The 57,671-nt window shown below is 71.2% G+C and carries 48 protein-coding genes; 10 read left to right on the top strand and 38 right to left on the bottom strand.

The features are described 5' to 3' along the window. Positions 1 to 64 precede the first annotated feature (64 nt). The gene (locus ACZ32T_RS18100; protein WP_467368037.1) at positions 65 to 2,356 is read left to right on the top strand and encodes an exo-beta-d-1,3/1,6-glucosidase; all 2,292 of its coding nucleotides are present in this window, start codon (positions 65 to 67) and stop codon (positions 2,354 to 2,356) included. An 87-nt stretch (positions 2,357 to 2,443) separates the two neighbouring features. Here ACZ32T_RS18100 and pruA read toward each other — a convergent pair whose 3' ends face one another. Both pruA and ACZ32T_RS18110 read right to left on the bottom strand, forming a co-directional pair. Next, positions 2,444 to 4,075, bottom strand: coding sequence for an L-glutamate gamma-semialdehyde dehydrogenase (gene pruA / locus ACZ32T_RS18105; protein ID WP_467265800.1), 1,632 nt, complete (start codon positions 4,073 to 4,075; stop codon positions 2,444 to 2,446). A 45-nt stretch (positions 4,076 to 4,120) separates the two neighbouring features. Further along, the gene (locus ACZ32T_RS18110; protein ID WP_467367740.1) at positions 4,121 to 5,047 is read right to left on the bottom strand and encodes a proline dehydrogenase family protein; all 927 of its coding nucleotides are present in this window, start codon (positions 5,045 to 5,047) and stop codon (positions 4,121 to 4,123) included. Positions 5,048 to 5,223: 176 nt separating this feature from the next. On the opposite strand from ACZ32T_RS18110, the gene ACZ32T_RS18115 reads away from it, so the two are divergent. After that, positions 5,224 to 6,363 carry a PucR family transcriptional regulator gene (locus tag ACZ32T_RS18115; RefSeq protein ID WP_467265804.1) on the top strand — a complete coding sequence of 380 codons (1,140 nt, stop codon included), beginning with the start codon at positions 5,224 to 5,226 and terminating at the stop codon, positions 6,361 to 6,363. An 80-nt stretch (positions 6,364 to 6,443) separates the two neighbouring features. Here the strand turns inward: ACZ32T_RS18115 and serA are convergent, their stop codons facing one another. The 6 genes from serA to ACZ32T_RS18145 form a co-directional block, all read right to left on the bottom strand. Then, on the bottom strand, positions 6,444 to 8,036 hold the full coding sequence (gene serA / locus ACZ32T_RS18120; RefSeq protein WP_467367742.1) for a phosphoglycerate dehydrogenase: 1,593 nt from the start codon (positions 8,034 to 8,036) through the stop codon (positions 6,444 to 6,446). 298 nt (positions 8,037 to 8,334) lie between these two features. Further along, entirely contained in the window at positions 8,335 to 9,336 is a 1,002-nt protein-coding gene (gene ilvC / locus ACZ32T_RS18125; RefSeq protein WP_389193933.1) for a ketol-acid reductoisomerase, read from the bottom strand. Between the two features lie 106 nt (positions 9,337 to 9,442). After that, complete coding sequence (gene ilvN, locus ACZ32T_RS18130) at positions 9,443 to 9,970, bottom strand: acetolactate synthase small subunit (protein WP_104789338.1); 528 nt, start codon at positions 9,968 to 9,970, stop codon at positions 9,443 to 9,445. A 22-nt stretch (positions 9,971 to 9,992) separates the two neighbouring features. Further along, positions 9,993 to 11,849, bottom strand: a complete 1,857-nt coding sequence (locus tag ACZ32T_RS18135; RefSeq protein WP_467265808.1) for an acetolactate synthase large subunit — start codon at positions 11,847 to 11,849, stop codon at positions 9,993 to 9,995. A gap of 217 nt (positions 11,850 to 12,066) precedes the next feature. Continuing rightward, positions 12,067 to 14,898 carry a putative bifunctional diguanylate cyclase/phosphodiesterase gene (locus ACZ32T_RS18140; protein WP_467265810.1) on the bottom strand — a complete coding sequence of 944 codons (2,832 nt, stop codon included), beginning with the start codon at positions 14,896 to 14,898 and terminating at the stop codon, positions 12,067 to 12,069. Between the two features lie 264 nt (positions 14,899 to 15,162). Continuing rightward, a complete protein-coding gene (locus tag ACZ32T_RS18145) occupies positions 15,163 to 16,113 on the bottom strand; it encodes a 2-hydroxyacid dehydrogenase (RefSeq protein ID WP_467367744.1) in 951 nt (316 codons plus the stop codon). Positions 16,114 to 16,241: 128 nt separating this feature from the next. Between ACZ32T_RS18145 and ACZ32T_RS18150 the strand changes: the two genes are divergently transcribed. Both ACZ32T_RS18150 and ACZ32T_RS18155 read left to right on the top strand, forming a co-directional pair. Further along, a complete protein-coding gene (locus ACZ32T_RS18150; RefSeq protein ID WP_467266235.1) occupies positions 16,242 to 17,198 on the top strand; it encodes an aldo/keto reductase in 957 nt (318 codons plus the stop codon). A gap of 119 nt (positions 17,199 to 17,317) precedes the next feature. Continuing rightward, positions 17,318 to 18,502 (top strand): PQQ-dependent sugar dehydrogenase, encoded by a 1,185-nt coding sequence (locus ACZ32T_RS18155; RefSeq protein ID WP_467367746.1) that lies wholly within the window; start codon positions 17,318 to 17,320, stop codon positions 18,500 to 18,502. A gap of 24 nt (positions 18,503 to 18,526) precedes the next feature. On the opposite strand, the gene ACZ32T_RS18160 is transcribed toward ACZ32T_RS18155, so the two are convergent. The 15 genes from ACZ32T_RS18160 to ACZ32T_RS18230 all read right to left on the bottom strand — a co-directional run bounded on the left by ACZ32T_RS18160 (position 18,527) and on the right by ACZ32T_RS18230 (position 38,603). Further along, on the bottom strand, positions 18,527 to 21,565 hold the full coding sequence (locus tag ACZ32T_RS18160) for a helix-turn-helix transcriptional regulator (protein ID WP_467368039.1): 3,039 nt from the start codon (positions 21,563 to 21,565) through the stop codon (positions 18,527 to 18,529). Positions 21,566 to 21,612: 47 nt separating this feature from the next. Continuing rightward, positions 21,613 to 21,786, bottom strand: a complete 174-nt coding sequence (locus ACZ32T_RS18165) for a hypothetical protein (RefSeq protein ID WP_467367748.1) — start codon at positions 21,784 to 21,786, stop codon at positions 21,613 to 21,615. A gap of 182 nt (positions 21,787 to 21,968) precedes the next feature. After that, a complete protein-coding gene (locus ACZ32T_RS18170) occupies positions 21,969 to 22,625 on the bottom strand; it encodes a hypothetical protein (protein ID WP_467265818.1) in 657 nt (218 codons plus the stop codon). A 49-nt stretch (positions 22,626 to 22,674) separates the two neighbouring features. Continuing rightward, entirely contained in the window at positions 22,675 to 23,229 is a 555-nt protein-coding gene (locus tag ACZ32T_RS18175; RefSeq protein ID WP_467367750.1) for a GNAT family N-acetyltransferase, read from the bottom strand. A gap of 28 nt (positions 23,230 to 23,257) precedes the next feature. Further along, positions 23,258 to 25,480 (bottom strand): MMPL family transporter, encoded by a 2,223-nt coding sequence (locus tag ACZ32T_RS18180; RefSeq protein ID WP_467367752.1) that lies wholly within the window; start codon positions 25,478 to 25,480, stop codon positions 23,258 to 23,260. Positions 25,481 to 25,663: 183 nt separating this feature from the next. Then, entirely contained in the window at positions 25,664 to 27,775 is a 2,112-nt protein-coding gene (locus ACZ32T_RS18185) for a phosphocholine-specific phospholipase C (protein WP_467367754.1), read from the bottom strand. Between the two features lie 168 nt (positions 27,776 to 27,943). Next, positions 27,944 to 29,452, bottom strand: coding sequence for an Asp-tRNA(Asn)/Glu-tRNA(Gln) amidotransferase subunit GatB (gene gatB, locus ACZ32T_RS18190; RefSeq protein WP_467367756.1), 1,509 nt, complete (start codon positions 29,450 to 29,452; stop codon positions 27,944 to 27,946). 16 nt (positions 29,453 to 29,468) lie between these two features. Beyond that, positions 29,469 to 29,702 carry a hypothetical protein gene (locus ACZ32T_RS18195; RefSeq protein WP_356711789.1) on the bottom strand — a complete coding sequence of 78 codons (234 nt, stop codon included), beginning with the start codon at positions 29,700 to 29,702 and terminating at the stop codon, positions 29,469 to 29,471. 5 nt (positions 29,703 to 29,707) lie between these two features. After that, on the bottom strand, positions 29,708 to 31,210 hold the full coding sequence (gene gatA / locus ACZ32T_RS18200) for an Asp-tRNA(Asn)/Glu-tRNA(Gln) amidotransferase subunit GatA (RefSeq protein ID WP_467367758.1): 1,503 nt from the start codon (positions 31,208 to 31,210) through the stop codon (positions 29,708 to 29,710). Between the two features lie 5 nt (positions 31,211 to 31,215). After that, positions 31,216 to 31,512 (bottom strand): Asp-tRNA(Asn)/Glu-tRNA(Gln) amidotransferase subunit GatC, encoded by a 297-nt coding sequence (gatC, locus tag ACZ32T_RS18205; protein ID WP_014153935.1) that lies wholly within the window; start codon positions 31,510 to 31,512, stop codon positions 31,216 to 31,218. 100 nt (positions 31,513 to 31,612) lie between these two features. Beyond that, complete coding sequence (locus ACZ32T_RS18210) at positions 31,613 to 33,757, bottom strand: putative bifunctional diguanylate cyclase/phosphodiesterase (protein WP_467367760.1); 2,145 nt, start codon at positions 33,755 to 33,757, stop codon at positions 31,613 to 31,615. A gap of 289 nt (positions 33,758 to 34,046) precedes the next feature. After that, positions 34,047 to 36,254, bottom strand: coding sequence for an NAD-dependent DNA ligase LigA (gene ligA, locus ACZ32T_RS18215; RefSeq protein ID WP_467367762.1), 2,208 nt, complete (start codon positions 36,252 to 36,254; stop codon positions 34,047 to 34,049). A gap of 45 nt (positions 36,255 to 36,299) precedes the next feature. Then, entirely contained in the window at positions 36,300 to 37,325 is a 1,026-nt protein-coding gene (locus ACZ32T_RS18220) for a methionine synthase (RefSeq protein ID WP_467265834.1), read from the bottom strand. Positions 37,326 to 37,358: 33 nt separating this feature from the next. Further along, entirely contained in the window at positions 37,359 to 38,048 is a 690-nt protein-coding gene (locus tag ACZ32T_RS18225) for an SDR family oxidoreductase (RefSeq protein ID WP_467265836.1), read from the bottom strand. A 15-nt stretch (positions 38,049 to 38,063) separates the two neighbouring features. Continuing rightward, positions 38,064 to 38,603: an LOG family protein gene (locus tag ACZ32T_RS18230; protein WP_467265838.1), complete on the bottom strand. Its 540-nt coding sequence runs from the start codon at positions 38,601 to 38,603 to the stop codon at positions 38,064 to 38,066. 65 nt (positions 38,604 to 38,668) lie between these two features. On the opposite strand from ACZ32T_RS18230, the gene ACZ32T_RS18235 reads away from it, so the two are divergent. After that, positions 38,669 to 39,004: a DUF427 domain-containing protein gene (locus ACZ32T_RS18235; RefSeq protein WP_467367764.1), complete on the top strand. Its 336-nt coding sequence runs from the start codon at positions 38,669 to 38,671 to the stop codon at positions 39,002 to 39,004. 74 nt (positions 39,005 to 39,078) lie between these two features. Continuing rightward, the gene (locus tag ACZ32T_RS18240) at positions 39,079 to 39,879 is read left to right on the top strand and encodes an alpha/beta fold hydrolase (protein ID WP_467367767.1); all 801 of its coding nucleotides are present in this window, start codon (positions 39,079 to 39,081) and stop codon (positions 39,877 to 39,879) included. A gap of 63 nt (positions 39,880 to 39,942) precedes the next feature. Here ACZ32T_RS18240 and ACZ32T_RS18245 read toward each other — a convergent pair whose 3' ends face one another. Further along, positions 39,943 to 40,182, bottom strand: coding sequence for a hypothetical protein (locus tag ACZ32T_RS18245; protein ID WP_467367769.1), 240 nt, complete (start codon positions 40,180 to 40,182; stop codon positions 39,943 to 39,945). Positions 40,183 to 40,250: 68 nt separating this feature from the next. Here ACZ32T_RS18245 and ACZ32T_RS18250 point away from each other — a divergent pair, with 68 nt between their 5' ends. Further along, the gene (locus ACZ32T_RS18250) at positions 40,251 to 40,421 is read left to right on the top strand and encodes a DUF397 domain-containing protein (RefSeq protein WP_467367771.1); all 171 of its coding nucleotides are present in this window, start codon (positions 40,251 to 40,253) and stop codon (positions 40,419 to 40,421) included. Positions 40,422 to 40,448: 27 nt separating this feature from the next. On the opposite strand, the gene mnmA is transcribed toward ACZ32T_RS18250, so the two are convergent. Next, positions 40,449 to 41,582, bottom strand: a complete 1,134-nt coding sequence (mnmA, locus tag ACZ32T_RS18255; protein ID WP_467367773.1) for a tRNA 2-thiouridine(34) synthase MnmA — start codon at positions 41,580 to 41,582, stop codon at positions 40,449 to 40,451. Positions 41,583 to 41,643: 61 nt separating this feature from the next. Here mnmA and ACZ32T_RS18260 point away from each other — a divergent pair, with 61 nt between their 5' ends. Next, on the top strand, positions 41,644 to 42,339 hold the full coding sequence (locus ACZ32T_RS18260) for an N-acetylmuramoyl-L-alanine amidase (protein ID WP_467265864.1): 696 nt from the start codon (positions 41,644 to 41,646) through the stop codon (positions 42,337 to 42,339). On the opposite strand, the gene ACZ32T_RS18265 is transcribed toward ACZ32T_RS18260, so the two are convergent. The 4 genes from ACZ32T_RS18265 to ACZ32T_RS18280 all read right to left on the bottom strand — a co-directional run bounded on the left by ACZ32T_RS18265 (position 42,332) and on the right by ACZ32T_RS18280 (position 46,052). After that, on the bottom strand, positions 42,332 to 43,501 hold the full coding sequence (locus ACZ32T_RS18265) for a cysteine desulfurase family protein (protein ID WP_467265866.1): 1,170 nt from the start codon (positions 43,499 to 43,501) through the stop codon (positions 42,332 to 42,334). The two genes, ACZ32T_RS18260 and ACZ32T_RS18265, sit on opposite strands and share 8 nt — an antisense overlap. A gap of 114 nt (positions 43,502 to 43,615) precedes the next feature. Continuing rightward, complete coding sequence (locus ACZ32T_RS18270) at positions 43,616 to 45,451, bottom strand: serine/threonine-protein kinase (RefSeq protein WP_467367775.1); 1,836 nt, start codon at positions 45,449 to 45,451, stop codon at positions 43,616 to 43,618. Positions 45,452 to 45,581: 130 nt separating this feature from the next. Beyond that, positions 45,582 to 45,881, bottom strand: a complete 300-nt coding sequence (locus ACZ32T_RS18275) for a DUF4190 domain-containing protein (protein ID WP_467265870.1) — start codon at positions 45,879 to 45,881, stop codon at positions 45,582 to 45,584. 15 nt (positions 45,882 to 45,896) lie between these two features. Beyond that, a complete protein-coding gene (locus tag ACZ32T_RS18280; protein WP_356711407.1) occupies positions 45,897 to 46,052 on the bottom strand; it encodes a hypothetical protein in 156 nt (51 codons plus the stop codon). A gap of 106 nt (positions 46,053 to 46,158) precedes the next feature. Here ACZ32T_RS18280 and ACZ32T_RS18285 point away from each other — a divergent pair, with 106 nt between their 5' ends. Then, positions 46,159 to 46,782, top strand: a complete 624-nt coding sequence (locus tag ACZ32T_RS18285) for a TetR family transcriptional regulator (RefSeq protein ID WP_467367778.1) — start codon at positions 46,159 to 46,161, stop codon at positions 46,780 to 46,782. Between the two features lie 10 nt (positions 46,783 to 46,792). Continuing rightward, on the top strand, positions 46,793 to 47,626 hold the full coding sequence (locus tag ACZ32T_RS18290; protein ID WP_467265874.1) for an alpha/beta fold hydrolase: 834 nt from the start codon (positions 46,793 to 46,795) through the stop codon (positions 47,624 to 47,626). Here ACZ32T_RS18290 and ACZ32T_RS18295 read toward each other — a convergent pair. From ACZ32T_RS18295 to ACZ32T_RS18335, 9 genes are all read right to left on the bottom strand, one after another. Further along, on the bottom strand, positions 47,598 to 48,566 hold the full coding sequence (locus ACZ32T_RS18295; protein ID WP_467367781.1) for a helix-turn-helix transcriptional regulator: 969 nt from the start codon (positions 48,564 to 48,566) through the stop codon (positions 47,598 to 47,600). The two genes, ACZ32T_RS18290 and ACZ32T_RS18295, sit on opposite strands and share 29 nt — an antisense overlap. Positions 48,567 to 48,585: 19 nt before the next feature. Next, complete coding sequence (locus tag ACZ32T_RS18300) at positions 48,586 to 49,452, bottom strand: thioesterase family protein (RefSeq protein ID WP_467265878.1); 867 nt, start codon at positions 49,450 to 49,452, stop codon at positions 48,586 to 48,588. Positions 49,453 to 49,504: 52 nt separating this feature from the next. Further along, positions 49,505 to 50,176: a trimeric intracellular cation channel family protein gene (locus ACZ32T_RS18305; protein WP_356711416.1), complete on the bottom strand. Its 672-nt coding sequence runs from the start codon at positions 50,174 to 50,176 to the stop codon at positions 49,505 to 49,507. Positions 50,177 to 50,194: 18 nt separating this feature from the next. Continuing rightward, positions 50,195 to 51,547 carry an ABC transporter ATP-binding protein gene (locus ACZ32T_RS18310; protein ID WP_467265880.1) on the bottom strand — a complete coding sequence of 451 codons (1,353 nt, stop codon included), beginning with the start codon at positions 51,545 to 51,547 and terminating at the stop codon, positions 50,195 to 50,197. Then, positions 51,544 to 52,632: an ABC transporter ATP-binding protein gene (locus tag ACZ32T_RS18315; protein ID WP_467265882.1), complete on the bottom strand. Its 1,089-nt coding sequence runs from the start codon at positions 52,630 to 52,632 to the stop codon at positions 51,544 to 51,546. Before ACZ32T_RS18315 ends, ACZ32T_RS18310 begins: the two co-directional genes overlap by 4 nt. Then, positions 52,629 to 53,618, bottom strand: a complete 990-nt coding sequence (locus ACZ32T_RS18320) for an ABC transporter permease (protein WP_467265884.1) — start codon at positions 53,616 to 53,618, stop codon at positions 52,629 to 52,631. The genes ACZ32T_RS18315 and ACZ32T_RS18320 overlap by 4 nt, the downstream gene beginning before the upstream one ends. A gap of 90 nt (positions 53,619 to 53,708) precedes the next feature. Continuing rightward, positions 53,709 to 55,469, bottom strand: coding sequence for an ABC transporter substrate-binding protein (locus ACZ32T_RS18325; protein WP_467265886.1), 1,761 nt, complete (start codon positions 55,467 to 55,469; stop codon positions 53,709 to 53,711). Positions 55,470 to 55,513: 44 nt separating this feature from the next. Then, entirely contained in the window at positions 55,514 to 56,506 is a 993-nt protein-coding gene (locus ACZ32T_RS18330) for an ABC transporter permease (protein WP_467265888.1), read from the bottom strand. 356 nt (positions 56,507 to 56,862) lie between these two features. Then, positions 56,863 to 57,657 (bottom strand): enhanced serine sensitivity protein SseB C-terminal domain-containing protein, encoded by a 795-nt coding sequence (locus ACZ32T_RS18335; protein WP_356711429.1) that lies wholly within the window; start codon positions 57,655 to 57,657, stop codon positions 56,863 to 56,865. Between the last annotated feature and the right edge of the window lie 14 nt (positions 57,658 to 57,671).

The raw sequence follows: 57,671 nt of genomic DNA on the forward strand, positions 1-57,671 counted from the left end.
ACTTACCAGGTGGTCGGTATCGACTCTATGGTGAAGGCGAACCATGTCGCGAAAGGACCCCCCGGTGGCCCCCTCCCTGCCCTATCTCGACCCCGCTCTCCCCGTGACCGAGCGGGTCGACGACCTCCTCGGCCGCATGACCCTGGCCGAGAAGACCGGTCAGATGCTCCAGCTGAACGCCAAGGACGGGGTACGTCACCTCATCGAGGACCTGCACGCCGGCTCGATCCTCCACGCCTCCCCCGAGCGTGTCCTCGAAGCCGCGGCGCTGACCGGGCGGACCCGGCTGCGCATCCCTCTGCTCATCGCGGAGGACTGCATCCACGGCCACTCCTTCTGGGAGGGGGCCACGATCTATCCCACGCAACTGGGGCTGGCGGCCACCTGGGACCCGGAGCTCGTGGAGCGCGTCGCGAGGGCGACCGCCGTCGAGGTCGCGGCGACGGGCGTCCACTGGACGTTCTCGCCGGTGCTCTGCATCACGAGGGACCTGCGCTGGGGCCGGGTCAGCGAGACCTTCGGCGAGGACCCCTTCCTGATCGGCGAGCTGGCCTCGGCCATGGTCCGCGGCTATCAGGGCGAGGGGCTGAGCGACCCGACGGCGGTGCTGGCCTGTGCCAAGCACTTCGCGGGGTACTCCGAGACGCAGGGGGGCCGTGACGCCAGCGAGGCCGACATCTCCCGGCGCAAGCTGCGCTCCTGGTTCCTCCCGCCGTTCGAGCGGGTGGCCCGCGAGGGCTGCCGTACGTTCATGCTCGGCTACCAGTCCATGGACGGGGTGCCGATCACCGTCAACGACTGGCTGCTGGGCGAGGTGCTGCGCGGCGAGTGGGGCTACACCGGCACGCTGGTCACCGACTGGGACAACGTCGGCCGCATGGTGTGGGAGCAGAAGATCTACGCCGACCACACCCAGGCCGCCGCGGCGGCGGTCCGGGCGGGCAACGACATGGTGATGACCACCCCCCAGTTCTTCGAGGGCGCGCAGAGCGCGGTCGCCGAAGGAAGCCTGGACGAGGCGGAGATCGACGCGGCGGTGCGGCGTGTCCTGACCCTGAAGTTCGAGCTCGGCCTCTTCGAGAACCCCCGCCACCCCGACGCCGCCCGGCAGGCCGCCGTCATCGGAAGCGCCGGGCACGCCGTGCTGAATCTGGAGGCGGCCCGCCGCTCGCTGGTCCTGCTCACCAACGACGGCACCCTGCCGCTGGCCGGCGGACTCACGGCCGGCCAGGACGGTCGCGCCGTCGCCGGAGCCGGCTCCGCGCCGCGTACGGTCGCCGTGATCGGGCCCAACGCGGACGACGCGCAGACCCAGCTGGGCGACTGGGCGGGCTCCTCCGGCCAGGCGGACTGGCTGCCGGACGGTCACCCCCGCGCCATGATCCGTACGGTCCTCGACGGCTTCCGCGAGCACGTCCCGGACAGCTGGCACGTCACCTACGCCCGGGGGGCCGAGATCCTCTCCGTGGGTCCCGACCCGGAGGGGGCGTTCTTCCCGGACGGGCAGCCCCGCCCGGACGTGGTCGTCCCCGCGGAGCCCTCCGAGGCCCTGATCGCCGAGGCCGTCGCCGCTGCCGAGGCCGCCGACCACGTCGTCGCGGTGGTGGGTGACCGCATCGAGCTGGTCGGCGAGGGGCGCTCGACCGCGACCCTGGAACTCGTCGGCGACCAGGTGGCGCTGCTCGACGCCCTCGCCGCGACCGGCAAGTCGTTGGTCGTCGTGGTCATCAGCTCGAAGCCCCTGGTGCTGCCGCCGTCCGCGCTCGGCGCCGCGGCGATCCTGCACGCCTTCAACCCGGGCATGCAGGGCGGCCGTGCGGTGGCGGAGGTCCTGCTGGGCCTCGTCGAGCCGTCGGGCCGGCTGCCGGTCTCCTTCGCCCGGCACGCGGGGCAGCAGCCGACGTACTACAACCAGATCCGCGGCCAGCACGGCTCCCGGTACGCCGACCTCACTCAGCGTCCGGCCTTCGTGTTCGGCGAGGGCCTGAGCTACACGACCGTCACGTACTCCGGTCTGGAGGTGCTCACCGCGAGCGTCGGGGAGAGCGACACGCTGCGGGCCCGCGTCGTGCTGCGCAACACGGGTGAGCGGCCGGCCCTGGAGACCGTGCAGGCGTACATCAGCGACCTGGTGACGTCCGTGACCTGGGCCGAGAAGGAGCTCAAGGCCTACCGGCAGGTGACGCTGGCCCCGGGCGAGGAGCGCGAGGTGCTGCTGGAGCTGCCCGTCTCCGAGTGCACCCTCGTGGACGCCGCCGGCCGGCGCGTCGTCGAGCCCGGCGCCTTCGAGCTGCTCGTCGGACCGTCCTCGTCCGACGACGCCCTCCTGAGGACGGGTTTCACCGTGAAGGACTGAGGCGGCCCCTGACATGGAAACCGCCTCCCGGCCGGCGGGGGGAGCCGGTCGGGAGGCGGAGTGCGGGGGCGCCCCGGAGGGCGGCCGTCAGCCCTGGTGGGGGTAGGTGTAGTCGGTCGGCGGGACCAGCGTCTCCTTGATGGCGCGGGTCAGCGTCCAGCGCTGCAGGTTCTGCGGGGCGCCCGCCTTGTCGTTGGTGCCCGAGCCACGGCCGCCGCCGAAGGGCTGCTGGCCGACGACGGCACCGGTCGACTTGTCGTTGATGTAGAAGTTGCCCGCGGCGTAGCGGAGCTTGTCCATCGTGTACGCGGCGGCCGCGCGGTCGTTGGAGATGACCGCGCCGGTCAGCGCGTAGTCGGAGACCGACTCCATCTGCTCCAGCATGGCGTCGTACTTCTCGTCCTCGTAGACGTGCACGGCGAGGATCGGACCGAAGTACTCGGTGGTGAAGACCTCGTTGGCCGGGTCGTCGCAGACGATGACGGTCGGACGGACGAAGTAGCCGACGGAGTCGTCGTACGTGCCGCCGGCGACGATCGTGCACGTCGGGTCGGCCGCGGCGCGGTCGATGGCGGCCTTGTTCTTGGCGAAGGACCGCGCGTCGATGACGGCGCCCATGAAGTGCGACAGGTCGGTGACGTCACCCATGGTGATGGAGTCGACCTCGGCCGCGAACTCCTCCTTGAAACCGGAGTTCCAGATGGAGGCCGGGACGTAGGCGCGGGAGGACGCGGAGCACTTCTGGCCCTGGTACTCGAAGGAGCCCCGGGTCAGCGCGGTCTTCAGGACGGCGCGGTCGGCGCTCGGGTGAGCGACGACGAAGTCCTTGCCGCCGGTCTCGCCGACGAGCCGCGGGTAGGTGCGGTAGTTGGCGATGTTGTTGCCGACCGTCTTCCACAGGTGCTGGAAGGTGGGGGTCGAGCCGGTGAAGTGGACACCGGCCAGGTCGCGGTGGTTCAGCGCGACCTCGGAGACGGCGATGCCGTCGCCGGTGACCAGGTTGATGACGCCCTTGGGCAGCCCGGCCTCCTCCAGGAGCTGCATCAGCAGCACGGCGGCGTGGGTCTGCGTCGGGGACGGCTTCCACACCACGACGTTGCCCATGAGGGCGGGCGCGGTGGGCAGGTTGGCGGCGATGGCCGAGAAGTTGAACGGCGTGATCGCGTAGACGAAGCCCTCGAGCGGGCGGTGGTCCATGCGGTTCCACACGCCGGGGGAGTTCGCCGGCGGCTGCTCGGCGAGGATCTGGCGCGCGTAGTGCACGTTGAAGCGCCAGAAGTCGACGAGCTCGCAGGGGCAGTCGATCTCGGCCTGCTGCGCGGTCTTGCCCTGGCCGAGCATCGTGGAGGCGGCCAGCGTCTCGCGCCAGGGGCCGGACAGCAGCTCGGCGGCGCGCAGGATGATGGCCGCGCGGTCGTCGAAGGACATGGCGCGCCAGGCCGGAGCGGCGGCGAGAGCCGCGTCGACGGCGTCCTGGGCGTCCTGCTCGGTGGCACCGGCGAAGGTGCCGATGACGGCCTTGTGGTTGTGCGGCTGCACCACGTCGACACGCTCGCCGCCGCCCATGCGCTTCTCGCCGCCGATGGTCATCGGCAGGTCGATGGGGTTCTGGCTGAGCTCCTTGAGCTTCGCCTCCAGGCGGGCGCGCTCCGGGGTGCCCGGGGCGTAGGAGTGGACCGGCTCGTTGACCGGCGCGGGGACCTGGGTGACAGCGTCCATGAGTGCCTTGTCTCCTTGGTTGAGGTGGGTGGTCGGCCGGGCGGGTCAGCCCTTGGTGACGACGGAGCGGGCGAAGAAGAGCAGGTTGGCCGGCTTCTCCGCGAGGCGGCGCATGAAGTACCCGTACCAGTCGGTGCCGTACGCCGTGTAGACGCGCATCCGGTGGCCCTCGGCCGCGAGCCGGATGTGCTCGTCGCTGCGGATGCCGTACAGCATCTGGAACTCGTACTCGTCCAGTTTGCGCCCGGCCTGGCGTGCGAGCTCCTGGCCGATGGCGATGAGACGGGGATCGTGCGAGCCGATCATCGGGTAGCCCTCGCCCAGCATCAGGGTCTTCAGGATGCGGACGTACGCCTTGTCGATCTCCGGCTTGCTCTGGTACGCGACAAAGGCGGGCTCCTTGTAGGCGCCCTTCACCAGGCGGACCCGGCTGCCCGCGGCGGCGAGGCGCCGGGCGTCGGCCTCGGTGCGGAACAGGTAGGACTGGATCACGCAGCCGGTCTGCGGGAAGTCCTTCCGCAGCTCCTCGTGGATGGCGAACATCGAGTCCAGGGTGGTGTGGTCCTCGGCGTCCAGGGTGACCGTGGTGCCGATCGCTGCGGCGGCCTCGACGACGGGGCGGACGTTGGCGAGAGCCAGCTCGTGGCCCCCCTCCAGCGCCTGCCCGAACATCGAGAGCTTGACGGACATCTCGGCCCGGGTGCCGAGGCCGAGCTCTTCGAGGCGGCCGACGAGCTCCAGGTAGGCGTCGCGCGCGGCGGCGGCCTGCTCGGGGGTGGTGATGTCCTCACCCACGACGTCCAGGGTGACCTCCAGGCCCTTGGCGGCCGCGTCCTGGATGACGGGGACGACCTGGTCGACACCCTCACCGGCGATGAAGCGGTCGACGACCTGCTTGGTGCCGGGCGCGGCCGAGATGAAACGACGCATCTTGTCGCTGCGTGACGCGGCGAGAATCACGGGACCCAGCACTGGGCACCTCCACGGAGTACGAACGAGGCCGGACCGGTGGGCATGGGAACAGACCGGGACGGCACGGAGAACCACTGTGAAATCTAGGGACCCGTGAAGCCGCCTGCCATCGACAGCTGTCACGCATCCGTGTACTGGATCTCAGACATCTGTCTGAAGGGTGCGAGAATGGCGGGGTGAAGGGCGATTACCAGGAGCTGGTCGACGAGATCTCCGCGCTGCTCAGCGCCCCCGCGACGCTGGAGAACCGCGATTTCGGCCTGGTCGCCTTCGGGGCCCACGACAGCGACGACGACACGGCAATGGACCCCGTGCGTACGCGCTCGATCCTCACCCGGCGCTCCACCCCCGCGGTCCGCGCCTGGTTCGAGGGCTTCGGCATCACCCGTGCGACGGGCCCGGTCCGCATCCCGGCCGCCCCGGAGGCCGGGGTGTTCCGGGACCGCATCTGCCTTCCGGTACGCCACAGGGGTGTCGTCCTGGGCTACGTCTGGCTGCTGGACGCCGACCCGGGGCCGACGGACGGGCAGCTGGGAGCGGCGATGGATGTGGCGTCCCGGATCGGGGCCCTGCTCGCCGACGAGGAGCGGGCGGGCGCGGACCTGTCGCGGGAGTTCGGCGCCGTGCTCGTCGCCGGGCGCGGCTGGCAGCGCGACATGGCGGTGGCCGCGCTGCACGACGCCCTGGGAGCCGACGCGGCCGGGCTCCACACGGTGGTCTGCGTGACCCCGTGGCCCGGCGAGACCCCGTCCGTACGTACGGTGCCCTCGGCGGCGGCCCTCGCCACGGCGCCCTGGGCCGGCGGCCAGGCCCTGGCCGCCCTGGTCCGGCTCCGCTCCCCCGAGGCACTCGACCCGGCGACGACGGCCGCCGAACGGCTGCGCACCACCGCCGGGCCCGCCGCGACCGCGGGCCTCGCCGCCGCCCGCAGGGGCCTGGCGGAGCTGGCGGACTCCTGGCACGAGGCCCTGTCCGCCGCCCGCGCCGCCGCGGCGGAATCCCGCTTCGGCCCGGTCACCGACTGGTCGGCCATCGGCCCGTACCGGCTCCTGACCGCGCTGCCCCGCACCCCGGACGACGAACCGGACCGGGCCGTCCGCCCCCTGCTGGCCCCGCCCCACGCGGAGCTGGCGCGCACCGCCGAGGTGTTCCTCGACCTGGCGGGACAGGCGAGCAGGACGGCCACGGAGCTGGGGATCCACCGCCAGACGCTCTACTACCGGCTCGCCCGGGTCCAGCAGCTCACCGGCCTCGATCTGAACGACGGCGAGGACCGGCTCCTGCTGCACATGGCGCTGAAACAGGCCCGGCTGTGAGTCCCGGCCGTGAGAACGACCGCGCCCGGCGGACAGACTTCGCTCTGTCCGCCGGGCGCGGTCGTAGGTGAGAGGACCGGTCAGTCGGTGAGGTTCACCGAGCGGGCCGAGGCCGCGCCGATCTCGTCCGCGATCTCGTTGAGGACCGACTGCGGGATGGTGTCGTCGACGGTGAGGACGACCAGCGCCTCGCCGCCGGCGTCCTGCCGGGAGACCTGCATGCCGGCGATGTTCAGCCCGGCCTCACCGAGGATCTTGCCGACCGCGCCGACGACGCCGGGACGGTCCTCGTACCGCAGGACGACCATGTGGTCGGCGAGGGCCAGGTCGACGTCGTGCTCGCCGATGGCGACGATCTTCTGGAGGTGCTTGGGGCCGGCCAGCGTGCCCGAGACCGCGACCTCCTCGCCGTTCGACAGCGTGCCGCGGACGGTCACCACGTTGCGGTGGTCCGGCGACTCGGAGCTGGTGGTGAGGCGGACCTCGACACCGCGCTCCTGTGCGAAGAGCGGGGCGTTGACGTAGCTGACGGTCTCGTCGACGACGTCCTCGAAGACACCCTTGAGCGCGGAGAGCTCCAGCACCTTCACGTCGTGCTGGGTGATCTCGCCGTAGACCTCGACGTCGAGACGGGCCGCGACCTCGCCCGCGAGCGCGGTGAAGATCCGGCCGAGCTTCTCGGCGAGCGGCAGACCGGGACGCACGTCCTCGGCGATGACGCCGCCCTGGACGTTGACCGCGTCGGGTACGAGCTCACCGGCGAGCGCCAGGCGGACGGACTTGGCGACCGCGATGCCCGCCTTCTCCTGCGCCTCGTCGGTGGAGGCGCCGAGGTGCGGGGTGCAGACGACCTGGTCGAACTGGAAGAGCGGGGAGTCCGTGCAGGGCTCCTTGGTGTACACGTCCAGCCCGGCGCCGGCGACCCGTCCCTCCTTGAGAGCGGAGGCCAGCGCGTCCTCGTCGACGATGCCACCGCGCGCGGCGTTGACGATGCGCACCGAGGGCTTCACCTTGTGCAGCGCGTCGTCGCCGATCAGGCCGAGGGTCTCGGGAGTCTTGGGCAGGTGCACCGTGATGAAGTCGGAGACCTCGAGCAGCTCGTCCAGCGTGAGGAGCTTGACGCCCATCTGCGCGGCGCGCGCGGGCTGCACGTAGGGGTCGTACGCGACGATCTTCATGCCGAAGGCCGACATGCGCTGCGCGACCAGGACGCCGATGCGGCCGAGGCCGACGACGCCGAGGGTCTTCTCGCTGAGCTCGACACCGGTGTACTTGGAGCGCTTCCACTCGCCGTTCTTCAGGGCGGTGTTGGCCTGGGGGATGTTGCGCGCGGTGGCGACGAGCAGACCGCAGGCCAGCTCGGCGGCGGTGACGATGTTGGACGTCGGCGCGTTGACGACCATCACGCCGGCCTTGGTGGCCGAGGAGACGTCGACGTTGTCCAGACCGACGCCCGCGCGGGCGACGACCTTCAGCTGCTTCGCCGCGGCGATGGCCTCGGCGTCGACCTTGGTTGCGGAGCGCACCAGGATCGCGTCGACGTCGACGATCGCGGGGAGGAGTTCGGCGCGGTCCGCGCCGTTGCAGTGCCGGATCTCGAAATCCGGACCCAGGGCGTCGACCGTGGCGGGCGACAGCTCTTCAGCGATGAGTACGACAGGTTTCGAGCTCACGTGTGTCCTCACAAGTCCAGTGCGGACGGCCGTCCCGACGGCCGCAGGCGGTGGAGGGGCTAGCCGCGTGGAAGACGCACGACACTGTGGGCCCTGACGCGTGTATGTGTTGGAGAGTGTAGTCATGCGACCGGGCACGGACTGCGCCCCGGTGGAAGGATCACCCACACGGGGTGGACGGTCTGTACAGACGTACGGTGCCGCCTCCTGCCACCGCCTCTCCCCGCAGTGACACGGGGTGTGAGGCCGGCCTTGTGCCGGAGGGCAGGCCCTTTCGGACCTGCCCTCCGGCGAGAACTCAGGCGTCCTCGTTGTCGACCCAGCTCATGAGCTTGCGGAGCTCCTTGCCGGTGGTCTCCAGCAGGGACTCGCTGTCGGCCTTCTTGTACTCGTTGTACTTGGGCAGACCGTTGTGGTACTCGGCCATCCACGCCTTGGCGAAGGTGCCGTCCTGGATCTCGGCGAGGACCTTCTTCATCTCGGCCTTGGTGGCGTCCGTGATGATGCGCGGGCCGGTGACGTAGTCGCCCCACTCGGCGGTCTCCGAGATGGACCAGCGCATCTTCTCCAGGCCGCCCTCGTACATGAGGTCGACGATGAGCTTCAGCTCGTGGAGGCACTCGAAGTACGCGATCTCCGGCTGGTAGCCGGCCTCGGTCAGCGTCTCGAAACCGGCCTTGACCAGGGCGGCGGTGCCACCGCAGAGGACGGCCTGCTCACCGAACAGGTCGGTCTCGGTCTCCTCGGTGAAGGTCGTCTTGATGACGCCGGCGCGGGTGCCGCCGATGCCCTTCGCGTAGGAGAGGGCGAGCTCCAGGCCCTTGCCCGTGGGGTTCTGCTCGACGGCCACGATGCACGGGACGCCGCGGCCTTCCTCGTACTGGCGGCGGACCAGGTGGCCCGGGCCCTTCGGGGCGACCATGCAGACGTCGACGTTGGCCGGCGGCTTGATGAAGTCGAAGCGGATGTTCAGGCCGTGGCCGAAGAACAGCGCGTCGCCGTCCTTGAGGTTGTCCTTGACGGACTCCTCGTAGACCTGGGCCTGAATGGGGTCCGGGACGAGGATCATGATGACGTCGGCCTCGGCGGCGGCCTCGGACGGGGTCACCACGCGCAGGCCCTGCTCCTCGGCCTTGGCCTTGGACTTCGAACCCTCGTGCAGACCGACACGGACGTCGACACCCGAGTCACGCAGCGACAGCGCGTGGGCGTGCCCCTGGCTGCCGTAACCGAGGACCGCGACCTTACGGCCCTGGATGATGGACAGGTCGGCATCGTCGTCGTAGAACAGCTCGGCCACTGGGTCTTCTCCTTGGTGTGCAGGTGTTGCGTCCCACCGTACGGCGGGGTGCGTCGGATACGTTGCCGGGTCTCGCCATACGAGCGGCGGAGCGACCCGTGCGGGGTCACGCCGTACGGTCGAGTGCGCGCAGAGAACGGTCGGTGATCGAGCGCGCGCCGCGCCCTATGGCGATGGTGCCGGACTGGACGAGCTCCTTGATGCCGAACTGCTCCAGCATCTTGAGCATGGCCTCCAGCTTGTCGGCGCCCCCTGTCGCCTCGATCGTGACCGCCTCCGGGGAGACGTCCACGGTCTTGGCGCGGAACAGCTGGACGATCTCGACGATCTGGGAGCGGGTCTCGTTGTCGGCGCGAACCTTCACCAGGACGAGCTCCCGCTGGATCGCTGCGGAGGGCTCGAGTTCGACGATCTTCAGGACGTTGACCAGCTTGTTGAGCTGCTTGGTCACCTGCTCCAGGGGCAGGCCCTCGACGTTCACGACAATGGTGATGCGTGAGATGTCGGGATGTTCGGTGGTACCGACCGCGAGCGAGTCGATGTTGAAGCCGCGCCGGGAGAACAGGGCCGTGATCCGGGCGAGGACACCCGGCTTGTTCTCGACCAGGACGGAGAGCGTGTGCTTGGTGGACATGGAGTCGGTCTCTCTCTGTCTCTCAGTCGTCTTCGTTGTCGCCGAAGTCGGGGCGGACGCCGCGCGCGGCCATGACCTCGTCGTTGGAGGTGCCGGCGGCGACCATCGGCCACACCATGGCGTCCTCGTGGACGATGAAGTCGATGACGACCGGGCGGTCGTTGATCGCGTTGGCCTCGGCGATGACCTTGTCGAGGTCGGCCGGGTCCTCGCAGCGGATCGCGTAGCAGCCCATGGCCTCGGACAGCTTGACGAAGTCCGGGACGCGGGTGCCCTTGGCGGCGTTGCCGTCCGCGTCCGGGCCCGAGTGCAGCACGGTGTTGGAGTAGCGCTGGTTGTAGAACAGGGTCTGCCACTGGCGGACCATCCCGAGCGCGCCGTTGTTGATGATGGCGACCTTGATCGGGATGTTGTTGAGCGCGCAGGTGGTGAGTTCCTGATTGGTCATCTGGAAGCAGCCGTCGCCGTCGATCGCCCAGACCACGCGCTCGGGCATGCCGGCCTTGGCGCCCATGGCGGCCGGGACGGCGTATCCCATGGTCCCGGCGCCGCCGGAGTTGAGCCAGGTGGCGGGCTGCTCGTACTGGATGAAGTGCGAGGCCCACATCTGGTGCTGGCCGACGCCCGCCGCGAAGATCGTGCCCTCGGGGGCGAGTTCGCCGATGCGCTCGATGACCTGCTGCGGTGAGAGGCTGCCGTCCTCCGGCAGGTCGTAGCCGACCGGGTAGGTCTCGCGCCAGCGGTTGAGGTCCTTCCACCAGGCGGCGTAGTCGCCGGTGTTGCCCTCGGTGTGTTCCGCCTGGACCGCCTGGACGAGGTCGGCGATGACCTCGCGGGCGTCACCGACGATCGGGACGTCGGCGGCGCGGTTCTTGCCGATCTCGGCGGGGTCGATGTCCGCGTGGACGATCTTGGCGTACGGGGCGAAGCTGTCCAGCTTGCCGGTGACCCGGTCGTCGAACCTGGCCCCGAGCGCGACGATCAGGTCGGCCTTCTGCAGCGCGGTGACGGCGGTGACCGAACCGTGCATGCCGGGCATTCCCACGTGCAGCGGGTGGCTGTCGGGGAAGGAGCCGAGCGCCATCAGGGTGGTCGTGACGGGCGCTCCGGTGAGCTCAGCCAGGACCTTCAGCTCCGCGGTGGCGCCGGCCTTCATGACGCCGCCGCCGACGTAGAGCACCGGGCGCTTGGCCTGGGTGATGAGCTTGGCGGCCTCGCGGATCTGCTTGGCGTGCGGCTTGGTGACCGGGCGGTAGCCCGGCAGGTCCATCGTCGGCGGCCAGCTGAAGGTGGTCTTCGACTGCAGCGCGTCCTTGGCGATGTCGACGAGGACCGGGCCCGGACGGCCGGTGGAGGCGATGTGGAAGGCCTCGGCGATCGTGTGGGCGATGTCCTCGGCGCGGGTGACCAGGAAGTTGTGCTTCGTGATCGGCATGGTGATGCCGCAGATGTCGGCTTCCTGGAAGGCGTCCGTGCCGATGGCAGCGGAGGCCACCTGGCCGGTGATCGCGACCATGGGCACCGAGTCCATGGCCGCGTCGGCGATCGGGGTGACCAGGTTGGTCGCACCGGGACCCGAGGTGACGATGCAGACACCGACCCTGCCGGTGGCCTGTGCGTAACCGGTGGCCGCGTGACCGGCACCCTGCTCGTGCCGGACCAGGATGTGGCGGACCCGGGTGGAGTCCATCAGCGGGTCGTACGCCGGGAGGATACAGCCGCCGGGGAGGCCGAATACGGTGTCGGCGCCGACTTCCTCGAGAGAACGGATGAGGGACTGCGCGCCCGTGAGGTGCTCAACGGTGGCGGAGGACGGTCCGCCGTTACGGGCCCGCGGCTGCGGGTGCTGGGCCCCGGTGGCCTGCTCGGTCATCGGCATTCTCTTCTCGAAGCTGAGGGTTTATGCGGTGTTTTTGTGGAGTTTCGAAAGGTCCCGGTGCAACAAAAAACCCCTCGTGCCGTGAGGCAAGCGAGGGGAGCGCGCCGGTGCGGTCTGCAAGGTTTCCATGAGTGACCCTGCTTCAGCCGACGCGCTTTCCAAGTACGAGAATTCGGGTGCGCATGGCATTGACCCTCTCTCCGGCACGCACACGGTGTCAAGTGGGTGGGACGGGAGTCTCATCATGTGAGCGCCCCTGGAGCGGGATCGCGCCACCCGCCAGCACCGGCTGAGCTGCCGGGCCGATGCCCGGGACGGGGTACTTCCCCCGGGTCAGCGTGCGCCGCAGCCGGTACTCGTCCAGCGGGCCGGCGAAGGCCATTCCCTGGCCGTGCGTGCACCCCATGGCCCGCAGGGCGCGCACCTGTTCGGGGACGTCCACCCCGTCGGCCACGGACTGCATCCCGAGATCTCCGGCGATGCGCAGCAGTCCGCTGGTGATCTTGTGCAGCCTCGCCGACTCGACGACGCCCTCCACCAGGCACCGGTCCAGTTTCAGCACGTCGACGGGGAGCCGGCGCAGAGCGTTGACCGCGGCATAGCCGCTGCCGAAGCCGTCGAGCGCGATCCGGACGCCCAGACGGCGCAGCGCGACCAGCCGTCGCTCCAGCTCGTCGATGGAGATCCGCGGATCGCTGTCGGCCACTTCGATCATCAGGGCGCCGGAGGGCAGCCCGTGCCGGGTCAGGAGCGCCTCCACGGTCCCCAGGGGCAGGGCGCGGTCCAGGAGCCGGGCGGCCGACACGCGCACCGACACGGAGACCGGGTGCCCGGCCCTGGACCGCTCGGCGGCCTGCTCGACGGCTTCCTCCAGCAGCCAGGTGCCGAGCTCGGCGGCTCGGTCGCTGTCCTCGGAGACCCGGAGGAATTCGGCGGGGGTGAACAGGATGCCCTGGGCCGAGCGCCAGCGGGCCTGGGCGGCCACGGCCGCGACCGTGCCGCTGGCCAGGTGGACGACGGGCTGGTGGAGCAGCGCGAACTCGCCGTCGCGCAGGGCCGTGCGGAGCCGTGAGGCGAGCTCCGAGCGGCGGACGACGTCCGCCTGCATCTGGGGGGCGTACAGCTCGACCCGGTCCTTGCCGCTCGCCTTCGCCCGGTACATGGCGAGGTCGGCGTTGCGCATGAGGTCCTTGGGCGTGATGGAGGGCTCGGCGAAGGCGACCCCGATGGAGGCGGCCACCCGCACCTCGCCGGTGCCGATCCGGTACGGCTGGGAGAGCCTGAGGCGCAGCCGGTCGGCGATCTCGTGGACCTGGTACTCCCTGGCGGCCTGATCGCGGGTGCCGTCACCGACGATGAGCGCGGCGAACTCGTCGCCCCCGAGGCGGGCCGCGGTGTCCGAGGTGCGTACGGACTCCTGGAGACGGCGTGCGGCCTGGACGAGGAGCTCGTCGCCCGCCTGGTGGCCGATGGAGTCGTTGACCGCCTTGAAGCCGTCGAGGTCGATGAAGAGCACGGCGGTGCCCGGGTCCCCGGCCCGGCGCCCGCCGAGCGCCTGTCCGACGCGGGTGGTGAAGAGGGCGCGGTTGGGGAGGTCGGTGAGCGGGTCGTGTTCGGCGTTGTGCTGCAGCTGCGCCTGCAGTCTGACCCGCTCGGTCACGTCGCGGCTGTTCAGGAGCAGGCCGCCCTGGTGGCGGTTGACGGTGGACTCGACGTGGAGCCAGTCCCCCGTGCCCGATCTGAAGCGGCACTCGATCCGGGTGGTGGGCTCCTCCCGGGACGGCACGGCGAGGAAGCGCCGCAGCTCGTGGACCACTCCCCCGAGGTCGTCGGGGTGGATGATCGACGACAGCTCGGCGCCGACGAGGTCCTCGGCGTCGCGGAGGTAGACGCCGGCCGCCGCGGGACTGACGTAGCGGAGCCTGCCACTGGGTTCGGCGATCATGATGACGTCGCTGGAGCCCTGCACCAGGGAGCGGAAGTGGTTCTCCTTCTGGGCGAGTTCCTGGGTGAGCGCGATGTTGTCGAGGAGCATGATGGCCTGCCGGAGGACCAGCGCGAGCACGACCGTGCACCCGGTGAGGACCACGACCCGGTCGACCCTGCGGCCCTCCACCACGTTGTACAGGATGCCGAGGGTGCAGACCGCAGCGGCCAGATAGGGCGTGAGGGCGGCGAGGGACCCCGCGATCGGACGGCTCACGGCCCGCGGCTCCAGGGAGGGGGCCTCGACAGCGTTGTCCTGGCCACGGCGGACGCCCCAGGGGGCGTAGGCCAGGAGCAGGGAGCCGGCGAACCAGCCCGCGTCCAGCAGCTGGCCCGACTGGTAGGCCGAGCGCAGCAGCGGGGCCGTGAACAGGGCGTCGCACAGCACTGTCAGGGCGAGGCCGGCGATGGCGGTGTTCACCGCGGAGCGGTTCATGTTGACCCGCCGGAAGTGGAGCGCGAGGACCATGGAGACCAGCACGATGTCGAGCAGCGGATAGGCGAGCGAGAGCGCCGCCCTGGCCGTACTCTCGCCGGCGGCGTTGGCGACATGGGCGGTGTGGGCCAGTGCGAGGCTCCAGGAGAGCGTCAGCAGGGACCCTCCGATCAGCCAGGCGTCCAGCACCAGGCAGACCCAGCCGGCCCGTGTGACGGGCCGCTTGGCCAGGACGAGCAGCCCGACGATGGCGGGCGGCGCGAAGCAGAGGAAGAACAGGTCCGCGAGGGAGGGGGCGGGCACGGGTCGTCTCAGCACCACCTCGTACCACCCCCAGACCGCGTTGCCCCCGGCGGCCATGGCCGAGGAGAGCGAGAAGAGGAGCCAGGCGGGCCGGAACCGGCTGCCGCCGGAGCGGGCGTAGAGGAAGCAGGACACCGCGGCGATCAGAGCGGCGACGCAGAGTCCGAAGTCACCCATGAAGAGGGCGACTCCGGGCGATCCCCAGCCGAGGGCGGCCCCCACCGCGTATCCGGCGCAGACGGCGCCGAGGGCGAGCTGGGATCGGAGCCCCACGGCCCGTCCCGAGGCCGGCCGCCTGGAGAGCAGGGCCGCGAGGGCGCTCACCGGGAAGCTCCACGGTCGGCCCCCGGGGCCCTCGCCGCCGCCCGCCTCGCCTGCCCGCCACGCCGCGTCGGATCGTCTCTCCGCTGGCCGAACATGCCCGTCGCCCCCTCGCGTTCCGCTTCCCCCGGCACCGTCCCTTCCACGGTGCGGCCTCCTTGTGGACGATACACCAGAGTCGTCACTCAGGGACATACCTTCTCTACTCTCCGTTACCACCTGCGGCGTTGTCGGGACGGAGAGCGCCGGAACCGCTGCGGAGCGTGGTCAGCCGGTGGTGAGTACGAGGTTGGCGACCGGCTCTCCCGCGGCGAACCGGGTGAGCTGTCCGGCCAGCAGGCGCTTGGCCCGGGGCAGGAACGCGGAGGTGCTGCCGCCCACATGGGGGGTGATCAGTGTGTGGGGAGCATGCCAGAGAGGATGGCCGGCGGGCAGCGGTTCGGGGTCGGTCACGTCGAGCGCGGCGCGCAGTCGCCCCGACTCGAGCTCGGCCAGCAGGGCCGTGGTGTCGACGACGGCGCCACGCGCGACGTTCACGAGCAGCGCGCCGTCGCGCATCGCGGCGAGGAAGCCGGGGCCCACCAGCCCCTGCGTGGAAGGGTTCAGCGGGGTGGACAGGATGACGATGTCGGCCTCGGGGAGAAGGGCGGGCAGCTCGTCGAGCGCGTGCACGGGGCCGCGCGCGGTTGTCCGTTCGGAGCGCGCGACGCGCACCACCCGCGCGCACTCGAAGGGTTCGAGCCGGTCCTCGATGGCCGCGCCGATCGATCCGTATCCCACCACGAGAACGGACTTGTCGGCGAGCGCCGGATAGAAGCCGGACCGCCACTCCTCCTTGTCCTGGCCGTGCACGAAGCCGGGGAACCCCCGGAGCGAGGCGAGGATCAGGGCGAGTGCCAGCTCGGCCGTCGAAGCCTCGTGCACGCCCTTGGCGTTGCACAGCCGCACCCCGGCGGGCAGCAGGCCGAGCCCCGGCTCCACGTGGTCGATGCCCGCGGAGAGGGTCTGGACGACCTGGACGGCCTTCATCCCGTCGAGCGGGCGGACCGCGACCTCGGAACCCTTCATGTAGGGAACGACGTAGAAGGCGCAGTCGGCGGGGTCCGCGGGGTAGTCCCGGCCGCCGTCCCAGAAGCGGTAGTCGAGACCCTCGGGAAGGCCGTCGATCTCATCGGCGGGAAACGGCAGCCATACGTCGGAAGCAGATGTAGAAGTCATGGTCAGGAGGCTATGCGAAGGGCGCGGAGCCGCAGAGGTTACTTTGGGGTGCTGGTGGCCCGTGATCATGGGCCGAGGGAGGGTTCGGGGAGTTGGAGCGCAGGACTATCGGTGCGGCGGCACTCGCCGTGGGTGCGGTCGGGCTGGGCTGTATGCCGATGAGCTGGGCGTACAGCACGTCGCAGCAGCGCGGTGACCGCTCGGTGCGGACCGTGCACGCCGCGCTGGACGCGGGCGTCCAACTGCTCGACACCGCCGACATGTACGGGCCCTTCACCAATGAACTCCTGGTGGGCCGGGCGCTCAAGGGCCGCCGCTCCGAAGCCTTCCTCTCCACCAAGTGCGGTCTGCTGGTGGGGGATCAGCACATCGTGGCCAACGGGCGTCCGGGCTATGTGCGCCGTGCCTGTGATGCCTCCCTGCGACGGCTCCAGACCGATGTGATCGATCTCTACCAGCTGCACCGGGCGGACCCCGAGGTGCCCGTCGAGGAGACCTGGGGCGCGATGGCGGACCTGGTGACGGCGGGCAAGGTGCGGGCGCTCGGACTGTGCGCGGTGGGGGCCAGGGCCGGGCGCGGGCCTGGGGCTCGGATGCACGACGGGACCATCCGGCAGCTGGAGCGGATGCAGCAGGTCTTTCCCGTCAGCGCGGTCCAGGCGGAGCTCTCCGTGTGGTCGCCCCAGGCACTGGAGGATCTGCTGCCGTGGTGCTCGGCCCGGGGTGTGGGGGTCCTCGCGGCGATGCCGCTGGGCAGCGGTTATCTCACGGGCACGCTCAAGCCCGGCCAGGGTTTCGAGCCGGACGACCCGCGGGCCAGGCACCCCCGCTTCACGGGCGAGATGATGGCGGCCAACCAGCCGGTGGTGGCGGGGCTGCGCAGGATCGCGGAGCGGCACGGCGCCACTCCGGCACAGGTGGCCCTGGCCTGGGTCCTGCGGCAGGGCCGCCATGTGGTGCCCGTGCCGGGCACCAAGCGGGAGCAGTGGGCCGTGGAGAACGCGGGGGCGGCGGGACTGGCGCTCACGGACCGGGACCTGGCCGAGATAGCCGGGCTGCCGCGTGCCCGCGGGTCGTGGGACTGAGACGGCCGGCCCGGCAGGACGGCCCGGCTCCGGGGCGGGAGAATTGGCGGAGACCGGGATCCCGGGGCGGAGCGGCGGTGTAAGAACATAGTCGTGCGACCCTCGAAAGGATCGGTGCTGTGCAAACTCCCGTGCTGCGCAAGGGGGTGGTGGCCCTGCTCGCCTCGGCCTCACTACTCCTGCTGACCGCCTGTTCGTCCGACGACGGCCCCGCGGCCGGTGAGGGCGCCTCCTCGCCCGCGGCGAGCGCCACGTCCGCTCCCCCGGCCTCGGCGAGCCCGTCGGCGGACCTGCCGCCGGCCAAGGGCTCGGTCGAGGTGGTGAAGACGCTCACGGACGGCCTCGCGTCACCCTGGGGCCTGGCGGCACTGCCCGGGGGCGACCTGCTGGTCTCCTCGCGTGACGAGGCGACGGTCACCAGGGTCGACGGGGAGAGCGGCAGGAAGACCCTGCTGGGCTCGGTGCCGGGGGTCGCGCCCGCGGGTGAGGGCGGCCTGCTGGGCCTCGCCGTCGCACCGACCTACGGCGCGGACCACCTGGTCTACGCGTACCTCACCACCGAGTCGGACAACCGCGTCGTCCGGCTCCAGTACGACGAGAGGAAGCCCGCGGGACAGCAGCTGGGGGCGCCGGACACCATCCTGCGGGGCATCCCGAAGGGCACCGTCCACAACGGCGGCCGGATCGCGTTCGGCCCCGACCGCATGCTGTACGTGGGTACGGGCGAGACGGGCGACACCGGCCTCGCCCAGGACAAGGCGTCCCTCTCGGGCAAGATCCTCCGGATGACGCCCGACGGCGAGCCGCTGCACGGCAACCCCGAGGCCGACTCGCTGGTCTATTCGTACGGGCACCGCAATGTGCAGGGCCTGGCCTGGGACAGCGGGAAGCGGCTCTGGGCATCGGAATTCGGCCAGGACACCTGGGACGAGCTGAATCTGATCGAGCCGGGCAAGAACTACGGCTGGCCCGAGGCCGAGGGCGAGCAGGGGAAGGCGGGGTTCGTCGACCCGGCGGCCCAGTGGAAGACCTCCGAGGCCTCGCCGAGCGGTATCGCGTACGCCGAGGGTTCGGTCTGGATGGCCGGCCTGCGGGGTGAGCGGCTCTGGCGGATCCCGCTGTCGGGCAAGGCGGACGGTGAACCTCTCGCCGCTCCCCAGGCGTTCCTGGAGGGGAAGTACGGCCGTCTGCGCACGGTGCTCGCCGCCGGCGGCGACAAGCTGTGGCTGGTCACGAGCAACACGGACGGCCGTGGCTCCGCGAAGCCGGGCGACGACAGGATCCTGCTCCTCAAGGTGCGGTAGCGGGGGCTCCGGGCCCGGCCGGTCTCACCCCGCCGCGTACAGCCGGAAGCGGTGCGCCAGGGCTGCCGCCTCGCCACGGCTGGACACGCTGAGTTTGGCCAGGATGTTGGACACGTGCACGCTGGCGGTCTTCGGCGAGATGTACAGCTCCTCCGCGATCCGGCGGTTGGTGTAGCCCGCCGCGACCAGCCGGTGCACCTCCTGTTCCCGCGAGGTCAGCCCGAACGACTCGATGGCGCCCACCGCAGGGGCGGGCCCGGTCGGCGGGTCTTCGCCCTCGGCGGCGGCGTCAGGCCCGGTGAGCGCGATACGGGCCCGGCCGGCCAGCAGCTCGACGCTCTCCGTGAGCGGCCGTGCCCCGAGGCGTACGGCGACCGCGTGGGCCTCCCGCAGGAGTCCCGCCGCGGGTGTCCGGTCACCGGAGGCGGTGAGGATCGCCTCGGCCCAGTGATGGCGGATCCGGGCCAGCTCGTAGGGGCGCTGGAGCGGGGCGAAGGCGGTGGCGGCCCGGCACCAGTGGTCCGGGGTGTCCGCCCCTTCCGCCCGTGCCAGTTCGGCCTCGATCAGCACGCCGTACGCCGCCCAGACGGGCACCAGCATCGGCAGCCGCTTGAGGTGGCCCCGGATCCGCTCCAGGATCGCCGGCCGTCCGGGGTCCGTGGCGGGCAGCCCGCGGGCGTCGGCCTCGATCGCGGCGGCTGTGGCGAGCAGTGACAGGGAGTACCGCTGGGTTCCCGGCGGGAGTCCTGTGTCGGACTGCGCCTCGAACGCGGCCCGTGCCTCGGGGAGCATGCCCTTCCTGGCGGCGATGACCATGGAGTGCCGTACCGGGGAGATCAGGTGCTGCGGCTGCGTCTCGTGCCCGAGGTGACGTCGGTTCAGGGCCAGTTGCTCCTCTGCCTCCTCGAAGTCCCCGGTGGCCAGAGCCAGGTCGGTACGGCGGGCGGCCACCAGGGCGTTCGACTTGCGGGACCGGGCCAGCGGGGCCGCGGCCTCCGCGGCGGCCCGGCTCTCCTTCCAGTGCCCCAGCGAGTAGTACGACTGCGCCTGGTTGGCCCGTGCCCAGGCCTCGGACTCGGGGACCCCGTGGCTGTGGCAGATCCGTATGCCGTGGTCGGCGGCCGCCACCGCCTCCAGGGAGCGGCCGCAGGATTCGAGCGAGGAGGGCAGGTTGACGGCGGCGCGGCTCATGACGCCCACGAGATGCAGCTCCTCGGCCCGGTCGCGGACGGCGTACATCTCTGCGATGCCCTCCTCGACGTCGCCCGCGTCGATCGTGAGCCAGCCGCGGGTGAGCCTGGCGTGCAGTTCGATGGACTCCTCGCCGACGAGCCGGGCGTACTCCACGGCCCGGTCGGCCGCGACGAGCGTCTCGGGTCCGGGCCGGTGCAGGGCGCCCCAGCCGGCGACCGAGGCGAGGACGTCGGCGTGCACGGCGGACGGCCGCAGGCCCCGCACCAGGTCCTCGGCGGTGGCCAGTTCCTGTCGGCCGTCCCCCCGGGAGAGGCTCTGCATCAGGAGGGAACGCTGCACCCAGAACCACGCGGCGCGCAGCGGGTCCCGGTCCCGGTCCAGGATGCGCAGTGCCTTCTTCGCGAGGGCCAGGGCCCGTTCGCGGTCGCCGCCGAAGCGGGCGGACACCGTGGCCTCGGCCATCAGGTCGAGGTAGCCCAGCGGGTCCGCCGGATCGCAGCCGCACCCCGGGTAGGCCTCGGCGTGGTCGAGGGGGCGCAGGGTGGCGCGCACCTCGTCGGGCACGTCGTCCCAGAGCTCCATGGCTCGTTCCAGCAGGCGGAGTTGCTCGCTGTACGCATAGCGGCGCCGGGCCGCCACCGCCGCCTGGAGCACGGCGGGCAGCGCTCTGACCGCGTCGTGCGCGGCGTACCAGTAGCTGGCGAGGCGTGCGGCGCGCTCGTCGGCGCGTACGAGGGACGGGTCGGCCTCCAGTGCTTCGGCGTAGCGGCGGTTGAGGCGCGTGCGTTCGCCGGGCAGGAGGTCGTCGCTGACGGCCTCGCGGACCAGGGAGTGGCGGAAGCGGTATCCGTCGGTGTCGGGGGCGGGCAGCAGCAGGTTGGCGCCGACCGCCGCCCGCAGTGCCTCGTCGAGGTCGTCCTCGGCGAGGCCGGCGACGGCGGCGAGGAGCGGGTGCTCGACCGTGGAGCCGCCCTCGGCGATGATCCGGGCGATCCGCTGCGCGTCGTCGGGCAGCGCCTCGACGCGGACCAGGAGGAGGTCACGGAGCGAGTCGGAGAGCCCGGAGCTGTCGCCGCAGCACTCCACGCTGCGGGCGAGTTCCTCGACGAAGAAGGCGTTGCCGTCGGAGCGTTCGAAGATGTCGTCGACCAGCGCGGCGTCGGGGACCATCGCGAGGATGCCGGTGAGCTGCCGGCCGACCTCGGCGCGGCTGAAGCGGTCGAGTTCGATCCGGCGGACCGTGCGGAGCCGGTCGAGCTCGGCGAGGAGCGGGCGCAGGGGGTGGCGGCGGTGGACGTCGTCGGCACGGTACGTCCCGATCACGACGAGGCGGCCGCTGCGCAGGGTGCGGAAGAGGTAGGCGAGCAGATGGCGCGTGGAGGCGTCCGCCCAGTGCAGGTCCTCCAGGACGAGGACGACCGTGCGGGTGGCGGAGACGCGCTCCAGCAGCCGGGCGGCTAGCTCGAACAGCCGGGCGGTGCCGTGCTCGTCGTCCGGCGCCCGGTCGGCCTCGCCGAGCTCGGGCAGCAGCCGGGCGAGCTCGCCCTCCTGCCCGGCCAGGGCCTCGGTCAGCTCCTCCGGGAGTGACCGGCGCAGGGCGCGGAGCGCCGTGGCGAACGGAGCGTAGGGCAGGCCGTCGGCCCCGATCTCCACGCACCCGCCGACGGCCACGACGGCGTCCCGGCGGCAGGCCGCCCTGATGAACTCCTCGACCAGCCGGGTCTTGCCGACGCCCGCCTCGCCGCCGACGAGCAGCGCCTGCGGTTCCCCGGCGGCGGTGCGGGCGAGCGACTCGGTGAGCGCGGCGAGTTCACCGGCTCGGCCGACGAAGACGGGGCTGACGGTGTTGGTCTCCACGCCGCCGAGCATCGCATACGCGTACGACACCCCGGCGACCGTTTTTCGGGGTCCCATCGCTACGCGGCACGGACGAACCAGTTCCGGTTCTTTCCCACCCGCCCTTCGGTGTCGTGCCGTCCGGAACGGCGGGCGGCGCGGCGGGCGAGCACCGCCTGACGGACGGTCCGCTGCTCCTCGGCCCTGCGGATCAGCTCGGCGACGGCGAGCTGGTGGATCTCGTACTCGTACATGGTGTTCTCCCTGGTGGTACGGAAAGGGGGGCACGGCTTCCTGCCGTGCCCCCACTCTCGTCCGTCAGGGGTCGCCGCCACATCGGGCGAGTGCCGCATCTCAGCGGGTGGGGGGCCTTAGGCCCGGGTGGCGGATGCCTTAGACCGGCCGTCACCGGCGGTCCGACGCAGCGGCCAGGTACTCAGCCGGCCGCGGACGGCAGGGCGACGAAGAGGTCGAGGTACATGCCCACGGAGATCAGCAGGCCGAGGACGCCAAGGGCGATGCCCGCCATGGCGACGGAGCGGACCCAGCCCGCCTGCGGCACGAGGGTGGGGGTGCCGAAGGAGGGCCGGACCAGGACGAAGACGCCGACGAGCAGCGCGAGCAGCGCGAAGACCCCGTTGACGAGGGCGGTGCTGTGCCACGCGTCGCCGTAGATCTCGGAGATCTGCTGGGCGGCGCTGCCGGTGCCGCCGGAGGTCTTGATCTGGCCGACCAGGGTCTCGCGCTCGGCGGCGACACGGCCGGTCCAGGCGCCCGAGAGCGAGATGACGCCCAGCCCGGCGGCCACGACGGCCGCGGCTCCGGTTCCGGCCCCGGACGCCGCTGCCGCTTCGGCCTCGGCGTAGGGGTCGGGCTCCAGGTCGGTCTCGAGGCCGTCCTCCGCGGCCGCGTCCGTCGCCGCCACGTCCATGGCGGTCACGTCCGACTCGGTCGCACCCGGTGCGGCTGCGTCCGGTGCGGCGTCTTCCGCCGGCCCGGCCTGCTTCGTCACGCCCGGCGTGGTGGCGGTTTTTTCGGCCGCCTTCTTCTCCTCGGTGTCGTCTGTGGTCGGAGTGGTGGGGGAGGTGTTCATGCGCCGCACGCTAGGGGTCCCGGATGAGAACCTCCTTAAGAGCGGCGCCTCAGCTCCGCGCGTTCCGCCATTCGGGCGCCAGAACGGCCCAGATCTCGTGGTCATGACGTTTGCCGCGGTACGGATACGCCTCGCGGAGCACTCCCTCACGGGTCATGCCGAGCCGTTCGGCGACGGCGACACTGCGCCTGTTGGCCGAGGACGCGACCCACTCCACGCGGTGCATGCCCCGTACGTCGAAGGCCCAGTCGATCAGCTTCCGTGAAGCCCGGGTGACGAGGCCGCGGCCCTCGGCGGCCGCCTCCAGCCAGCAGCCGATCTCGCAGTTGCCGGTGTTCGCCTCGAATATCCGGAACAGGACGCCGCCTACCAGCGTGCCGTCCAGCCAGATGCCGTAGAGCCGGCCGGTGTCGGCCGCCTGCTTGTCCGCGTACCGCTGGAGCAGGGCCTGTGCGGACGTGAGGTCCGTGGCGGCCGCGGCGAACGGGATCCAGGGGTCGACCAGGCCGCGCGCCCGGCCCATGTGGGCCAGGAACTCCTCGGCCTGCCATGGCTCGATCGGGCGGAGCTCCGCTCCGTCGTCTCCCAGTGGCACCGTGAACACAGTGGATCTCCTCGGTCTTCGTGCCGTCTCAGTGAACGCGCTGCGGGCCCGGCCGGGCCTCGTCTCCCGCGCGCTCCCCCGGGATCCTCGCATGTGGTGCCGTGCGGTCGGGCGGCTCGATGCCGACATGCGGGAGCAGCCGGTCCAGCCGGGCGGGGAGCCACCAGTTCGCGCCGCCGAGCATGTACATCAGCGCGGGCACGAGCAGGGTGCGCAGGAGGAAGGCGTCGAGGGCGACGGCCGCGGCGAGCGCGATGCCGAACATCGCGATGACGCGGTCGCCGCTGAGGACGAAGGCGAGGAAGACGGAGATCATGATCACCGCGGCCGAGTTGATGACCCGGCCGGTCTCGGCCAGGCCGACGCGTACGGACCGTCGGTTGTCACCGGTCTCCAGCCACTCCTCGTACATCCGTCCGACGAGGAAGACCTGGTAGTCCATCGACAGCCCGAAGAGCACCGAGACCATGATCACCGGGAGGAAGGGCTCGATGGGGCCCGCGCTGCCGAGTCCCAGCAGCTCGCTCCCCCATCCCCACTGGAAGACCGCGACGACGACGCCGAAGGAAGCGGCCACGGCGGCCACGTTCATCACGGCGGCCTTGAGGGGAACGGCGAGGGAGCGGAACGCCAGCAGCAGGAGCAGGCAGCCGAGCCCGATGACGACCCCGACGAAGAGCGGCAGCTTGCCGACGATGACCGCGGCGAAGTCGTCGTACGAGGCCGTCACCCCGCCCACGTGCGTCCGGAGCGAGGTGGTGTCCCCGGCCGCCGGCAGGACGTCGTGGCGAAGCCGGTCGACGAGTTCGCTGGTCCGCTGCGACTGCGGGGCGGAGTCGGGGACGACGGTCAGGAAGGCGGTGTCGCCGCTGCCGTTGTAGGTCACCGGGCTCACCTCGGCGACACCTTCGGTGTCCCGCAGCACCGCGGGCAGGCCGTCCAGGGCGAGCCGGTCGTCGGCTCCGTCGAGGTGGGCTGCCACGGTCAGCGACCCGTTGACGCCCGGTCCGAACCCGTCTGCCAGGAGGTCGTACGCCTGGCGGGTGGTGGCCGTGGCGGGGTCGTTGCCCTGGTCGGAGGTGCCCAGGTGCAGGGAGAGGGTGGGCAGCGCGAGCACCGCCATGACGGCGGCGGCCGCCGCTCCCAGCAGTCGGGGGCGCCGCTCCACGAAGGCCGACCAGCGGACGGCGAAGCCGGCGGCGCGTTCGCGCTGCGGCCCCATTTCGGTCAGCCGGGCGCGCTCACGGCGGCTCAGGGCCCGCATGCCGATGAAGGAGAGCAGGGCGGGCAGCAGGGTCACGGAGGCGGCGACGGTCAGCACCACGGTGAGGGAGGCGGCGATCGCGACCCCGTTGAGGAAGCCCAGCCGCAGGACCAGCATGCCCAGCAGGGCGACGCAGACGGTGGCTCCGGCGAAGACGACGGCGCGCCCCGTCGTCGCGACGGCGTTCCGCGCCGCTTCGGGCACGGGCAGGCCGTGCCGGAGGCCCCGCCGGTGCCGGGTGACGATGAAGAGGGCGTAGTCGATGCCCACGCCGAGCCCGATGAGCATCCCGAGCATCGGCGCGAAGTCGGCGACGGTCATGACATGGCCGAGCAGCACGATGCCCGCGTACGCGGTGCCGACGGAGACGAGTGCGGTGGCGATGGGCAGCAGGCTCGCGGCGAGCGAGCCGAAGGCGAGGAAGAGGACGACCGCGGCGACGGCCACCCCGACGGCCTCGCTCAGATGGAGTGCGGGCGCCTCGGTCGACGCCACGGCGGCGCCGCCGAGTTCGATCCGGAGCCCTTCGCCAGCTGCCCGCTGCGCGGTGTCGACGACGGCCTGCGCCTGTTCCGGCGGGGTCTCCCCCGCCCGGTGGTCGAAGGTGACCGTCGCGTAGGCGGTGTGCCCGTCCGCGCTGATCCGCCCGTGGTCCGTGGCCCCGTAGGGGCCGGCGACGTCACCGACGCCGGGCAGGGCGCCGATCTCGCGCAGTGTCCCGGTCATCGTCCGCTCGACGCCGGCGTCGCGGACGCTGGAGCCGGAGGTGTGCCAGACGACGGTGCCGGTCTCGCCGCCGAGGTCGTCGAAACCCCTCTGCAGGAGCTCGCCGGCACGGCCGGACTCGGTGCCCGGCACCTCGTAGTCGACGGAGTACGCGGACCCCGCGAGCCCGGCCACGGTCGCCACGCCCCCGAGGACGGACAGCCAGACGAGGACGGTGGCGAGGCGGTGCCTGAGACACCAGCGTGCGATGGCGGCCGGCAAAGGCGCTCCTGGGGTTCGTGGACCGTAGGGGGATATAACGGGAACATCCCACGACGTCGCATGACCTGGGAGCCACACTCTTTCAGCCATTCCTCACCATTCGCCGCTTTCGTGGCCATGGTCACATGGCTTGACTTCGCCCCTTTCGTCGTACGGCGGCCGCCACCGCCCTCTTCCTGCCCGTCAGCCGGTGACGCTCGCCCGGCCGTTCTCGATGTGGCCCATCAGCCGGCGGCGGAAGGAGCCCGCCTCGTCTGCCGTCACCTCGATGTCGTACCAGCCGTGGGCGTCGGCCGCCGAGTGCACGACCGTACGGCTGCGCCCGGGCTTGACCTGGACCGTCCGGGTCCAGTTCCGCAGGTCGTCCTCGTCGACGTATCCGAGGGGCCGCACGGTGTAGGTCAGCGTCCGCCTGCCGTTGTTGCGCAGCGTGAGGTACAGGTCCCGCTCGTGGGCGTCGATGCGGGAGGCGAGTTCCGCGCCACCGTCGGACGCGCCCTCGAACTCCCGCCGGAAGCCGTTCGGACCGGTGACCGTGAAGCGGTACGCCTCACCGGTCACCGGCACCGCCCACCGTGCCGTGCCCCTGACGTCCCGGTGCTGCGGGGCGGGGAACTCACCCGCGTACGGGTAGAGCGTGAAGTGCGCGGAGGACCTGCCGGTGTTGCCGAGGTCCAGCCGCAGTCCGCCGGTCACGCGCCTGGCCTGTGCGTCGGGCTGGTAGGGCAGGGGCCTGGCCGGACGGGTGCCGGCCTCCTGGACGGGCATGTGCTGGACGGCCGGCGGCTTCGGCTGCCAGCGTCCGCCGAACGGGGGAATCGCGGCGGGGGGCTCCGTCTCGGGCTTCCGCCGCGCACGGGTGAAGTCGAAGGCCGAGGTGAGGTCCCCGGTGACCCGGCGCCGCCAGTCGCCGATATTGGGTTCCTCCACCCCCGTCCAGCGCTCCAGGAGGCGGATCACGGAGGTGTGGTCGAAGACCTCGGAGCAGACGTATCCGCCGACGGACCACGGGGAGACGACCAGCAGCGGCACCCGCACGCCGAGCCCGGTGGGCTTGCCCTCCCAGTGCTCCTCCGTCACCTCCGCGGGCGCGACCGGCGGCGGCACGTGGTCGAAGAACCCGTCGTTCTCGTCGTAGTTGATGAGGACGACGGTGCGCCGCCACACATCGGGGTGCTTGCCGAGCGCGTCCAGGATCTTGTACACGACGGTCGCGCTGTGCACCGGCGAGGAGACGCTCGGGTGCTCGGAATCGACCGCCGACGGGACCAGGTAGGAGACCTCGGGCAGTGTCCCCGCCGCAACGTCCTTGGCGAACTCGTCGGCGAGCGTGCCCGTCTCGACCCGGCGCAGCCCCCGCTCGAACAGGCTGCGCTCGGCTGCCGTCAGGGCGGCGACGCCCTCGTCCAGCAGGCCCAGCAGCCGCTCCCGCTCGGCGGCCCCGTCCGCGTCGCGCACGGTGGCGTAGAAGGACTCCATGTAGGTGTGGCCGCCGGTCTTCGCCAGGGCCTTGCGGGCGATGGCCTTGAAGGTGGCGAAGAACTCGATCTGGTTGTCGGTGAAGTTCTCCCACTCGGTGTACGTCTTCCAGCTCCGCCCGGCCTTCTCCAGCCGCTCGGCGTAGGTGCCCCAGTCGTATCCGGGGTGGGTGCCCTCGTCGTACGCGTCGTTGCCGACGGCCCGCCTGCCGTCCGGCTCGTCGCCCGTCCTGCCGCTCCACAGGTGGTTGCGGTTCGGGCTGGTGGAGGTGTGGATCGAGGAGTGGTAGGCGTCGCAGACGGTGAAGGTGTCGGCGAGTTCGTAGTGCAGCGGGATGTCGCCGCGGTCGTAGTACGCCATGGTGGCGGCGGTCTTCGCGGTGACCCAGCCGTTCATCCAGCCGTCGGCCCACGCCTTGGAGCCGCCGCTCCACGAGTGGTCCAGGGCGCCGATGTACTGCAGGTCCTTCTTCTGCGCCTCCGCGGCCTCGCGCACGGGGAACGGCAGCACGGTCGCGCCCGCCGGCCCCGGCTGTTCGAAGACGGGCCGGCCGGAGGGGAGCTCGATCGCGTTGCGGTCACCGAAGCCGCGCACTCCGCGCAGCGTGCCGAAGTAGTGATCGAAGGAACGATTCTCCTGCATCAGGATCACCACGTGCTCGATGGCGTCCAGCCCCGCACCGCCGGAGCGCACGTCCGCGGGCTGCGCGGCGATCGCCGCCTGGAGCGACGGGGGCAGGAACGATCCCGCCGCGGCGGCGCCGAGCGCACCGCCCCCGAGCGCGAAGAGCCGCCGGCGTGACATGTCCGTGGTCAAGTGAGCCTCCCGATTCCGTGTCTACGGTCGGAAGCTAGTCATGCCGGGTGGCTACGGGAAGACCGCCGTACGGCCTGGTGGTGAACGTCCCGCAGGCCGGCCCGGGGCAGCGCGAAGGGGGCGGCACACCCGGTGAACGGGTGCGCCGCCCCCAGGGGCGTGCCGGGGTCAGCCCTCGACGCCGAGCTTCTCCAGGATCAGCTCACGCACACGCGCCGCGTCGGCCTGGCCACGGGTGGCCTTCATGACCGCGCCCACCAGAGCGCCGGCCGCGGCGACCTTGCCGCCGCGGATCTTGTCGGCGATGGCGGCGTTGCCCGCGATGGCCTCGTCGACGGCGGTGGACAGCGCACCCTCGTCGGAGACGACCTTCAGGCCGCGCTTCTCGACGACGGTGTCCGGGTCGCCCTCGCCCGCGAGGACACCCTCCAGGACCTGGCGCGCCAGCTTGTCGTTGAGGTCACCGGCGGCGACGAGCTCCGCCACCCGGGCGACCTGCGCCGGGGTGACCGGCAGCTCGTCCAGGCTGCGGCCGGTCTCGTTGGCGTTACGGGCGAGCTCGCCCATCCACCACTTGCGTGCCTGGTCGGACGGGGCGCCCGCCTCCGTCGTCGCGACGATCAGGTCGACCGCCCCGGCGTTGAGGATGGACTGCATGTCGTGCTCGTTGACACCCCACTCCTCCTTCAGCCGCTTGCGGCGCAGCCGGGGCAGCTCGGGAAGCTCCTTGCGGAGCGCCTCGACCCAGTCGCGGGCAGGGGCGACCGGCACCAGGTCCGGCTCGGGGAAGTAGCGGTAGTCCTCGGCGTTGTCCTTGATGCGGCCGGCCGTGGTGGAGCCGTCCTCCTCATGGAAGTGCCGGGTCTCCTGCACGATCGTCCCGCCGGAGTTCAGCACCGCCGCGTGACGCTGGATCTCGAAGCGGGCGGCACGCTCGACGGAACGCAGCGAGTTCACGTTCTTCGTCTCGGAGCGCGTGCCGAACGTCTCGCGGCCGTGCGGGCGCAGCGACAGGTTCACGTCGCAGCGCATCTGGCCCATCTCCATCCGGGCCTCCGAGACGCCGAGCGCCTTGATGAGCTCGCGGAGCTCGGCGACGTACGCCTTGGCGACCTCGGGGGCGCGTGCGCCCGCTCCCTCGATCGGCTTGGTGACGATCTCGATGAGGGGGATGCCCGCACGGTTGTAGTCGAGCAGCGAGTGGGAGGCGCCGTGGATGCGGCCGGTGGCACCGCCGACGTGAGTCGACTTGCCGGTGTCCTCCTCCATGTGCGCCCGCTCGATCTGCACGCGGAAGATCTCGCCGTCCTCCAGCTGGACGTCCAGATAGCCGTCGAAGGCGATCGGCTCGTCGTACTGGGAGGTCTGGAAGTTCTTCGGCATGTCCGGATAGAAGTAGTTCTTCCGGGCGAAGCGGCACCACTCGGCGATCTCGCAGTTCAGCGCGAGCCCGATCTTGACGGCGGACTCGACGCCGATCTCGTTGACGACCGGCAGCGCGCCCGGCAGTCCGAGGCAGACCGGGCAGGTCTGCGAGTTCGCGTCCTGCTTGAGCTCGGTGGAGCACCCGCAGAACATCTTGGTCTTGGTGCCGAGCTCCACATGGACCTCGAGGCCCATGACGGGGTCGTACGTCGCGAGGGCATCCTCGTACGACTCCAGGTCGATGACAGTCACGATGAAACTTTCCCTCTCAGCCCAGCAGGACGTCGTCGTCGCCGAGACGCTTGAGCTCGCGGTAGAGGATCGCGAGTCCGGTCACGATCGCGGCGGCGGATACGGCGGCGTCGACCAGCCGCAGCGTGTCGTTGTCCTGGCGGGCCATCCTCGCCTGCTTGACGACGCTGAGTGCGCCGAAGGCGGTGGTGCCCAGGGACACGTACACACCGGACTTGGACTTCTTGAAGTTCTGGGCCTTCTTAGCCATTGCGCTCACAGTGACGGAGCCTCCTCAAGCAGCGGGTGCCCCCACTTTTCCACGAAAGCGGCCTCGACGGCTGCTCCGACCTTGTACAGCCGGTCGTCCTTCATGGCGGGGGCGATGATCTGCAGCCCGACCGGCAGGCCGTCCTCCGGTGCCAGACCGCAGGGCAGCGACATGGCGGAGTTGCCGGCGAGGTTGGTCGGAATGGTGCACAGGTCCGCGAGATACATCGCCATCGGGTCGTCGGCGCGCTCGCCGATGGGGAAGGCGGTGGTGGGCGTCGTCGGCGAGACGACGACGTCCACCTGCTCGAACGCCTTCTCGAAGTCCTGGGTGATGAGGGTGCGGACCTTCTGGGCCGAGCCGTAGTACGCGTCGTAGTAGCCGGAGCTGAGTGCGTACGTGCCCAGGATGATGCGGCGCTTGACCTCGTCGCCGAAGCCGGCCTCACGGGTGAGGGCGGTGACGTCCTCGGCGGACCGTGTGCCGTCGTCGCCGACCCGCAGGCCGTAGCGCATGGCGTCGAAGCGGGCCAGGTTCGAGGAGCACTCGGACGGCGCGATCAGGTAGTACGCCGACAGAGCGAGGTCGAAGGACGGGCAGTCCAGCTCGACGACGGTGGCGCCGAGCGACTTCAGCAGCTCGACGGACTCGTTGAACCGCTGGACGACGCCGGCCTGGTAGCCCTCGCCGGCGAACTGCTTGACCACGCCGACGCGCATGCCCTGTACGGAGCCGTTGCGCGCGGCCTCGACGACCGGCGGGACCGGGGCGTCGATGGACGTCGAGTCCAGCGGGTCGTGGCCGCCGATGACCTCGTGGAGCAGCGCCGCGTCCAGGACCGTACGGGCACAGGGGCCGCCCTGGTCGAGGGAGGAGGAGAAGGCGACCATGCCGTAGCGGGAGACGCCGCCGTAGGTGGGCTTGACGCCGACGGTGCCGGTGACGGCCGCGGGCTGGCGGATGGAGCCGCCGGTGTCCGTGCCGATGGCGAGCGGCGCCTCGAAGGAGGCCAGCGCGGCGGACGAGCCGCCGCCGGAACCGCCCGGGATGCGGGTGAGGTCCCAGGGGTTGCCGGTGGGGCCGTAGGCGCTGTTCTCGGTGGAGGACCCCATGGCGAACTCGTCCATGTTGGTCTTGCCGAGGATGACGACGTCGGCGGCCTTCAGCTTCTTCGTGAGGGTCGCGTCGTACGGCGGGACCCAGCCCTCGAGGATCTTCGAGCCGACGGTGGTCGGCATGTCCTGGGTGGTGAAGATGTCCTTGAGTGCGAGCGGGACGCCGGCCAGCGGGCCGAGCTTCTCCCCCGCCTCACGCTTGGCGTCGACGGCGCGGGCCTGCGCGAGCGCACCCTCGCGGTCGATGTGCAGGAAGGCGTGGACCTTCTCGTCGATGGCGTCGATCCGGGCCAGGTGGGCCTCGGTGACCTCGACGGCCGTCAGCTCGCCGGAGGCGATCTTCGCGGCGATCTGGGCCGCGGTGAGCTTGATGATGGTGCTGATGTCCGTCATGGCTGTTAGTCCTCCCCCAGGATCTGCGGCACCTTGAAACGCTGCTGCTCCTGGGCCGGGGCGCCGGAGAGCGCCTGCTCGGGGGTGAGCGACGGACGGACCTCGTCCGCCCGCATGACGTTCGTCAGCGGCAGGGGGTGGGAGGTCGGCGGTACGTCTTGGTCGGCGACCTCGGAGACGCGGGCGACCGCGCCGATGATGTCGTCGAGCTGACCGGCGAAGTGTTCGAGCTCTTCGCCCTTCAGCTCCAGACGCGCCAGCCGGGCGAGGTGGGCGACCTCCTCGCGCGTGATGCCAGGCATGCAGCGATCCTCAGGGGTTGGTGTGTGGTTTTGGCCCAATCCTATGGGGTCGCCGGACACGCCGACGGACACACCGGCTCCCAGGCCCCGGCGTACGGCGTCAGGCAGTGGCTGTGCCGGGGTTCAGCGCACGTCCCGCGGACCTGGGCGCCGGCTCGGGCGCCACCGGCTGCGCCGCCGCGGCCTCCCGGTCGGCGGGACGCCGCCACCCGTGCTCGCCGCGCGCCCGCAGCCACGCCGTCGTCTCCTGCGGCGGCATCGCGGCGGCGACGAGCCACCCCTGCACCGCGTCGCAGCGCAGGTCCCGCAGCCGCTCCCAGGTCTCGTCGTCCTCGACGCCCTCGGCGACGACGATCAGGCCGAGCGAGTGGGCCAGGTCGATGGTGCAGCGGACGATCTCGGCGTCCTCGTTGTCCACGGCCAGCCGTGCGACGAACGACCGGTCGATCTTGAGCTCGCTGACCGGCAGCTTCCGCAGATGGACCAGGGAGGAGTAACCGGTGCCGAAGTCGTCGAGGGACATCTTCACGCCGTGCGCGGTCAGCCCGGCCAGGGTGTCCGCGGCCCGCTGAGGGTCCTCCAGCAGGACGTGCTCGGTTATCTCCAGCTGCAGCGCGCCGGCGGGGACTCCGTGCCGGGCGAGCCGTGCGGCGACGCTGCCCGCGAAGCCGGGGGTGTGGACGTCGCGCGGCGAGACGTTGACCGCGACGGGGACGAACAGCCCCTGGGCCCGCCACCGCGCCACCTGGGCCAGCGCGGTCTCCAGGACGTACTCGGTGAGGTGGGGCATCAGCCCGGAGGATTCCGCGATGGCGATGAACTCGTCCGGGGGGACCCGTCCGCGCTCCGGATGCACCCAGCGCACGAGCGCTTCGAGGCCCGCCACCTGGCCGTCGAAGCGGACCTTGGGCTGGTAGTGGAGCTCCACCTCCCGGGCGTCCAGGGCCCGGCGCAGATCGCCCAGCAGGCCGAGCCGGTCCGGGGTGTTGCTGTCGCGCTTGGACTCGTAGACCTCCACGCCCGTGCGGTCCCGCTTGGCCTGGTACATGGCCACGTCCGCCCGTCTGAGGAGCCCTTCGGCGTCCAGCGCGTGGTCCGGGTGGACGGCGACCCCCGCGCTCGCCTCCAGCACGAGCGTGAGCCCGTCGAGGTCGAGGGGGGAGGAGAGCTCGGCGACCAGATGGCGGGCGATCCGCTGGGCGCTGGTGGCCGAGTCCGCGGTCGGCAGCAGTACGGCGAACTCGTCGCCGCCGAGCCGTGCGGCCTCCGCGCCGCGCGGCAGGGCGAGCCGGAGCCGCTCCGCTATCTGGAGCAGCAACCGGTCACCGGCAAGGTGCCCGAGGGTGTCGTTGACGGCCCGGAAGCGGTCGAGGTCGATGAGGACGAGGGCCGTTCTGCTGCCGGTGCCGGCAGCCTCCTCCAATGCCGTCCACGTCCTCTCCAGGAGCCACTGGCGGTTGGGCAGGCCGGTGAGCGGATCCCTCAGCTGCTCCTCGGCCCGTGCCCGGGCGATCCACAGCGTGGAGTCCAGGGCGATCAGCGGGACGGCGAAGAGCGGCAGCAGCACCGGCTTGGCCGAGGCCACCACGCAGATCAGCGGGGCGATGCCCAGCAGGGCGACCGCGACGAGCCCCTGGCGCAGCAGGGCGGTGCGGGCGATCGTCGGCAGCCCGCCGCTCTGGGACGCCCTGGCGTACCAGAGCAGGAAACGGGTGACGAGGAGATACGTGCCGGCGACGAGCAGCACTTCCGGTACGGCGTCGATCCCCCAGTGGAGTGGACGCCAGGGGGTTTCGACGGTCGGCACCTCGCCGAAGGCGGACAGGACCAGCGCGGCCGCCCCTATGCCGAGTATGTCCACCGCCCCGTGCAGCAGCCCCTGCCACCACCGGTGCCGCCTGGCCGTACCCACGAGCACCACGACGACGAGGCTGACCAGGCCCGCGGCCACCCAGCCGTAGAGCAGCAGGACGGCGAGGGTGAGGGCGGCGCCGGATCCGGTCCCGCCCCACCAGCGGTCGCGTCCGAGTGCGACCAGATGGCCCACGATGATTCCGGTGAGCAGGGCGAGCGACCAGCCGGCGGTGCCCGCGGGAAAGAGCGCGTGTCCGTCGTGGACCGTCCGGTAGAACCCGGTCACCAGCTGCACGGCGGCGACCGCCACGACGACGGCGCCCACCTTGGACGTGAGGCCCACGAAACCTTGCAGACGCGACACCGGTGCGGCGCTCTCGGTCGGTTTCATTCCGTCCCTCTCACAGCCGGCGGTGCCGATGTCCCATGGTGGCCCCCGCTCCCATGCCACCACGACCCAAATCCCACCACGCGGCCGGGCACGGCAGGTGCTCGTTCAACAGTAGGCCGACGAGGGGCCCCACGGGCAGCGCTCTGCAGCTCTTGCCCGAATGCGGTCCTTCACCGTTCACCTTCTGATAAGCGCCGAACGGGTGATGCGGGCCGGCCGCGTCACCTCGTCGGCATACTTCCCCCGTCGCTCACGGCCACGCGTCGCCGGCATCTCGATCGCGCCTCGATCAGGTCTCCTCGGCGCCCTCGGCGGGAACCGCGGCCTCCCGGGCGGCGTCAGGCCCTTGCTCCAGGAGCACGGCGAAGCCGTCCTCGTCGAGGACGGGCACCTTCAGCTGCATCGCCTTGTCGTACTTGGAACCCGGGTTGTCGCCCACCACCACGAAGGAGGTCTTCTTCGAGACGGATCCGGTGACCTTCGCCCCGAGGCTCTGGAGCGCCTCCTTGGCTCCGTCCCGGGTGTGCGCGGTCAGGGTGCCGGTGACGACGACGGTGAGCCCCTCCAGCGGCCGCGGGCCCTCGTCCTCCCCCGCGCCCTCGTCCTCCATCCGGACCCCGGCCTCCCGCCACTTGCGCAGGATCTCGCGGTGCCAGTCCTCGGCGAACCACTGCTTGACCGAGGCGGCGATGATGGGGCCCACCCCGTCCGCCGCGGCCAGCTCCTCCTCGGACGCCGCGTCGATCCGGTCGACGGACCGGAACTGCCGGGCCAGTTCGACGGCGGCCACCGGACCCACGTGCCGGATCGAGAGGCCGGTGAGGATCCGGGCGAGCGGGGCCTGCCTGGCCTCCGCGATGCCTTCCAGCATGCCGAGGGCGTTCTTCTTCGGCTCACCCTGCTGGTTGGCGAAGACCGTGGCGATCTTCTCCTCACCCGTTTTCGGGTCACGCTTGGGCAGCCCGCTGTCGGCGTCCAGGACGTACGCCCGGATCGGCAGCAGCTGCTCCACCGTCAGGCCGAAGAGATCGCCCTCGTCCAGCAGGGGCGGTTCGGCGGGCTCCAGGGGCTTGGTCAGGGCCGCGGCGGCCACATAGCCGAAGTGGTCGATGTCCAGGCACTTGCGGCCCGCCAGATAGGCGAGGCGCTCCCGCAACTGGGCGGGGCAGGAGCGGGCGTTGGGGCAGCGGAGGTCGATGTCGGCCTCCTTCATGGGCCGCAGCGCCGTCCCGCACTCCGGGCACTCGGAGGGCATGACGAACTCCCGCTCGCTGCCGTCCCGCAGATCGACGACGGGGCCGAGGATCTCCGGGATGACGTCGCCCGCCTTGCGGAGCACCACCGTGTCGCCGATGAGGACGCCCTTGGCCTTCACCACGTTCTGGTTGTGCAGGGTGGCGAACTCCACCTCCGAACCGGCCACCTCGACGGGCTCGACCTGGGCGTACGGCGTGACGCGACCGGTGCGTCCGACGCCGACCCGGATGTTGACCAGCTTGGTGTTGACCTCCTGGGGGGCGTACTTCCATGCGATCGCCCAGCGGGGCGCGCGCGAGGTGGAGCCCAGCCTGCCCTGGAGCGGGATCTCGTCGAGCTTGACGACGACGCCGTCGATCTCGTGCTCGACGGACTGCCGGTTCTCGCCGAACCAGGCGATGAACTCCCGGACCTCGTCGAGGGATTCGACCACCTTGTTGTGCTTGGCGGTGGGCAGGCCCCACTCCCTCAGCAGGTCGTAGGCCTGGGAGAGCCGGTCGATGTCGAAGCCCTCACGGGCTCCGATGCCGTGCACCACCATGTGGAGGGGGCGGGTGGCGGTGACCTTCGGGTCCTTCTGCCGCAGCGAACCGGCCGCCGCGTTGCGCGGGTTGGAGAAGGGCTTGTCACCGGCCTCGACCAGCCGGGCGTTGAGCCCTTCGAAGGCCTCCATGGGGAAGAAGACCTCGCCCCGGATCTCGACGAGCTCGGGAACGCGGTCGCCCTTCAGACGGAGCGGGATGTCGGCGATCGTACGGACGTTGGGGGTGACGTCCTCCCCCGTACGCCCGTCTCCCCGGGTCGCCGCGCGGGTCAGCCTGCCGTGCTCGTACGTGAGGTTGACGGCGAGACCGTCCACCTTGAGCTCGCACAGGAAGTGGTACCCGCCCCTGCCGACGTCCTTCGCCACCCGGTCGGCCCAGGCCGAGAGCTCCGCGTCGTCGAACGCGTTGTCGAGGGAGAGCAGGCGCTCACGGTGCTCGACGGACGTGAACTCCGTGGTGTAGGGGCCGGCGACCTTCTGGGTCGGCGAGTCCGGGGTGCGCAGCTCGGGGTGCTCGTCCTCGATGGCCTCCAGCGCCCGCATCTGCCGGTCGAACTCGGCGTCGTCGATGACGGGCTGGTCCTTCACGTAATACCGGAAGCGGTGCTCCTCGATCTGCTCGGCGAGGAGTGCGTGCTGTTCCCGCACCTCCGCCGGCACCCCGGTCAGCTGCTGCGCCTGCTCTTCGACGGCCATCGACTGTTCCTCCGTTGCCCCGTTGAGACCTCTTACGACGACCCGTCACTCAGGGTTGTCCGCGAGCGACCTCGCGGCCCGGGCGCAGTGGGCGAGCGCGGCGCGCGCGTACGCGGGCGACGCTCCCGCCAGCCCGCAGGACGGGGTGACCACGACGGACTCGCTGAGAGTCCCCGGATTCAGCCCCAGCCTGCTCCACAACGTCCTGACCCCCATGACGCTACCGCCCGGGTCCGACAATGCGGTCGAGGCGGCGTCGATACCGGGAACCACGCCGAGGAAGAGCTGGGTACCGCCTTCGACGGCTTCCCCGATCGCCTCCTCCTCACGCTCGGTGAGCAGGGAGAAGTCGAAGGAGATCCCGCCCGCACCGGCGCGCCGCAGCAGCGCGAACGGCACCTCCGGGGCGCACGAGTGGACGACCGTGGGCCCGTCGTCGTTCACCGCGAGCAGCTCGCGCAGTGTTCCCTCGACGACCTGGCGGTCCACCGCACGGTAGGTGCGGTAGCCGCTCGCCGACCTGACCCGGCCCTGCAGTACGGCGGTCAGGGACGGTTCGTCGAGCTGGAGCACGACCTCGGCGCCGGGGATCCTGCGCCGCACCTGGGCGAGGTGGGAGCGCAGCCCCTCGGCCAGCGAGCCGGCCAGGTCGCGGCAGGCGCCCGGGTCGCCCAGCATGGCCTCGCCGCCCCGCAGTTCCAGCGAGGCGGCCAGGGTCCAGGGGCCGACGGCCTGGACCTTCAGCAGCCCCTCGTAGCCCTGGGTGAACTCCTCCAGCGCGTCGAGGTCCTCGCCGAGCCAGGAGCGGGCACGGCGGGTGTCGCGGCCGGGGCGGTCGCTGATCCGCCAGCCGCTGGGTTCGACATGGCCGTACATCTCGGTGAGCAGCCCGATGGTGCGCCCGGTCATGTCCGCGCCGGGGCCCCGCGCGGGCAGCTCCGCCAGATACGGCATGCCCTGGCCGTCGGCGAAGGACCCGGTGACGGTTTTCGCCGCCTCCCGGGCGTCTCCCCCCGGCATGGAACCGATCCCGGTGGCTGCACTCGCGCTGAACCCGCTCTTCTCGCTCACGCGGAAAGCCTACGGGCCCCGGGGCGCGGGCTCTCAGCGGCCGGGGCGGACCGTCAGGTCGTTGATCTCGGCGTCCCTCGGCAGATCGAGCGCGAGCAGGATCGTGGTGGCCACCGACTCCGGATCGATCCAGCGCGAGGCGTCGTACTCCTTGCCCTCCTGCTGGTGGACCTTGGCCTGCATGGGGCTGGCGGTGCGGCCCGGGTAGACGGAGGTGACCCTGACCCCGTTGCCGTGCTCCTCGTGACGCAGCGAGTCGGCGAGGGCCTTGAGCCCGTGCTTGCTCGCCGCGTACGCGCCCCATCCGGCGTGCGCGGCGAGCCCGGCGCCGGAGTTCACGAAGACGACGTGTCCCTGGGTGACGCGCAGCTGCGGCAGCAGCAGCCGTGTCAGCTCGGCCGGGGAGACCAGGTTGGCGTTGAGCTGGAAGTGCCAGGCCTTGGGGGTGAGGTCGCCGACCGTGCCGAGCTCGACGACGCCCGCGATGTGCAGCAGCGAGTCGAGGCGTTCGGGCATGGGCTGCTGCCCGAACGCCCAGGAGAGCCGGTCGGGGTTGCCGAGGTCGCCGACGAGGGTGCGGGCCCCGGGGTGGAGCGCGGCCAGTTCCCTGGCACGTCCCGCGTCCCGGGCCAGCAGCACGAGTTCGTCGCCGCGCTCCAGGAGACGGCGGGCGACGGCCGCTCCGATGCCGGAGCCGGCGCCGGTGATGAGATGAGTAGGCATGTGCTCATGCTCGCATCACTGCAGGCCGGCCGACTCCTCCAGGTGGGCCAGCGCCCCGACGCCGTCCTCCGCGAAGAGGACCAGCTCGGTCAGCGGGACCGGCAGGAAGCCCTCGTCCTCCATACGACGGAACTGCTGGTGCAGACCGTCGTAGAACCCTGCGGTGTTCAGCAGGACGACGGGCTTGGTGTGCTTGCCGTGCTTCTTCAGCTCCAGGATCTCCGTCGCCTCGTCGAGCGTTCCCGTCCCGCCGACCATGATCACGATCGCGTCGGACTTCTCCAGGAGCAGCGCCTTGCGCTCGGCCAGGTCCTTGGCTATCACCATCTCGTCGGCGTTCGTCCGCGCCTTGGCCGCCAGGAAGTCCACGGACACCCCGACCAGCCGTCCGCCGGACTCCTGGACCCCGTCGGCGACGACCTTCATCAGCCCGCTCTCCGAGCCGCCCCAGACCAGGGTGTGTCCGCCCCGGCCCAGCAGCTCGGCGAATTCACGGGCGGGCCGGGTGTAGCGGTCGTCGAGGTCGGCGGCGGAGAGAAAGACACAGATGTTCATGCGGATACCGTACGGCGGGTCCCGGACACGGGAAGAAAGCGGCCCGCACCACGGCTGAACCCTGTATGACCTCTCTCACAGGACACACGATCACCGTCGAACCGGCCGCCGTGCACGTGCGCGCGGTGCACGACGGGCAGGTGCTCGCCGAGAGCCGCCGCCCCCTGGTGCTGCGCGAGACGGGCTGCCCCGACCGCTACTACCTGCCGCCCGAGGACGTCCGTACGGAGCTGCTGACGCCCTCGGACACCCGTACGCACTGCCCGTTCAAGGGTGACGCCTCCTACTGGTCGCTGCCGGAGGCGGCGGACCTCGTCTGGGCCTACCCGGAGCCCAAGGAGCAGGTCGCGGCGATCAAGGGGCACTTCTGCTTCTACGCCACGGACGTGGTCACCGGCTGACGCGCCGACCGGCCGTCAGAAACATGTCTCCGTCGCGGCGATGAGTTCCGCGGGGCACGGCAGTCCACCCTCACATGGACAAGACTCTCTCCCGTGACGGGACGCCGATCGCGTATCGCCGCCACGGTGACGGGCCGCCGGTGATCCTGGTCGGCGGTGCCCTGAGCACCGCGGCCGACGAGGCACCGCTGGCCGCTCTGCTGTCCCCGCGCTTCACGGTCCTCACGTACGACCGCCGGGGCCGCGGCGCGAGCGGCGACGGCGGGCCGTACGCACCCCGCCGGGAGATCGAGGACCTGGCCGCGGTCGCGGCGACGGCGGGTGAGCGCGTCTCGGTGTTCGGCATGCTGTCGGGCGGGGCGCTGGCCCTGGAGGCACAGGCCGCGGGGCTGCCCGTGGACCTCCTGGCGGTCTACGAGCCGCCGTACACCCCGGGCCCGGCCGGCCTCCTGTACAAGTCCCGCTGCACGGCGCTGCTGCACCGGTTGCTGGAGAAGGGCGACCGGGGCGGCGCGGTGGAGCTGTATCTGTCCCGGACGGGGGTCCCGGAGGCGACGATCGCCCGCATGCGCCGGGCACCTCTCTGGCCCGGCCTCGAAGCGGTGGCCCACACCCTTGCGTACGACGACGCCTTGCTGGGCGACGGCTCGGTCCCGGCCGGGCGGCTGGCCTCCGTCACGGCGCGCACCCTGGTGGTGACCGGCGGTTTCAGCACGGAACAGGCGCACCGGACGACGCTGGCCCTCGCGTCCGCGATCCCCCGGGCGAAGCACCGCACCCTGACCGGCCAGACCCGCGAACTGGCCCCGCACGCGATCGCGCCGGTGCTGACGGAGTTCTTCGCCCGGGACGTGTTCGCGGGCCGGGCGTCCTGAGCCGCTCGCCGCCGCGTCCGTACAGGGGTCGGACGCGCGGCGGGGCGTATGCCGTGTCCAGGGTCAGCGCCGGTCGACCGCTCGCGAGAGTTCGACAAGCCATCCGACGGTGCTCAGCGGGGCGGGCGGCTCGACCTCCAGCCCGAGTTCGGCCAGCCCGGTGACGCCGTGCGCATGCGCACGGTCCGGACGGCGCATCTGCCCGGCCTCCACTCGGAAGACCACGCACGTGCCATTTTCGAACTCTTCGTCCCGGCGCTGCCCCGCGGTGCGGATGGACTCACCGACCGGGGCGGTGTTCATCGACTCGCCCACGCAACTGGCCAGCTTCCGAACCAGGCTGGACTTGGTCGAGGTCCGACCTGTACTGGGTGAAGTCGTCGTTCTCCGACGCCGGCGGCAACCACTGCGTCGAGGTCGCCGCGTCGGCTGACGGCCCGGGCATCGCGCTACGCGAGAGTGAGAGCCCTGGTACCACCCTGGTCGCCGGCCGGAGCGCGCTCAGGGCTCTGCTGGTCGCCATCAAGACCGGAGACGGATAGCGGCCCCGGCCGTCCCGCGCCCGCCCCTCAGCCCGTGGCCGACGCCTTCTCCCGGCGCACCGTCGTCGCGATCGTGGCGGACCCGACGACCCGCGTCCCGTCGTAGAGCACCACCGCCTGGCCCGGGGCCACGCCCCGCACCGGCTCGGTGAACGCGACGTGGAGCGTCCCGTCGCGCAGTTCCGCGCTGACCTCGGTCTCGCCGCCGTGGGCGCGGAGCTGGGCCGTGTACGTCCCGGGGCCCTCCGGGGCCGTGCCGCACCAGCGGGGCTTGATCGCGGTCAGCGCCGTGACGTCCAGGGCCTCCACCGGGCCGACCGTCACCGTGTTGTTCACCGGGGAGATGTCCAGGACGTAGCGCGGCTTGCCGTCGGGGGCCGGGTGGCCGATGCGCAGGCCCTTGCGCTGGCCGATGGTGAAGCCGAACGCGCCCTCGTGGGTGCCGACCTTCGCGCCCGACTCGTCGAGGATGTCACCCTCCGCCGGACCGCCGAGGCGGCCGGCGAGGAAGCCCTGGGTGTCGCCGTCGGCGATGAAGCAGATGTCGTGGCTGTCGGGCTTCTTGGCGACCGCCAGGCCCCGGCGCTCGGCCTCGGCGCGGATCTCGTCCTTCGTGGTCAGGGTGTCACCCAGCGGGAACATGGCGTGGGCGAGCTGCTTCTCGTCCAGGACCCCGAGGACGTAGCTCTGGTCCTTGGCCATGTCCGAGGCGCGGTGCATCTCACGGGTGCCGTCGTCCTTCAGCACGACCGTGGCGTAGTGGCCCGTACACACGGCGTCGAAGCCGAGGGCCAGTGCCTTGTCGAGGAGCGCGGCGAACTTGATCTTCTCGTTGCAGCGCAGGCAGGGGTTGGGGGTGCGCCCGGCCTCGTACTCCGCGACGAAGTCGTCCACGACGTCCTCGCGGAAGCGTTCCGCCAGGTCCCAGACGTAGAACGGGATGCCGATGACGTCCGCCGCGCGGCGGGCGTCCCGGGAGTCCTCGATGGTGCAACAGCCGCGCGCGCCCGTTCGGAAGGACTGCGGGTTCGCGGAGAGGGCGAGGTGTACACCGGTCACGTCGTGGCCCGCCTCGGCGGCTCGGGCGGCTGCCACGGCGGAGTCGACTCCGCCCGACATGGCGGCGAGCACACGGAGGGGGCGCTGGGAGGTCTGAGTCATAGCTTCTCCAGAGTACGGGGCCCCGGGAACCGAATGCTCGCGGATATGCGTTGGGGATCATATGGGGAACAACGGGAGTGCCGGGTCGCCGGGAAAGGGGCCTGGTCACGGCATCAGCAGGCGCTCGCTGCTGATCGGCGGCGGAGCAGCGGCGGCGGCCACGGCCGCTGTGGCCGCCGACGAGATCCGGCAGGTGTGGTGGCGGCTGCCCGGCGTGGGCAAGCCCCGTGAGGACGGCGAGCGGGACTACGCACCGGCGAGCTGGGTCGCGGCGTCCGAGGCGAACTGGCGGCGGGCCGACCGACCCTCCGACTACGGCGTGGACCGAGTGATCATCCATGTCACCCAGGGCAGCTTCGAGAGCGCCGTGAACGTCTTCCAGGACCCGGCGCACAAGGCGGCATCGCACTACATCGTCGGCCAGGACGGCCGGGTGACGCAGATGATCCGTGAGCTCGACGTGGCCTACCACGCGGGCAACCGCTCGTTCAACGAACGCAGCGTCGGTATCGAGCACGCGGGCTTCGTCGACCGCCCGCAGGACTTCACCACGAAGATGTACGAGTCCTCCGCCCGGCTGGCGGCCGCGATATGCAAGCGGTACGCGATCCCGGTGGACCGGGAGCACATCATCGGTCACGTCGAGGTGCCCGGCACGGACCACACCGACCCCGGGCCGCACTGGGACTGGCCCCGGTACATGAAGCTGGTGCGCGCCGCGTCCACGGGGGGAACCGAGAAGGCCACGGTCAGCTGAGGCCCGCCGTCCTGGCCCGCTCGACGGCAGGACCGATCGCCCGCGCGAGTTCCTCCACGTCCTGTCCGGTCGTGGTGTGGCCGAGGGAGAAGCGGAGTGTGCCGCGTGCCAGCGCGGGGTCGGTGCCGGTGGCCAGCAGCACATGGCTCGGCTGGGCGATGCCCGCGGTGCACGCCGAGCCCGTGGAGCATTCGATGCCCTGGGCGTCGAGCAGCAGCAGGAGGGAGTCGCCCTCGCAGCCGGGGAAGGTGAAGTGGGCGTTGGCGGGCAGTCGCCCGCCGGGGGCCGGGTCGCCGCCGAGGAGGGCGTCGGGCACGGCCTTCAGTACGGCCCCGGCCAGCTCGTCACGGAGTGCGCCGATCTCCCGGGCGAAGCTCTCCCGTCCGTCGGCTGCGTGCCGCCCGGCCACGGCGAAGGCGGCCACGGCGGGTACGTCGAGGGTGCCGGAGCGCACATGCCGCTCCTGACCGCCGCCGTGCAGGACGGGCACGGGGGTCTGGTCGCGGCCGAGCAGCAGCGCCCCGATGCCGAAGGGGCCGCCGATCTTGTGTGCGCTGACCGTCATGGCGGCCAGCCCGGACGCGGCGAAGTCGACCTCCAGCTGCCCGAACGCCTGCACCGCGTCGGAGTGCATGGGGACATCGAACTCGCGGGCGACCTCGGCGAGTTCGCGTATCGGCATGATGGTGCCGATCTCATTGTTGGCCCACATCACGGTGACCAGGGCGACGTCGTGGGGGTCACGTACGAGCGCCTCGCGCAGGGCGTCCGGGTGGACACGTCCGTAGGCGTCGACCGGGAGGTACTCGACGGTGGCGCCCTCGTGCTCGGCGAGCCAGTCCACCGCGTCGAGGACGGCGTGGTGCTCCACGGGGCTGGCGAGGACCCGGGTGCGCCGGGGGTCCGCGTCGCGGCGGGCCCAGTAGAGGCCCTTCACCGCGAGGTTGTCGGCCTCGGTGCCGCCGGAGGTCAGGACGACCTCGCTGGGGCGTGCCCCGAGGGCGTCGGCGAGGGTTTCTCTGGACTCCTCGACGGTACGGCGGGCCCGGCGCCCGGCAGCGTGCAAGGAGGACGCGTTGCCGGTGACGGCGAGCTGCGCGGACATCGCCGCGATCGCCTCCGGGAGCATCGGCGTGGTCGCGGCGTGGTCGAGGTAAGCCATGGTGCTGACGATTCTACGAGCCTGCGGCACGGCGCGTGCCGAGGGCGGCGCCCGGCGCAGCGGGCCCCCGCCCGCGGCGGCCCGAAGGAGCCGCGAGTGAGGGCCCGGCGGTGCTCAGACGGCCGTCCAGCGCTGGGAGGCCGATCCCGAGCAGGCGCTCGCCAGGAGGCCGCCGCCGTTCCCCGCTCCGAGGCAGCCCCCTGTCTCGACGCTCACGAAGGTGCCTCCCGACCCCGCTCGCCACTGGCGTGAGGCGGCCTCGTTGCACGAGAGCAGCAGGACCCCTCCCGCGCCGGCGCTGAGGCACGTCCTGCCCGACTCGTGCACGAGCTGGAAGGATCCGCCGGACACGCTCCTGACGCTCCAGACGGTGCCCGAGCCGTCGCAGTTGCCGGTGCTCGGGTAGCCGTTGAACGGGGCGGCGAGACACTTGCCGTTCCCGCCGTTGCGGTAGCGGTGGTTTCCGGAGGGCGCGGTCCCACCGGAGCTGGACCCCCCGGTAGCACTGGACCCACCGGAGCTGGACCCCCCGGTGGCACTGGAACCCCCGGAACCGCTGGAGCCGTCGGAGGAGCCGGACCCACCGGAACCGCCCGACGCGCCGGAGGCGTCCCCGGTGCCGCCCCCGGCACCCCCGGCTTCCGGCGCCGGCTCGGACGCGTCGTCGGGCGTCTTGCCCCCGCCCTTGCCCGGCTCGTCCTTCTCCTTGTCCGCCGGCGGCTTCCCCGTCGGTGACTTTCCCGTCGGCGACTTCCCCGGTGACGCCGAGCCGGAGGGGCTCACGCCCGAAGAGGATGCGCCGGGCACGGCCGTGACCGTGGAGGAGGCGAGCGGTCCTGCGGCCGCGTGATCACCCGGCCCGAAGGTGTAGGGCAGGAGCTGGACGGCGAGTGTCGCCGCGCCCGCCGTCACGGCGACGGGAACCACGGCGAGGAGGACGCGGGTCCGACGGGGACGCTCACGGAACTTCGGGCGGGTCTTCCGCCCGAGATTCATCGTCTCCAAGGACACCGGCTCCGGCAGCTCGATCTCCTGGACGTCCGCCGCGAAGGCAGCCTTGTCCGCGAGGTTCCCGCTGACGGAGTCCGGCCAGAGAGGAGCCGCGAACGGCCCGTGCTCCTCCGCCTGCCGCACCAGCTCGGCCGCCGTGGGCCGGGCCTCGGGGTCCTTGGCGAGACAGGACACGACGATGTCGGCGAGCCCGGGATCCAGCTCCCGCAGCACCTCCAGGTCGGGCTCCTCGTGCACGATGCGGTACAGCACCGCGGGCCCGGACTCCTCGCCGAAGGGCGGGCGGCCGCTGGCCGCGTACGCGATGACCGACCCCAGCGCGAACACATCGGCCGCTCCGGTCAGATCCCGCCTCGTCGTGGCCTGTTCGGGAGCCATGTACGCCGGGGTGCCCACGACCATGCCGCTTCTGGTCAGCTGGCTCTGCTCGGTGGCGCGGGCCACGCCGAAGTCGATGACCGTGGCGCCGTCGACCGTCAGCATGACGTTGGACGGCTTGAGGTCCCGGTGCACCATGCCCAGCCCGTGCACGGGGACCAGTCCGGCGGCCGCCTCGCGCAGCAGGAGCCACAGGGTGCCGGCGGGCAGCGGGCCCTTGTGCAGCCTGAGGGCGTCGCTCAGGGTGAGCCCGGGGACGTACGCGGTCGCCAGCCACGGGGGCCGGGCGTCGCGGTCGCTGGCGATCAGGGGCGCGGTGGCCTCCGCGGGCAGCTCGGCGAGGTTGTCCAGCTCGTGCCCGAAGCGGCGGACGAAGTCCTCGTCCTCACCGGCGATCGAGGGCAGCACCTGCTTGACGGCGACGTACCGCCCCTCGTGGACACCGAGGAAGACGCGCCCCATTCCGCCGGAGCCGAGCCGGCCCGCGAGCGGAATCCCGCCGATCTGCACGGGATCATCCGCTTCCAGCGGTCTGGCCCCGCTGCCCGTCAGGTCCAACACGCCCACACTGTCCCCCTGCGACACGCCATTTCGGTACAGGGGGAAGTCTCGCCAGCGGACCACGGGGAGCGGAAGCGGTTTCGAGAGACTTACTCCAGAAATTCACGTGAGGAGAGCCCTCTCACGGACCTCAGGCCCCGAGGCTCCAGGAGACGGTGCCGTTGGCCGTGACCAGGACGGCCAGGACGGCCAGGTCGGCGATGCCGAGGGCCAGTCCGAGCAGCGCGCGGCCCCGGCGGGCGGTGGAGCGCGCGAGAGCGACGAGCGCCATGACGATGGCGACGGGCCCGAGCAGGATGTTCATCACGAGGAGGCCGAGCAGCCCGAGCACGAACGAGGCGACGGCGAGCCCGTCGCCCTCCCGGGTGCCGGATCGCACCTCCGCGGAACGGGCTTCGCGCGGAGCGCTGCGTGCGGTGATGAGCGTCATGGTGCGGCTCCTTCGTCAGCGGGTGCGGCGGGCGAGGCGTTCACGGACGGCGAAGACCGCCAGCCAGAGGCCGATCACGGCGGCGGCGGCCAGGGCCACGGGGAGCGGGAGGTGCGCGACCGCTCCGAGGACAACCCCCAGCAGGAGCAGGGCGGCGACGAGGACGAACATGTCCGGAGCCTTTCTGCGAGCGTTGAGAGTACGACTGTGCACTGACTTACTAGTCTAGACCCTGCGTCACTTCCGAAACTCGGAGAACGGTTGTTTACTGAATGGCATGAGTCACACCGTCGGCATCCGCCAGGCCCAGAAGCTGAAGACCCGCCAGGCGTTGCTCGACGCGGCACTCGGACTGCTGGAGCACCAGAGCCTGAGCAGCCTGGGCCTGCGTGAGGTGACGAGGGCCGTGGGCGTGACCCCGACCGCCTTCTACCGCCACTTCGACGGCATGGCGGCGCTCGGCGTCGCCCTCGTCCGGGAGGCGCTGGACAGCCTGCACGGCATGATCGGCGCGATCCTGGCCGACACCGGCGACAGCGAGGAGCGGCTCGACCGCAGCGTCGAGCTGATAGCGCGTCATGTCACGGAGCAGCCCGCCCACTTCCGTTTCATCTCCCGCGAACAGCACGGCGGCGTGGCGGAGGTGCGCGGGGCCATCGCCGCCCAGCTGCGCGGCTTCGCCGAGGAGGTCGCCCAAGTCCTCGGCGAGGAGCCGGAATCGGCCGGATGGGAGCGGGAGGACCTCCTGATGCTGGGTGGACTCTACGTCGACCACATGGTGCTGACCGCGTCGGCGCTGCTGGACGCCGGTCCGGAGGGTGAGGAGGAGGTCGTCCGGGCAGCCCGGCGCCGGCTGCGCCTGGTCACGCTGGGCCGGGCCCACTGGCTGGACAGGCCGTAAGGTCGGGGCCATGAACGACTGGACACTGGACCGGGCCTTCGTCAGTTCCGCGGGCGAGGTGCGCTGGGCGGCGCTGGGGCCCGAGCAGGCTCCGCCCGTCGTCCTGGTGCACGGCACACCCTTCTCCTCGTACGTCTGGCGGGGCGTCGCCCGGGGGCTGGCGCAGGACCACCGTGTGTACGTGTGGGACCTGCCGGGTTACGGCGCCTCCGCGCAGTACGACGGGCAGGACGTGTCGCTCCGCTCCCAGGCCTGGGTGCTCACCGAGCTCATCGAGCACTGGGGGCTCGGCGAACCGGCCGTGGCCGCCCATGACTTCGGGGGCTGCGTCGCCCTGCGGGCCCATCTCCTGCACGGCGCCCGCTACCGGCGCCTGGCCCTCGTCGACCCTGTGGCGCTGGCCCCGTGGGGCTCGCCCGCCTACCGCCTGCTCGGGGGCCGCTCCGAGGTCTTCGGCGAGCTGCCGCCGGACCTTCATCGGGCCCTGGTGACGGAGTACGTCGGATCGGCCAGCCACCGGGGGCTGCATCCGGCGGTGCTGGAGAGCCTCGTCGCCCCCTGGTGCACCGAGGCCGGACGGCCCGCGTTCTACCGGCAGATCACCCAGAACGACCAGCGGTTCACCGACGAGATCCAGCACCGTTACGGCGAGCTGGAGCTTCCGGTGCTGGTGTGCTGGGGCACCGAGGACACCTGGATCCCGGTCGCCCGCGGCCATGAGCTGGCCGGGATGATCCCGGGCGCCGAACTGCGGCTGATCGAGGGGGCCGGACATCTGGTCCAGGAGGACGCTCCCGCCGAGCTCACGGCGGCCCTCACCCGTTTCCTGCGTACAGCTCCGTGACAGCGGCCGCGTCCTCGGCGAGCAGGCGGCGCGCCTGAGGAGGCGACAGCACTTCGAGGTCCGGTCCGAAGGTGAGCAGGGAGCGCGCCCAGCCGAGTTCGGGCACCGCGAGCTCGGCCGACAGCCACTCTCCCGCCGCCTGCTCCGGCTCCGGCGGGCCGGTCAGCACCCCCGCGCACAGGCGTACGAAGAGATCCAGCCGGGAGCGGTGCACGCGTACACGGAGCCGTAGGTCCCCCGGCCGCTCCTCGACCCGGCGGCGCAGCTCCTCCCAGACGTCGGCGGGCTCGACACCCTTCCTGCGTACCACGGGCACCTCGGTGAGGACCGCCCGCTTCACCCGGTCCGCGCGGAAGAGCCGGGGCGCGCCGTCCAGGTCGGCGGTCAGATACCAGACGCCCGCCTTCACCACGAGGCCGTACGGGTCGACGGTGTGGACGCGGGGCGTGTCCGTGCCGCTGTGCCGGTAGTGGAGCAGGAGCCTCCGGTCGGCGAAGACCGCGTCGTGCAGCTCCCCCACGTCGACGGCGGCCTGCGGACCGCTCATCCAGCGGACCGGGTCCACCAGGATGCGGCGGCTGGTCTGTTCGGCGGCGGGCCGGTGCGGGGCCGGGAGCGCGGCCATCACCTTGCGCAGCGCGGAGCCGAGCGCGGCGTCGAGCCCGAGCGCGGTGTGGGCGCCCTGCGCGGCGAGGACGAACAGGGCGCGCGCCTCGTCGGCGGTGAGCCCGGTGACATCGGTCCGGAAACCGGGCAGCAGCGCGATGCCCCCGTTGCGCCCCCGCTCCGCGTACACGGGCACGCCGGAGGCCGAGAGCGCCTCGACGTCCCGGTAGACGGTGCGTACGGAGACTTCGAGGCGCTCGGCCAGCTCACCGGCGGGGACCAGGTCCCGGGTCTGGAGGAGCAGCAGGATGGAGAGCAGCCGGTCGGACTTCACGGCACCATCATGGCGGGGCTCAGCCGCGGGGCGCGCGGGCCAGCTGACGGGACTGGGCGACGAGACGGCCGGCGCTGTCCCAGACGTCCGCGTCCTCCTCCAGGAAGCCGCCCGCGAGGTTACGGGTGGTGATGGAGACGCGCAGCGGCCCGGGGGCCGGGCGACAGCGGATGTGGGTGGTGAGCTCGATGGTGGGCGTCCAGCCCTTGAGCCCCAGCTCGAACGAGGTCGGCGGCAGCGCGTCCACGGTGAGCAGCAGCGAGAGCGGGTCCGCGTCGCGGCCGTCCGCGAGCGCGAACCAGCCGCGCATCTCGCCCTTGCCCGACGGCGCGCCGACGGCCCAGCCGACCGTCGCGGGGTCGAGCTTGATGTCCAGCCGTTCGGTGATGGCGGAGCTGCCGGGGATCGGTGCCGTGCCGTCGCCCGTGCCGAAGCACTGGTCGAGGGGTGCGATGGCCGGCGGCTCGGCCGATGTGCGGACCTCGTCGGTCAGGCCGTCCAGGTCGCCGTAGGTGGCCAGCACCCGGATGCGCTCGATCTCCGTGCCGTCCTCCGCGAACTGGAAGAGCGAGGCCTCGCCGGTGGAGAGCGTGCGGCCGGTGCGGACGACCTGGGTGCGGATCACGGCGGGGCCGGGGACGGAGGCCGTGAGGTAGTGCGCGGAGACCGAGAAGGGGTCGGAGTGCGGGAGCGCCTCGCCGAGCGCGCGGCCGAGCATGGCGAGCAGGTAGCCGCCGTTGACCGCGTGGATGATCGTCCAGCCCGCGGAGAGCTCCGCGTCGTAGACGCCTTCCTCCCGGAACCTGACCGCGGTGTCGCGGTCGAACTCGCTGTCACCGATGGTCGCCTGTACCGCGCGCGACTCCTGCGCTGCTGCCTGTGCCATGGCATGCACGGTACACCGATTGCATTACTGAGCGGTAGCTTTCTGTTTGCCGTCACATGACGGCGGGCTTCTCCTCCGCCGTGGCCGAGCGCCGGTTGTAGGCGCGCGGTGCCCGCCAGTGGAAGCGCAGGGCGAGGAGCCGCAGGAGGAACGCGGTGATCGCGGCGGCGGCGCTGGTGTAACCGTTGAGGGCGTCGAAGCGGATGCAGAGGACCACCATGACGGCGCCCACGATGGCGGGCACGGCGTACAGGTCCCTGTCCCAGCGCAGCAGCGACGGCACCTCGTTGGCCAGGACGTCGCGCAGCACTCCGCCGCCGACCGCGGTGGCCAGCCCGAGGGCGGCGGACGAGGTGAGACCGAGACCGTACTCGTACGCCTTGACCGTGCCGGCCACGCAGAAGAGCCCCAGCCCTGCGGCGTCGAAGACGTTGACGCCGACCTGGATCCGCTCCACGTGCGGGTGCAGGAAGAAGACCAGGGCGGCAGCGAGCAGCGGGGTCACGAAGTAGCCGAGATCGGTGAAGGCCGCCGGGGGGACCGCACCGATGATCACGTCACGGAAGATCCCTCCGCCCAGCGCTGTCACCTCGGCGAGGACCGCGATGCCGAAGACATCGAAGTTCTTGCGTACGGCGAGCAGTGCGCCCGAGATCGCGAAGACGAAGATTCCGACGATGTCGAGCGAATGCTGGACGGAGGGGGTGAAGAGTTCGTTGAGCACCGGGCAATTGTGCCGGTCCTACTCCTTGGTCTTGCCCTCCGCGTCCGGGGACGGTGCGGAGGGGGACTCCTCGCCGTCACCGCCGGGGGCGGGCTCGGCGGACTTCCCCGGCTCCTCCGGGGCTGCGGACCCGGGAGCGTCATCCGGCTCGTCCGACGCCTCGGACGCGGACGCCGCCTCGGACGCGGCCGCCGCCTTGGACACGGACGCCTGCTCGGGCACGGACGCCGCCCCGGGGGCGGTCGCCTCCTCCGTCGCGGCGGCCGGCTCCGCGGCTCCCGCCGACTTCACCGTGATGACGTCCGCGACGAGCGGCGCGTCCCCCGGGACCTGGTCCTCGCCGTTCTCCGGGTGGTGGCACGCCACCTGGTGCCCGGTCTTCAGCTGGAGCAGCGGCGGCTCCGTGGTCCCGCAGACCTGCGTCGCCTTCCAGCACCGGGTGTGGAAGCGGCAGCCGGTCGGCGGCGAGATCGGCGAGGGCACGTCGCCCTTGAGCAGGATGCGGTCGCTCTTGGCGCCGCGCCTGCGCGGGTCCGGCACCGGCACCGCGGACATCAGCGCCTTGGTGTACGGGTGCATCGGCGCCTCGTACAGCGATTTGCGGTCCGCGAGCTCGACGATCTTGCCGAGGTACATGACCGCGATGCGGTCCGAGACATGGCGGATGACCGACAGGTCGTGCGCGATGATCATGTAGGTGAGCCCGAGCTCCTCCTGGAGGTCGTCCAGCAGGTTCACCACCTGAGCCTGGATCGACACGTCCAGCGCCGAGACCGGCTCGTCGGCGACGACCAGCTTCGGGTTCAGCGCGAGCGCCCGGGCGATGCCGATGCGCTGACGCTGACCGCCGGAGAACTCGTGCGGGTAGCGGTTGTAGTGCTCGGGGTTGAGCCCCACCAGCTCCAGAAGCCGCTGGACCTCGGCCTTCACGCCGCCCTCGGGGTTGACGCCCTGGAGCCGGAAGGGGGTGCCGATGATCCCGCCGACCGTGTGGCGCGGGTTCAGCGAGCCGTACGGGTCCTGGAAGATCATCTGGATGTCACGGCGCATCGGCCGGAGCCGCCCCGCCGACATGTGGGTGATGTCGCGGCCCTGGAACTCGACCTTGCCGCCGGTCGGTTCCAGCAGACGGGTCACCAGCCGGCCCATCGTCGACTTCCCGCAGCCCGACTCACCGACCACGCCCAGGGTCTCCCCGGGACGCACGTCGAAGGTGAGCCCGTCCACGGCCTGGACCGCGCCGACCTTGCGCTTCAGCACGCCCTTGGTGATCGGGAAGTGCTTGACCAGGCCCTCGACCTTGAGGAGCGGCTCGGACCCGTCCGACCCGGCCGCGGGAGACGCGGGAGTCTTCTTGTCTCGATCAGTCACAGCTTCGGCGCAATCTCTTCGGTCCAGATCCGGTCGCGCTGCTCACGCGACATGTGGCACGCGGAGTAGTGCCCGTCGCTGACCTGCTGCAGCTCCGGACGCTCGGTGCGGGTGATGTTGTCCGGGGGGACGTCGGCGTACGGGCAGCGCGGGTGGAAGGCGCAGCCCGACGGGACGTTGATGAGACTGGGCGGCGAGCCCTTGACCGGGATGAGCCGGTCGGTCTGCTCCCGGTCGATGCGCGGCATGGAACCGAGCAGACCCCAGGTGTAGGGGTGCTGGGGCTCGTAGAACACCTTCTCGGCGGTGCCGCGCTCGATGCAGCGTCCCGCGTACATCACGAGCAGGTTGTCCGCGATCTCGGCGACGACACCGAGGTCATGGGTGATCATGACCACCGCGGAGCCGAACTCCTTCTGCAGATCGCGGATGAGGTCGAGGATCTGCGCCTGGACGGTGACGTCCAGGGCGGTCGTCGGCTCGTCGGCGATGAGCAGCTGCGGGTTGTTCACCAGAGCCATCGCGATCATCGCGCGCTGGCGCATACCGCCCGAGAACTGGTGCGGATAGTCCTCGTAGCGTCGGTGCGGCTCGGGGATGCCGACACGGTCGAGCATCTCGACCGCGCGCTTCTTCGCGGTCTTCTTGTCGACCTTGTGGTGGACCCGGTGGGCCTCCACGATCTGCGCGCCGATGCTGTAGTACGGGTGCAGGGCGGACAGCGGGTCCTGGAAGATCATGGCCATCTTCTGGCCGCGCAGCTTCCGTACGCGCTCGGGGCCGGCGCCGATGAGCTCCTCGCCGTCCAGCCAGATCTCACCCTTGATCCGGGCCCGCTCCGAGGTGTGCAGCCCCATGATCCCCAGCGAGGTCACGGACTTGCCGGAGCCGGACTCGCCGACGATGCCGAGGGTCTGGCCGGCCTTCAGGTCGAAGCTGACGCCGTCGACGGACTTGACCAGGCCGTCGTCGGTGTCGAAGTGGACACTGAGGTTGCGTACGGACAGGAACTGCTTGTCGTCGCCGGACCGCGGGGCGGGAACGGTGTCCGCCGCCGGGGAGTCCTTCTTGATTGCGTCGCTCATGAGAGCCTCACCCGGGGGTCGATCGCGGCGTACACGAGGTCCACCAGCAGGTTGCAGATGACGATGAAGAAGGCGGCGACCAGGGTCACGCCCATCACCTTGGGCAGGTCGGCGGTGGTCACGCCCTGGATGGCGAAGGCACCCAGCCCCTGGAAGGAGAAGACCCGTTCGGTGATGACCGCGCCCCCGAGCAGCAGCGCGAAGTCCATGCCGAAGATCGTGACGAGCGGGGTCAGCGCGGAGCGCAGCCCGTGCTTGATGACCACCTTGCGTTCCTGGAGTCCCTTGGCCCGCGCGGTTCTGATGTAGTCCTCGCTCATCGTCTCCAGCATCCCGGCCCGGGTGAGCCGGGCGTAGAGGGCGGAGTAGAGCAGGGCGAGCGTGCACCAGGGCAGGACCAGACTGCCCGCCCACGCGAGTGGATCGTCGGCGAACGGTACGTACTCCCCGTTGCCGAACAGCGCCAGCACGACGAGGCCGGTGAAGAACATCGGCAGCGAGACACCGGCGAGGGCGACGCCCATGGAGAGGCGGTCGAAGAACGAACCCCGCTTGAGCGCGGAGAGGACACCGATGGCGACACCGGAGACGACCCAGATGACCGCGGCACCGACGGCCAGCGACAGCGTGACCGGGACACGGTCGACGAGCTGCGGCCAGATCTCGGTGTGGGTCTTGAAGGAGTAGCCGAAGCACGGGGCGTTGCAGGTGACCGGGTCGGGGCCGAACTGGTAGTCGGCGCCGACGACGATGCCCTTGACGAAGTTCCAGTACTGGAGGTACAGGGGCTGATCGAGCCCCAGGTTCTTCTTGACCGCGGCGATGACGTCGGGGTCAGGACTCTTCCCGACGTACTGGGCGGCCATCGAGTCGAGGGTCTGCCCGCCGAGGCGGGGCACCAGGAAGAAGATCGCGAACGTGACTGCGCTGACCACCAGCAGCAGCAACACCGCGGCGAATACGCGTCGGATGATGTACGCAGCCACAGCCGTGCGGCGCCGGGCGGGCGGACGGGGTACGCCCGCCGGCCCGGCGCCTTCACCTGCCTTTCAAGGGATGCTGTCGATGAACAGGTGTTACTTGGTGGACGTCATCAGCACGTAGTCGTACATGCCGAGGTAGGCGTCCGTGACCGTGACGTTCGCCGCGGAGTCCGGGCGGTAGAGCAGGTTCTTGCGGTAGACGAGGGGAACGACCGAGGCGTTCTCCATGACCTTCTGGTCGACCTCGCCCCACGTGGCGTTGCGCGCCGTGGTGTCGACGGTGCCGATGCCCTTGACGAGGAGGTCGTTGATGCCCTTGTCGTCGAGCTCCATCAGGTTCGTGCCGCCGGACGGCTTGATGGCCGATCCGTTCACGATCTGGTCCAGGAAACCGAAGCCGGTCGGCCAGTCGGCGCCCCACTGCATCATCATCATGCCCGCGTTGTTCTTGTGGACCCACTCGGGGACGCCCGCGAAGTCCGTGAAGTACTTGTCCGCCGGGAACTGCTTGATCTCGGCGGTGATGCCGATCGCCTTCAGGCTGCCCTGGAGCTGCGTGGCGGCGGTGATCTCGTCAGGACGGTCGGAGCGCGCCGTCAGCGTGGTCTTGAAGCCCTTGGGCTGACCGCACTTGGTCAGGTGCTCCTTGGCCTTCGCCATGTCGCCCTTGTTGCCCTCGGTCGGGTACAGGTCGAACTTCTTGTAACCGGCGACGGTGGGCGGGATGACCGTGGTGGCCGGGTCACCCTTGACCGAACCACCGATCGAGTCGATCAGGCCCTGCTTGTCGACCGCGTACTGAACGGCCTTGCGGCACTCGACGTTGTCGAACGGCTTCACGTTGACGTTCAGCGCCATGTACTGCAGGGCACCGGCGTACGGGTTGTCCGTCTTCGCCTTCTCGGCGGCCTTGGCCAGGACCTTGGGCTGCGTCTTGGACTGCAGACCCGTGCCCGCGATGTCCGCGGTGGAGACGTCGTTGAGCAGGTGGTCGTCGACCGTGGTGGCGTTGACGTTGAACTTGAGCTCGATCTTGTCCGGCAGCGCCTTGCGGATCGGGTCCGTCTTCGGGTCCCACTCCGTGTTGCGGACCAGCGTCGCGCCCTTGCTCTCGTCGTACGCCGAGAACTTGTACGGACCCGAGGAGACCATCTTCTGGACGTAGCTGGCGCCCGTGTCGGCCTTCTGCTGGATCGGGGCGGTCTGCGAGAACGCCGCGAGGTAGTCCATGTCCGCGAACGGCTTGTTCAGCTTGAAGACGATCGTGTGGTCGTCCGGCGTCTCGATGGACTTGAGGCCTTCGGCCGACTTGTCCTTGTACGGGCCCTTGTACTTGTCGCCGCCCTCGAGGTAGGCCTTGAAGTACGTCGGACCGTTGGACAGTGCCTCCGGCGCGAAGTTGGAGCGCTCGACGGCGTACTTGACGTCCTTCGAGGTGATCTCGGTGCCGTCCTCGAACTTCACGCCCTTGCGGAGCGTGTACGTCCAGGTCTTGGCGTCGTCGCTGGCCTTGCCGAGGCCGGTGGCGAGGTCGGGAACGACCTCCAGGCTCTCCTTGCCGGCGGCCGGCTTGAAGGTCACCAGCGAACGGGCGTACAGGCGGGAGAAGTTCTGCACCCAGCCGTAGTACGTGTTGCCCGGGTCCAGGGAGTCCGGGCCACTGGAGTGCTCGTACGTGACCGTCCCCCCCTTCTTGTCGGTCGCGTTGACGATGCTCGACAGACCGGCGTCGGCCTTGGCGTTGCCCCCACCGCCGTTGCTGTCACCGCCCGAATCGCTGCCGCTGCAGGCCGATGCGCCGAGCGACACCGCTACGGCCACGGCTATGGCCGCTGCTGTCTTTCTGTTCTGCATGCTGAGGAAAGCCCCCTCGCTAGTCCGGTGCGGCACTGCCGCGATTACTTGCCACGAGGGTCGAGTGCGTCGCGCAGCCCGTCCCCCAGCAGATTGAAGGCCAGCACGGTGATGAAGATCGCCATACCGGGGATGACCATGAACATCGGGTCCACCTCGTAGAGGTCGACGGCCTGCGTGAGCATCCCGCCCCAGGACGCCTGCGGCGGCGCGATACCCACACCGAGGAAGGACAGGGACGCCTCGAAGAGGATGTTCGTGGGGATCAGCAGCGTCGCGTACACGAGGATCGGCGCGATCAGGTTCGGCAGCAGCTCGCGGAAGAGGATGAACGGGCCGCGTGCGCCCAGCGACCTGGCAGCCTCGACGAACTCCCGCTCGCGCAGCGACATGGTCTGCGCACGGACGATACGGCCGATGTAGGGCCAGCTGAAGAACCCGATCACGAAGATCAGGACCGCGATCCGCAGCGTGAGCCCTTCCATCCCGAAGGCGTTGCCCTGCAGGGAGGCGGAGATGGAGATCGCGAAGAGGAGCAGCGGGAAGGCGAGGAAGGTGTCCATCAGCCGGCTGATGAAGCTGTCCACCCAGCCGCCGTAGAACCCGGCCACGACGCCCATGACGACGCCGATGACGACCGAGAGCAGCGTGGAGCCGACGGCGACCACGAGGGAGACCCAGGAGCCTTCGAGGATGCGCGCCAGGATGTCGCGTCCGGTCTGCGGCTCGACTCCGAGGGGGTGGTCCCAGCTGATCCCGCCCAGGGAGCCCTTGGGCGCCAGCATGACGGGGTCGACCAGGCTCTGGTTGAAGGCGTTGGGGTCGAGCCCGAGGAGCGACTGGAGCGGCTTGGACAGGACCGCGGTGAGGATCAGCAGCACGACGACGATGCCGCCGGCCATCGCGCCCTTGTCCCGCTTGAAGCGCGTCCAGGCGATCCGGCCGAGCGAGCGGCCCTCGATCTCCTTGCGCCCGGCGCCTTCCAGCACCGTTTCGGGCCGCGCGTCCGCCCCGGTGGTCTCGATCGGTGCCGTCATTGCGCTGGAGACCCCTCTCGGCCGACGGTGGCCGGCCTGTGACCGCCGCTGTAGCGGCTCTAACAAAACATGACAGATGCGATCACACATGCCGAACTCACCCTGTTTGAAAGAGGGTTTCGTCGGGCATGGAGCACCTGCTGTGTGGAGTCTTCAACCACTTTGCGATCACCCGCCAGACCTGACGGGGAATGTTTGCTCAAACGTGATGCTGCCAAGAGGCTTCCGTTATGCGGACAGCTGTGCTTGTTGAGCGGGTCCGCGGGGAACCAATCCGTCACTAACGGACATGCCACCCAACTGCGTGGTTCAGGTGACGATTTGGCCGCGACACCGCGCCGGCGGCCGGCGCCCTCTCAGTACGCGTGCGGTACCGGACCTGTGGCGGGCGGGTAGCCGTAACCCGGGGCAGCGGGTGCCGGGGCGTGCGCCTCGCGGTCGTAGAACGGGCGGGAGTTGGCGTTCAGCCACATCGCGACGGGGTCGTACTCGTCGGACAGCGAGACCGTGGAGACGGGCAGTCCGTCGGGGACCACGCCGATCGACTGCTGCATCATCGCGCGGACCGCGTCGACGGACGGCCGGCCCGTGTCGTAGAGGTCGAGCCCGATCGCGAGGTACGGGGCGCCGAGCGCGGGCTGCACCCAGGCGCGGCGCAGCGCGCGGACGGCGGAGGTGCGGTGGGCGTTCTGCGACAGCAGGGCGTAGAACTGCGGGAGTTCGATGGAGGGCTCGGTCAGCCGCAGCGGCCCCGCGGGCATCCGGTCGAGGCCGGTGGCGATGCGGCGCAGGTCCAGCCAGGGGATGCCGACGCCGCCGCCGGGGGCGTGCGGATTGAGCCAGATGCCCCAGCGGTCGGGGAAGAGGGAGCGGGCGATGTCGCGGCCCGTGATCACCTCGTGGGCCCTGTTCCAGCCGCTGGCCGAGAGCTCCTGGGCGGAGGTCACGCAGGGGGCGTAACCCTGCCCTTCGACCTCCATGTTGCCGTACTGGGCGTCGGGGGAGCCCGCCGTGCCGTGCCAGAGGAGCATCCAGACCTGGCCGTCCGCGAGGGACCGCAACAGCGACTCGTACGCGTCGAGGCGCCCCGGGGTCACTTGGCGCAGCATGTGCTCGACCTGACCGGCCGCCGCGGTACCTGACGCACTCACCCTGGGTCCCGCCC

The organism is Streptomyces sp. NPDC023573, assembly GCF_055559735.1.

Bases quoted from the DNA above. Each gene is read 5' to 3' on its own strand.
- pruA (WP_467265800.1), bottom strand. From the start codon at position 4,075: ATGGACGCTGTCACCCAGGTCCCCGCGCCGGTCAACGAGCCGGTCCAC.
- ilvN (WP_104789338.1), bottom strand. From the start codon at position 9,970: ATGTCCACCAAGCACACGCTCTCCGTCCTGGTCGAGAACAAGCCGGGT.
- ACZ32T_RS18135 (WP_467265808.1), bottom strand. From the start codon at position 11,849: ATGCCGATGACCGAGCAGGCCACCGGGGCCCAGCACCCGCAGCCGCGG.
- ACZ32T_RS18145 (WP_467367744.1), bottom strand. From the start codon at position 16,113: ATGACTTCTACATCTGCTTCCGACGTATGGCTGCCGTTTCCCGCCGAT.
- ACZ32T_RS18160 (WP_467368039.1), bottom strand. From the start codon at position 21,565: ATGCTCGGCGGCGTGGAGACCAACACCGTCAGCCCCGTCTTCGTCGGC.
- ACZ32T_RS18165 (WP_467367748.1), bottom strand. From the start codon at position 21,786: ATGTACGAGTACGAGATCCACCAGCTCGCCGTCGCCGAGCTGATCCGC.
- ACZ32T_RS18170 (WP_467265818.1), bottom strand. From the start codon at position 22,625: ATGAACACCTCCCCCACCACTCCGACCACAGACGACACCGAGGAGAAG.
- ACZ32T_RS18195 (WP_356711789.1), bottom strand. From the start codon at position 29,702: ATGGCTAAGAAGGCCCAGAACTTCAAGAAGTCCAAGTCCGGTGTGTAC.
- gatA (WP_467367758.1), bottom strand. From the start codon at position 31,210: ATGACGGACATCAGCACCATCATCAAGCTCACCGCGGCCCAGATCGCC.
- gatC (WP_014153935.1), bottom strand. From the start codon at position 31,512: ATGCCTGGCATCACGCGCGAGGAGGTCGCCCACCTCGCCCGGCTGGCG.
- ACZ32T_RS18210 (WP_467367760.1), bottom strand. From the start codon at position 33,757: ATGAAACCGACCGAGAGCGCCGCACCGGTGTCGCGTCTGCAAGGTTTC.
- ligA (WP_467367762.1), bottom strand. From the start codon at position 36,254: ATGGCCGTCGAAGAGCAGGCGCAGCAGCTGACCGGGGTGCCGGCGGAG.
- ACZ32T_RS18225 (WP_467265836.1), bottom strand. From the start codon at position 38,048: ATGCCTACTCATCTCATCACCGGCGCCGGCTCCGGCATCGGAGCGGCC.
- ACZ32T_RS18230 (WP_467265838.1), bottom strand. From the start codon at position 38,603: ATGAACATCTGTGTCTTTCTCTCCGCCGCCGACCTCGACGACCGCTAC.
- ACZ32T_RS18235 (WP_467367764.1), top strand. From the start codon at position 38,669: ATGACCTCTCTCACAGGACACACGATCACCGTCGAACCGGCCGCCGTG.
- ACZ32T_RS18240 (WP_467367767.1), top strand. From the start codon at position 39,079: ATGGACAAGACTCTCTCCCGTGACGGGACGCCGATCGCGTATCGCCGC.
- ACZ32T_RS18245 (WP_467367769.1), bottom strand. From the start codon at position 40,182: ATGAACACCGCCCCGGTCGGTGAGTCCATCCGCACCGCGGGGCAGCGC.
- mnmA (WP_467367773.1), bottom strand. From the start codon at position 41,582: ATGACTCAGACCTCCCAGCGCCCCCTCCGTGTGCTCGCCGCCATGTCG.
- ACZ32T_RS18260 (WP_467265864.1), top strand. From the start codon at position 41,644: ATGGGGAACAACGGGAGTGCCGGGTCGCCGGGAAAGGGGCCTGGTCAC.
- ACZ32T_RS18265 (WP_467265866.1), bottom strand. From the start codon at position 43,501: ATGGCTTACCTCGACCACGCCGCGACCACGCCGATGCTCCCGGAGGCG.
- ACZ32T_RS18275 (WP_467265870.1), bottom strand. From the start codon at position 45,881: ATGACGCTCATCACCGCACGCAGCGCTCCGCGCGAAGCCCGTTCCGCG.
- ACZ32T_RS18280 (WP_356711407.1), bottom strand. From the start codon at position 46,052: ATGTTCGTCCTCGTCGCCGCCCTGCTCCTGCTGGGGGTTGTCCTCGGA.
- ACZ32T_RS18285 (WP_467367778.1), top strand. From the start codon at position 46,159: ATGAGTCACACCGTCGGCATCCGCCAGGCCCAGAAGCTGAAGACCCGC.
- ACZ32T_RS18290 (WP_467265874.1), top strand. From the start codon at position 46,793: ATGAACGACTGGACACTGGACCGGGCCTTCGTCAGTTCCGCGGGCGAG.
- ACZ32T_RS18300 (WP_467265878.1), bottom strand. From the start codon at position 49,452: ATGGCACAGGCAGCAGCGCAGGAGTCGCGCGCGGTACAGGCGACCATC.
- ACZ32T_RS18315 (WP_467265882.1), bottom strand. From the start codon at position 52,632: ATGAGCGACGCAATCAAGAAGGACTCCCCGGCGGCGGACACCGTTCCC.
- ACZ32T_RS18325 (WP_467265886.1), bottom strand. From the start codon at position 55,469: ATGCAGAACAGAAAGACAGCAGCGGCCATAGCCGTGGCCGTAGCGGTG.
- ACZ32T_RS18330 (WP_467265888.1), bottom strand. From the start codon at position 56,506: ATGACGGCACCGATCGAGACCACCGGGGCGGACGCGCGGCCCGAAACG.